Annotated in this window: 46 protein-coding genes (1 of these 46 running past the window's edge); 39 read left to right on the top strand and 7 right to left on the bottom strand. The window is 39.1% G+C overall.

Annotation, left to right across the window (positions count from 1 at the left end; translation table 11 throughout):
• The 10 genes from BLP54_RS06380 to BLP54_RS06335 all read left to right on the top strand — a co-directional run.
• A protein-coding gene (locus BLP54_RS06380) for a DUF2298 domain-containing protein (protein ID WP_090167900.1) crosses the window boundary here: on the top strand, positions 1-1,918 show its 3' portion. The gene continues 395 nt to the left of window position 1, outside the view; only the last 1,918 of its 2,313 coding nucleotides appear in the window; its start codon lies beyond the left edge, outside the window; the stop codon is at positions 1,916-1,918.
• 145 nt (positions 1,919-2,063) lie between these two features.
• The gene (locus BLP54_RS06375) at positions 2,064-2,525 is read left to right on the top strand and encodes a LytTR family DNA-binding domain-containing protein (protein WP_090167898.1); all 462 of its coding nucleotides are present in this window, start codon (positions 2,064-2,066) and stop codon (positions 2,523-2,525) included.
• On the top strand, positions 2,522-3,244 hold the full coding sequence (locus tag BLP54_RS06370) for a LiaF transmembrane domain-containing protein (protein ID WP_090167896.1): 723 nt from the start codon (positions 2,522-2,524) through the stop codon (positions 3,242-3,244). Before BLP54_RS06375 ends, BLP54_RS06370 begins: the two co-directional genes overlap by 4 nt.
• Positions 3,245-3,298: 54 nt before the next feature.
• The gene (locus tag BLP54_RS06365; RefSeq protein ID WP_090167894.1) at positions 3,299-4,162 is read left to right on the top strand and encodes a patatin-like phospholipase family protein; all 864 of its coding nucleotides are present in this window, start codon (positions 3,299-3,301) and stop codon (positions 4,160-4,162) included.
• 1 nt (position 4,163) lies between these two features.
• Positions 4,164-5,729 carry an ABC-F family ATP-binding cassette domain-containing protein gene (locus tag BLP54_RS06360; protein WP_090167892.1) on the top strand — a complete coding sequence of 522 codons (1,566 nt, stop codon included), beginning with the start codon at positions 4,164-4,166 and terminating at the stop codon, positions 5,727-5,729.
• A 122-nt stretch (positions 5,730-5,851) separates the two neighbouring features.
• Positions 5,852-6,793 carry an ABC transporter ATP-binding protein gene (locus BLP54_RS06355; protein WP_028247621.1) on the top strand — a complete coding sequence of 314 codons (942 nt, stop codon included), beginning with the start codon at positions 5,852-5,854 and terminating at the stop codon, positions 6,791-6,793.
• A complete protein-coding gene (locus BLP54_RS06350; RefSeq protein ID WP_090167890.1) occupies positions 6,793-7,938 on the top strand; it encodes an ABC transporter permease in 1,146 nt (381 codons plus the stop codon). Before BLP54_RS06355 ends, BLP54_RS06350 begins: the two co-directional genes overlap by 1 nt.
• The gene (locus tag BLP54_RS06345) at positions 7,925-9,088 is read left to right on the top strand and encodes an ABC transporter permease (protein ID WP_090167889.1); all 1,164 of its coding nucleotides are present in this window, start codon (positions 7,925-7,927) and stop codon (positions 9,086-9,088) included. Before BLP54_RS06350 ends, BLP54_RS06345 begins: the two co-directional genes overlap by 14 nt.
• Positions 9,078-10,097 carry a sensor histidine kinase gene (locus BLP54_RS06340; protein ID WP_090167887.1) on the top strand — a complete coding sequence of 340 codons (1,020 nt, stop codon included), beginning with the start codon at positions 9,078-9,080 and terminating at the stop codon, positions 10,095-10,097. Before BLP54_RS06345 ends, BLP54_RS06340 begins: the two co-directional genes overlap by 11 nt.
• Entirely contained in the window at positions 10,098-10,736 is a 639-nt protein-coding gene (locus tag BLP54_RS06335) for a response regulator (protein ID WP_090167884.1), read from the top strand. It abuts the gene before it with no gap.
• A gap of 14 nt (positions 10,737-10,750) precedes the next feature.
• Here the strand turns inward: BLP54_RS06335 and BLP54_RS06330 are convergent, their stop codons facing one another.
• Positions 10,751-11,527 (bottom strand): histidinol-phosphatase, encoded by a 777-nt coding sequence (locus BLP54_RS06330; RefSeq protein WP_090167882.1) that lies wholly within the window; start codon positions 11,525-11,527, stop codon positions 10,751-10,753.
• A 187-nt stretch (positions 11,528-11,714) separates the two neighbouring features.
• Between BLP54_RS06330 and BLP54_RS06325 the strand changes: the two genes are divergently transcribed.
• From BLP54_RS06325 to BLP54_RS06290, 8 genes are all read left to right on the top strand, one after another.
• A complete protein-coding gene (locus tag BLP54_RS06325) occupies positions 11,715-12,473 on the top strand; it encodes an SGNH/GDSL hydrolase family protein (RefSeq protein ID WP_090167880.1) in 759 nt (252 codons plus the stop codon).
• A gap of 180 nt (positions 12,474-12,653) precedes the next feature.
• A complete protein-coding gene (locus BLP54_RS06320) occupies positions 12,654-13,394 on the top strand; it encodes an ABC transporter ATP-binding protein (RefSeq protein ID WP_090167878.1) in 741 nt (246 codons plus the stop codon).
• Positions 13,394-14,317 (top strand): SufB/SufD family protein, encoded by a 924-nt coding sequence (locus BLP54_RS06315; RefSeq protein WP_090167876.1) that lies wholly within the window; start codon positions 13,394-13,396, stop codon positions 14,315-14,317. Before BLP54_RS06320 ends, BLP54_RS06315 begins: the two co-directional genes overlap by 1 nt.
• 130 nt (positions 14,318-14,447) lie before the next feature.
• Complete coding sequence (locus BLP54_RS06310) at positions 14,448-14,810, top strand: hypothetical protein (RefSeq protein WP_090167874.1); 363 nt, start codon at positions 14,448-14,450, stop codon at positions 14,808-14,810.
• A gap of 190 nt (positions 14,811-15,000) precedes the next feature.
• On the top strand, positions 15,001-15,780 hold the full coding sequence (locus BLP54_RS06305; protein WP_090167873.1) for an SAM domain-containing protein: 780 nt from the start codon (positions 15,001-15,003) through the stop codon (positions 15,778-15,780).
• 18 nt (positions 15,781-15,798) lie between these two features.
• The gene (locus tag BLP54_RS06300; RefSeq protein ID WP_090167871.1) at positions 15,799-17,052 is read left to right on the top strand and encodes a methyl-accepting chemotaxis protein; all 1,254 of its coding nucleotides are present in this window, start codon (positions 15,799-15,801) and stop codon (positions 17,050-17,052) included.
• A gap of 163 nt (positions 17,053-17,215) precedes the next feature.
• On the top strand, positions 17,216-18,676 hold the full coding sequence (locus tag BLP54_RS06295) for a carbon starvation CstA family protein (RefSeq protein ID WP_090167870.1): 1,461 nt from the start codon (positions 17,216-17,218) through the stop codon (positions 18,674-18,676).
• A gap of 182 nt (positions 18,677-18,858) precedes the next feature.
• Positions 18,859-20,184 carry an MFS transporter gene (locus BLP54_RS06290; protein ID WP_090167868.1) on the top strand — a complete coding sequence of 442 codons (1,326 nt, stop codon included), beginning with the start codon at positions 18,859-18,861 and terminating at the stop codon, positions 20,182-20,184.
• 41 nt (positions 20,185-20,225) lie between these two features.
• Here the strand turns inward: BLP54_RS06290 and BLP54_RS06285 are convergent, their stop codons facing one another.
• Complete coding sequence (locus BLP54_RS06285; protein ID WP_090167867.1) at positions 20,226-21,923, bottom strand: carboxylesterase family protein; 1,698 nt, start codon at positions 21,921-21,923, stop codon at positions 20,226-20,228.
• Positions 21,924-22,069: 146 nt separating this feature from the next.
• Between BLP54_RS06285 and BLP54_RS06280 the strand changes: the two genes are divergently transcribed.
• The 14 genes from BLP54_RS06280 (at position 22,070) to BLP54_RS06215 (ending at position 43,064) form a co-directional block, all read left to right on the top strand.
• Positions 22,070-22,900, top strand: coding sequence for a MerR family transcriptional regulator (locus tag BLP54_RS06280; protein ID WP_090167863.1), 831 nt, complete (start codon positions 22,070-22,072; stop codon positions 22,898-22,900).
• Positions 22,901-22,953: 53 nt separating this feature from the next.
• Positions 22,954-23,505: a DJ-1 family glyoxalase III gene (locus BLP54_RS06275; RefSeq protein ID WP_090167860.1), complete on the top strand. Its 552-nt coding sequence runs from the start codon at positions 22,954-22,956 to the stop codon at positions 23,503-23,505.
• 13 nt (positions 23,506-23,518) lie between these two features.
• The gene (locus tag BLP54_RS06270; protein ID WP_028247633.1) at positions 23,519-23,980 is read left to right on the top strand and encodes an S-ribosylhomocysteine lyase; all 462 of its coding nucleotides are present in this window, start codon (positions 23,519-23,521) and stop codon (positions 23,978-23,980) included.
• A gap of 46 nt (positions 23,981-24,026) precedes the next feature.
• The gene (locus tag BLP54_RS06265; protein ID WP_090167859.1) at positions 24,027-24,713 is read left to right on the top strand and encodes a 5'-methylthioadenosine/adenosylhomocysteine nucleosidase; all 687 of its coding nucleotides are present in this window, start codon (positions 24,027-24,029) and stop codon (positions 24,711-24,713) included.
• A gap of 264 nt (positions 24,714-24,977) precedes the next feature.
• A complete protein-coding gene (locus BLP54_RS06260) occupies positions 24,978-26,648 on the top strand; it encodes a sensor histidine kinase (protein WP_176754487.1) in 1,671 nt (556 codons plus the stop codon).
• A gap of 2 nt (positions 26,649-26,650) precedes the next feature.
• Complete coding sequence (locus BLP54_RS06255) at positions 26,651-28,135, top strand: response regulator transcription factor (protein WP_028247636.1); 1,485 nt, start codon at positions 26,651-26,653, stop codon at positions 28,133-28,135.
• A complete protein-coding gene (locus BLP54_RS06250) occupies positions 28,132-29,334 on the top strand; it encodes a sugar ABC transporter substrate-binding protein (protein WP_090167857.1) in 1,203 nt (400 codons plus the stop codon). Before BLP54_RS06255 ends, BLP54_RS06250 begins: the two co-directional genes overlap by 4 nt.
• A gap of 132 nt (positions 29,335-29,466) precedes the next feature.
• Positions 29,467-30,744, top strand: coding sequence for an extracellular solute-binding protein (locus BLP54_RS06245; protein ID WP_242870644.1), 1,278 nt, complete (start codon positions 29,467-29,469; stop codon positions 30,742-30,744).
• A gap of 66 nt (positions 30,745-30,810) precedes the next feature.
• Positions 30,811-31,725 (top strand): carbohydrate ABC transporter permease, encoded by a 915-nt coding sequence (locus BLP54_RS06240; protein ID WP_330386133.1) that lies wholly within the window; start codon positions 30,811-30,813, stop codon positions 31,723-31,725.
• A gap of 1 nt (position 31,726) precedes the next feature.
• Positions 31,727-32,560: a carbohydrate ABC transporter permease gene (locus BLP54_RS06235; RefSeq protein ID WP_028247639.1), complete on the top strand. Its 834-nt coding sequence runs from the start codon at positions 31,727-31,729 to the stop codon at positions 32,558-32,560.
• A 9-nt stretch (positions 32,561-32,569) separates the two neighbouring features.
• Positions 32,570-34,522, top strand: a complete 1,953-nt coding sequence (locus tag BLP54_RS06230) for a glycoside hydrolase family 127 protein (RefSeq protein ID WP_090167854.1) — start codon at positions 32,570-32,572, stop codon at positions 34,520-34,522.
• Positions 34,523-34,552: 30 nt separating this feature from the next.
• Complete coding sequence (locus BLP54_RS06225; protein WP_090167852.1) at positions 34,553-40,528, top strand: DUF5695 domain-containing protein; 5,976 nt, start codon at positions 34,553-34,555, stop codon at positions 40,526-40,528.
• A 198-nt stretch (positions 40,529-40,726) separates the two neighbouring features.
• On the top strand, positions 40,727-42,409 hold the full coding sequence (locus BLP54_RS06220; protein ID WP_028247641.1) for a phospho-sugar mutase: 1,683 nt from the start codon (positions 40,727-40,729) through the stop codon (positions 42,407-42,409).
• Between the two features lie 79 nt (positions 42,410-42,488).
• Positions 42,489-43,064 carry a TetR/AcrR family transcriptional regulator gene (locus tag BLP54_RS06215; RefSeq protein WP_242870377.1) on the top strand — a complete coding sequence of 192 codons (576 nt, stop codon included), beginning with the start codon at positions 42,489-42,491 and terminating at the stop codon, positions 43,062-43,064.
• Here BLP54_RS06215 and BLP54_RS06210 read toward each other — a convergent pair.
• From BLP54_RS06210 to BLP54_RS06200, 3 genes are all read right to left on the bottom strand, one after another.
• Positions 43,032-44,588: an AMP-dependent synthetase/ligase gene (locus BLP54_RS06210; RefSeq protein ID WP_090167850.1), complete on the bottom strand. Its 1,557-nt coding sequence runs from the start codon at positions 44,586-44,588 to the stop codon at positions 43,032-43,034. The genes BLP54_RS06215 and BLP54_RS06210 overlap by 33 nt on opposite strands.
• 79 nt (positions 44,589-44,667) lie before the next feature.
• The gene (locus tag BLP54_RS06205; protein WP_090160646.1) at positions 44,668-44,907 is read right to left on the bottom strand and encodes an acyl carrier protein; all 240 of its coding nucleotides are present in this window, start codon (positions 44,905-44,907) and stop codon (positions 44,668-44,670) included.
• A gap of 12 nt (positions 44,908-44,919) precedes the next feature.
• Entirely contained in the window at positions 44,920-46,302 is a 1,383-nt protein-coding gene (locus tag BLP54_RS06200; RefSeq protein WP_090167848.1) for a condensation domain-containing protein, read from the bottom strand.
• A gap of 183 nt (positions 46,303-46,485) precedes the next feature.
• Between BLP54_RS06200 and BLP54_RS06195 the strand changes: the two genes are divergently transcribed.
• The 6 genes from BLP54_RS06195 (at position 46,486) to BLP54_RS06170 (ending at position 53,475) form a co-directional block, all read left to right on the top strand.
• A complete protein-coding gene (locus tag BLP54_RS06195; protein WP_090167845.1) occupies positions 46,486-47,421 on the top strand; it encodes an AAA family ATPase in 936 nt (311 codons plus the stop codon).
• Between the two features lie 27 nt (positions 47,422-47,448).
• Positions 47,449-48,519 carry a DUF58 domain-containing protein gene (locus BLP54_RS06190; RefSeq protein ID WP_242870643.1) on the top strand — a complete coding sequence of 357 codons (1,071 nt, stop codon included), beginning with the start codon at positions 47,449-47,451 and terminating at the stop codon, positions 48,517-48,519.
• Positions 48,446-50,620, top strand: coding sequence for a transglutaminase-like domain-containing protein (locus BLP54_RS06185; RefSeq protein WP_090167842.1), 2,175 nt, complete (start codon positions 48,446-48,448; stop codon positions 50,618-50,620). The genes BLP54_RS06190 and BLP54_RS06185 overlap by 74 nt, the downstream gene beginning before the upstream one ends.
• 180 nt (positions 50,621-50,800) lie before the next feature.
• Positions 50,801-51,262: a hypothetical protein gene (locus tag BLP54_RS06180; RefSeq protein ID WP_090167841.1), complete on the top strand. Its 462-nt coding sequence runs from the start codon at positions 50,801-50,803 to the stop codon at positions 51,260-51,262.
• Positions 51,263-51,313: 51 nt separating this feature from the next.
• Positions 51,314-52,033 carry a LytR/AlgR family response regulator transcription factor gene (locus BLP54_RS06175; protein ID WP_090167839.1) on the top strand — a complete coding sequence of 240 codons (720 nt, stop codon included), beginning with the start codon at positions 51,314-51,316 and terminating at the stop codon, positions 52,031-52,033.
• Positions 52,034-52,200: 167 nt separating this feature from the next.
• A complete protein-coding gene (locus BLP54_RS06170; RefSeq protein WP_090167837.1) occupies positions 52,201-53,475 on the top strand; it encodes a sensor histidine kinase in 1,275 nt (424 codons plus the stop codon).
• A 38-nt stretch (positions 53,476-53,513) separates the two neighbouring features.
• Here BLP54_RS06170 and BLP54_RS06165 read toward each other — a convergent pair whose 3' ends face one another.
• Complete coding sequence (locus BLP54_RS06165) at positions 53,514-54,821, bottom strand: metallopeptidase TldD-related protein (protein ID WP_090167835.1); 1,308 nt, start codon at positions 54,819-54,821, stop codon at positions 53,514-53,516.
• Between the two features lies 1 nt (position 54,822).
• The gene (locus BLP54_RS06160) at positions 54,823-56,208 is read right to left on the bottom strand and encodes a TldD/PmbA family protein (RefSeq protein WP_090167833.1); all 1,386 of its coding nucleotides are present in this window, start codon (positions 56,206-56,208) and stop codon (positions 54,823-54,825) included.
• Between the two features lie 176 nt (positions 56,209-56,384).
• Here BLP54_RS06160 and BLP54_RS06155 point away from each other — a divergent pair, with 176 nt between their 5' ends.
• Complete coding sequence (locus BLP54_RS06155) at positions 56,385-57,272, top strand: hypothetical protein (protein ID WP_090167831.1); 888 nt, start codon at positions 56,385-56,387, stop codon at positions 57,270-57,272.
• Positions 57,273-57,671: the final 399 nt, after the last annotated feature.

Genomic DNA, 57,671 nt, shown 5'->3' with positions numbered 1-57,671 from the left:
GATAGCTGAGGAGCTAATGTTCCTATTGCTTCTTACATGCTTGCTTTACATGAAATCTTTTAAGCCAGATGCATATGGTACTGAGAAATTCATGGATTATGGTTTCATGAATACCATGACTAAGCTTACCTATTTTCCAGTAGAGGATATCTGGTTTGCAAACGAGAATCTCAACTACTACTACCTTGGACAGTATTTTGCAGCTTTCATCAATCAGCTTTCCTTTAATGATGTAAGATTCAGCTACAATATCATGTTCTACACAGTATGCTCTATGGCATTTGTAGAGGCATTCTCATGTACTTACAAGCTTATTCAGACAAAGTTTGGTGCAGGCTTTAAGAAGGTTCATGGAATTATTGGTGGCTTACTTGGTGGCGCTGGAGTGTGCTTTGAAGGAAGTGCTCACTTTATCGTCTTTGGAATTGTATTAAACGCTTATAATGCGATTATTGGAAATACAGAGTATTCGTACTGGTTCCCTGAGAGTACAAGATATGTTGGTTATGTGCCTGAGAGAATGGATAAAACCATCACAGAGACTCCATCATATTCATTTGTAATTGGCGATTTGCATGCACATGTTATTAATATCATGTTCGTGCTTACAATTATTGGAATTATCATTGCCTTTGCTACACAGTTGGCAGATAAGAAAGGCAAGAATCAGAAGCTTGAACTTGATTTCACACCAAAGGATTTCATCCTTAAGGCTCTTAATCCTACAGTACTTCTCTGTGGCTTCTTCACAGGCTTCTTCCAGGGAAATAACTACTGGGATTATGCTATTTACATGATGATTTCAGCTCTTGCTGTTTTATTCGTGGATTTTAAGGTCTATGGATTTACAAAGAAGAGCACATTATTCTCAGTAATTCAAATCGCATTTATTATGGCGATTGCTAATATTGTTATTCTTCCATTCAAGCTGAATTTTACAAAGATGGAAGGTGGTATTTTCCTTTGTGAGAATCACACCTTGTTTCATCAGCTACTTGTTCTCTGGCTCTTACCAGTTGCGACAGCAGTTATCTGTCTGGTATTTGCTATCAAGGATTACTTAAATGATGAGGATAAGTCTCAGGATAAGAAGGTAAATGTTCTTGGAAGAATTATCGTAAATGCGAATATTGCAGATCTTATTGTGATGCTTTTTACTTGCTGCTCAATAGGATTAATTCTTATTCCAGAGATTATTTATGTAAAAGATATTTATAACATTGATTACGCCAGAGCAAACACTACCTTCAAGCTGACATATCAGTCTTGTATTATGTTTGGAATAATCACAGGCTATGCCCTGATATCACTTTTTACCTTCAAGAAGACTAAGGTTAAAAAGATTTTGGCATGTGTGCTTCTGGTACCTACACTTGTCTGCATGTCATATTACTTTGTAAGCTGTCACGATTGGTTTGGAAATATCTTCGACGGCTCAAGACAAAGAACATTAAATGCTACTGCCTTTATGCAGAACAATCCACAGTTTGTAGAGGACTTACAGGTTGTAGATTACCTGAATAGCCTTGATTATGATAAGCCTCCTGTAGTTTTAGAAAACTATGGAGATGCTTATACTGACGCAGGTAGAATGTCTGTGGCTTCAGGTTGTCCTACAGTTTTAGGTTGGTATGCCCATGAGTGGCTTTGGAGATTCAGCCAGGAAGCTGTCGAGGCTCGTGCAGCTGATATCCGTGAAATTTATACAGGCTCCGATCTGGATACAACAAGGGAATTGATTAAGAAATATAATATTCAGTACATTTACATTGGTCAGTTTGAGTATCAGAGCTATGATTTTGCTGGCACACCAATCAACCTTTATAAGCTTTTACAGCTGGGTGATGTGGAATTACAGCTTGAGAATAGCTACTATGGCGGCTATCACAATTACCTGATTAAAGTAAATTCATATTAGTAAGTTAGGAACAGTCATATTTATGGCTGTTCCTTTTGCAAATAGAATTATTACCTTTGATATTAAAATAATTACCTCTTATCCCAAATTGTTGTGTGGGGAAAAAAGATGTGTAGAATATAAACCATAGGAGGCGCCAATAGTTATGAAGATAAATATTGACGTAGATGAGTCTTTACAGCAGGACATGATAACCATTCACTGCCGAGAGATAACAGAGGAGATATTACAGCTGCAGCGACTGTTGTCTGGGGGACAGATGGGGGCACAGAAAATATCAGCCTACATTGATGACACGGAATATTACGTGGAGGTCAAATCAATAATATTTGTTGAGGCTGATGGAAACTACATATCAATCCACACTGGTAAATCCATCTACAGGGTAAGACAAAAGCTATATGAGTTGGAAGAATTGTTACCGAGGGAATTCCTTCGGGTATCAAAATCAACTATCGTAAATACGGAGTTGATAGCTTCCATAAAAAAGAACATTACAGGTGCAAGCGAAATCTCCTTCAGGAATTCCACAAAGAAAGCTTATGCATCGCGAAAGTACATTAAGGCACTTATTGAAATAATGGATGAAAAGAGGATAAAGAGATGACAAAGAAAACAATTAGAAATGCAATTAGAGGTTTGGCACTTATCGCTTTTGCGGTATGTTTATTACTTAGCAAATCAAACATTTTCACAGACATGCCTATGGTAAAGATTGCAGTATGCATCATAATGGCGTTATTCTTCGGAGAGCAGCTTCTTGAGAGGAGCTTTGTAGGAATGGCAATTCCAGTTGGTGTGGTCGCATGTTTATTCAGAGAAGAGCTACTTTTAGGCGACGTACACTATGCTATCATTATGATTGCTGTTATATTGATTGGAATTGGACTTTCTACTATCTTTGGTCACAAGCCACATCACATAAACGTTATCCATAATGGTAAGGAACATACTGTAGATGCTTGTGGAAACACAGAGTACTGGGAAGATGAAGGAACTTTTGATTTAGATAATAATCTCGGCTCAAAAACACAGTACATCAAGATTACTGACATGAAAAAGGGCTCTATCGACAATGCACTTGGTCAGCTTACAGTATACTTTGCTGGAACAACAGTTGATCCAAATGGAGCAGAGCTTGATATTGACAATGGTTTGGGAAGCTTATCAGTATATTTTCCAAAGGAATTTAGAGTAGCATTTAATTGTGATAATGGCCTTGGTAGAGTAAATATGCATGGTGAATGCTCACAGGATATGTCACAGCCACTTATCAAAGCAAATGTTGATAATGGAATGGGACAGATTGATTTCTACTTCGAATAATAGGTAATGGCTGAGGGACCAGAGAAGGTCCCTCTTTTTGGAGGTTTAGGCATAATGAAAAAGGGACTTGTTATGGAGGGTGGAGCAATGCGCGGAATCTTCACCTGCGGTGTTATTGATGTATTACTTGAAAATGGAATTGAGTTTGACAGTGCAGTGGGAGTTTCTGCTGGTGCAACTTTTGGAATTAATTTCAAATCAAAGCAGATAGGCCGTCCACTGAGATACAATAAGGTTTACTGTAACGATAAGCGATATTGCAGTGTTAGGTCGCTCATAAAGACAGGTGACCTTTATAATGTTCCATTTTGCTATGGCACTCTGCCATATGAGCTTGATGTGTGGGATTTGGATACCTTCTACAACAATCCTATGGACTTTTACTGCGTTGCCACAGATATAAACACAGGTAAGGCGGCTTATCATAATTGTATCAACAGAGATGAAACCCGTGACGGAATCGATATCAAATGGATTCGTGCATCTGCTTCTATGCCAATGTTTGCCCGTCCTGTAGAAATCGACGGCGGCCTGTATCTTGATGGTGGAATGGCAGATTCTATACCTTTGAGGTTTATGGAAAGCGAAAAATGTGATAGAATCCTTGTGATTGAAACCCAGCCTGCAGATTATGTTAAGAAGCCTCAGAAGTACATGGGGCTTGTAAAGCTGATGCTTGGCAAATATCCAAACATGGTGAAGGTCATGAAGGACAGACATATCATGTACAATCATGAGAAAGCCTACGTCAGAGAAAAGGAGCAGGCAGGAGAGGTCTTTGTTATCAGGCCATCGGAGGCACCAAATATTAATCCTACCGAGAAGAAGCCTGAAGAGCTCCAGAGAGTATACGAAATGGGAAGAGCAGAAGCCATTCGTAACCTTGAGGGGTTAAAGCAGTATTTGAAAGGTAATTAGAATGAGTATTTTAAATGTTGAACATTTGTCCCACGGCTTCGGTGATCGTGCTATTTTTGAGGACGTATCATTTAGGCTTTTGAAGGGAGAGCATATCGGACTTGTCGGAGCTAACGGCGAAGGCAAGTCTACTTTTATGAATATCATCACTGGAAAGCTTCAGCCAGATGAGGGAAAGATTGAGTGGTCAAAGAAGGTTCGTGTTGGTTATCTTGATCAGCACACAGTACTTGAGAAGGGCATGACAATTGGCTCGGTTCTTCACTCAGCCTTCGATTTCCTTTATGACATGGAGCAGGAGATGAATGACATCTATGCCAGCTTGGGAGATGTCACCGATGATGATGAGATGAATAAGCGCATGGAGGAGGCAGGCACCATCGCAGACCTTCTGACTATGCACGATTTTTATATGATAGATGCCAAGGTAGAAGAGGTTGCCAGAGCTCTCGGTGTTCTTGATCTAGGTCTTGATAAGGATGTTACGGAGCTTTCCGGTGGACAGCGTACAAAGGTCCTTATGGCAAAGCTTCTTTTGGAGAAGCCAGACATCCTTCTTTTGGACGAGCCTACTAACTATCTTGATGTAGAGCATATTGAGTGGCTTAAGAGATATCTTAATGATTACGAGAATGCATTTATTCTTATTTCGCATGACGTGCCATTTTTGAATTCAGTTATCAATCTTATCTACCACATGGATAACAAGCAGCTTAACCGTTATGTGGGAGATTATGATAAGTTCCAGGAAGTATATGCCATGAAGCAGAGTCAACTTCAGGCTGCATATAACAGACAGCAGAAGGAAATCGCTGAGCTTAAGGACTTTGTTGCAAGAAATAAGGCGAATGTTGCTACAAGAAATATGGCTATGTCACGCCAGAAGAAGCTTGATAAGATGGATGTTATTGAGCTTGCAGCAGAGAAGCCAAAGCCAGAGTTTTACTTTAAGGAAGCTCGTACACCAAGTAGAGTAATCTTCTCCACAAAGGAGCTTGTTATTGGTTACGATAAGGATGAACCACTTTCAAAGCCTCTTAATCTTGAGATGCAGCGTAAGCAGAAGATTGTACTTACAGGTGCAAACGGTATCGGTAAGACTACTCTTTTAAAGAGTATCTTAGGTCTTATTCCACCACTTTCAGGTACAGTTTATCAGGGTGAGTTCCTTGAAATTGGATACTTCGAGCAGGAGATGGATCAGCACATTTCCACAACCTGTATCGAGGAAATCTGGAACGAGTTCCCTTCATATAATCAGAATGAGGTACGTGCGGCTCTTGCCAAGTGCGGTCTTACTACAAAGCACATTGAGAGTTTATGCCGAGTTCTTTCAGGTGGTGAGCAGGCAAAGGTTCGTCTTTGCAAGCTTTTAAACCGCGAGACAAACCTTCTTCTTTTGGACGAGCCTACCAACCATCTTGATGTAGATGCCAAGGATGAGCTTAAGCGTGCCCTTAAGGAATACAACGGAAGTATTCTTATGGTATGCCACGAGCCTGAGTTCTACGAGGGTCTGGCTACTGATGTATGGGATTGCAGTAAATGGACAACTAAGACAATATAGATTTTTCACACCACATAATGACAAATGTCACTTAACAAAATGACAGCCTTCACTACAGAGGGCTGTCATTTTTTCGTATATTATCATCAGAAACGAAAAACGAACCCACAAAGGAGAAGGATATGAGTCAGTGCGTAGTAGAAATCGAAAACTTAGTAAAAAGATATGGAGATAAGGTGGCAGTAGATCACTTTTCATTAAATGTAAACGAGGGAGAAATACTTGGACTTCTTGGACCTAACGGTTCAGGTAAGACAACAACAATCAACTGCCTGCTTTCACTTCTTAAGTACGATAAAGGAATAGTGACAATCTTTGATAAGGAGATGAAGCCAGAGGCGTACGATATCAAGTCACAGATTGGTGTGGTAATGCAGAATGTGGCAGTAGTTGAAACCCTTACAGTTTATGAAAACGTAGATTTCTTCTGTGGTCTTTACATCAAGGATAAAGCAACAAGAAAGAAATATGTTGAGGATGCTTTGGAGTTCACAGGACTTACAGAATATAAAAAGTATCTTCCAAAGAAGCTTTCTGGAGGTCTTCTTCGAAGATTAAACATCGCCTGCGGAATCGCTCACAAGCCAAAGCTTATCATTTTTGATGAGCCAACAGTAGCAGTTGACCCACAGAGCCGAAATGCAATCCTTGAGGGAATTAGAAAAATGAACAGAGATGGTGCAACAATCATTTACACATCTCACTACATGGAAGAGGTTGAGGAGCTTTGCACACGAGTGGTGATTATGGACCATGGAAAGAACGTTGCAAACGGAACATCTCAGGAGCTTAAATCATCCCTCATAAACAGAGAAACAATCCGTGTTGGTCTTCCTGATAAGTCCGACAAGATTATCGCAGGAATCAAGGAAATCAACCATGTTTATAAGGTTAAGGAGGACGGAGATGATCTGGTTATTAAATGTGATGGTGGAGATCATAACCTGGTACATATCCTCAGTTATTTAAATGATAACAATGTTCCATTTGGTCACGTATCAACAGAACTTCCTACATTAAATGATGTATTCCTTGAAATCACAGGAAAGGAGCTTAGAGATTAATGTTTGGTCGAATCTATGTATATAAATTAAAAGAAATGCTTCGCAACAAGTACGTTGTGGGCTGGAATATCTTCTTCCCACTTGTACTTGCTACAGTATTTTATTTTGGATTTGGAAATCTTATAAGTGATGATCCTGATAATTTCAAAACCATAGATGTTGGATACGTAAATACGAATCTGGAAGAGACAAATTTTGGAATCCTGTTAGAGGAAATGTCAAAGGTAAGTGATGATCACACCAAGATTGTAGAGGTTCATGAGTATTCCTCAAAGGACGAGGCTACTGATGCAATGAATTCCGAAATGATTTCTGGATTCTATGTTGAGGATGGGGATGATATTTCCACATATGTGCTAACAAATGGCTACAAGGCCACCACTTTAAATGAAATAGTAAGAGAATATAAAAATATGTATTCAGTCATTGAGAAAGTGGCACAGGAACATCCTGAAAATCTCCAGACAGCAATCGATATGGTTTCCAATCAAATGGAGATAATGAAGGAGCATGATTTTGGCACGAACACCTCACCATACCTACAGTATTTCTTCGCTTTGATTGCCATGTCATCACTTTTTAGCTCATGGATTAGTATAGCAATGCTTGAAGGCATGTGCGCAAATATGACTGAGACAGGAAAGAGATTTGAGGTGGCACCTACCAACAAGCTCCTTGCAATCGCAGGCTGTGTTATGGCAGGACTTACAATTCAGTCAGTATCAAATGCAGTACTTGTTGTATATGTTCAGTACATACTTAAAATCAACATGGGAGCGCCATTTATCAACCTTGTTTTGATTACTACACTGGGAAGTGCCCTGGGAATTTCAGCAGGTGTATTGATTGGTTCCTTTATCAAAAACGAGAGATTATTGATTGCAGTACCACTTGTATTTACAATGGGATGCTCATTCTGCAGTGGTCTCATGTGGCATCAGATTAGACAGATTATTGAAAGCAATTGTCCTATTTTAAACAGAATCAACCCAGCGGCACTTTTGGTTGATTGTCTTTATACAAGAGCTACATACGGCAAAACAGATATGTATTATCAGGACATTATGATTATGGGCTGCATGGTTGTTGGAGGTCTTTTTGTAAGCTCATTATTCTTGAGGAGGAGAAAATATGCCAGTATTTAATGCAATTATAAAATCACTTAGAGCGAATATAGTAAACATCATCGTTTATTTTGCAATCTTCGCTGTATTCGGTAATATGCAGGCGAAGGCAACTGTCTCTACTCAGGAAGATATGTTTGAAGATATGCAGGTGACGGTTGCGGTTACAGACAACGATAATTCGGTTCTCAGCCATGCACTTGTTGATTATCTTAAAGAGACACAGATTGTTGTGGATCCAAAGACAGATGACCCACAGGAAATGAATGATAACGTAAGATTTTTAATCTATGAATATGCACTTATTATTCCTGAAGATTTTGAGGAAAAGGTTTTATCAGGTGAGACAGAAAATGTACTTGAATATATTGCACCAGGAACTACTGCTTCTCAGTTTCTTCTCACACAGAAGCTTGGTGACTATTTACAGGATGTTGTGATATATTTAAATAGTGGTTTTAGTGAGGAAGAGGCAATCAGCCTGACCCACGACCAGATGGTAAAGCTTAGTGAAACAAAAGCTACGGTTATGGACTCAGCCGAGGAAAATCATCGTTCATTCTACACAGGAATGTTCACTTTCAATGGTTATACACATATGATTATCCTTTGCATCTGCTGTGCATGCACACTTACATTTATGAAGGACAAGGATGTTAAAAATCGTATATCCGTTAGTGGAATGCATTTCTTCACAAGAAGTGCAGCTACAATCGGTGGTGTGTTTGCAGTAGGAGTGGTTTTGACAACATTAATGATTGGTGTTATCCAGATTATGAGTCTCCAGTATGCAAACAATAAGCTTATCTACTACATGATTGACAGCTATAGTCTGATGTTGGTAGGACTTGGAATGGCATATTTCATCTGCTCGCTTACATCAAATGAGAATCTCATCAACATGATTGGAAACATGATGGTGCTTTCTATGAGCTTCCTTTGTGGAGTATTCGTAGATACAGAATTCCTGTCAGATAAGATTGTTCAGATAGCACATTTCATGCCATTGTACTGGTACACCACAGCTATTAAGTTTATAAATGATACTCCAATAAATGAGATTTGGAGTCGCAAGTTTGGTACATATATTTTTATTGAAATCCTCTTTGCATTAGTGTTCATATTTGCAGGAATGATTATTTCAAGGAAAAAGGAACTGTATGCTATTTGATGTGATTATCCGCTTTTTAGCGGCATTAGGATTAACAGTACTTATTAACGCAAGTGGCATTACAACCCTCTCGGTTGTAATGTCTATTTGCGTTTTTTTGATATTAGAAATAAGTCTTTTAGTTGATGATAAACGTATATACGGAGTACTGACCGCTGTGCCATTTGTAGCCACGCTGATATATATGATACGTGAGGATAATACTGCTTTTGGTTATGTGGCGGTGTTTGTAATTATTGCAGCATATACTGTGGTTTCTACAATATTATATGAGCAGGTAATGACCTACAAGAGACTTCTTCATCGTACTAGGGACGACAGTAAGGAGTTGGAGGAAATATTAGAGGAAAAAAATCGAAGGCTTTTGTCAGAGCAGGATCAGCAGGTGCATCTTGCAACCCTTGCAGAGCGAAACAGAATTGCCAGAGAGATTCATGATAACGTGGGGCACCTTTTATCAAGAGCCATCCTGTTGCTGGGAGCCATATCTACTGTGAATAAGGATGAGAATCTTGAGCCTCAGTTAAAGATGCTTGCCAATACTTTGGATGAGTCAATGGCAAAGATGAGAGCATCTGTACACGACCTGCATGATGACTCTATAGATTTGAAAAAGAACTTTGATGACATCATCGGAGAGCTGAAAAGCTTTACCGTAAATACGGATTTAGATTTGGATGAATCTATCCCGACAAATATCAAGCTGTCGCTGATAGGAATTTTAAAAGAGGCAGTTACAAATATCCTGAAGCACTCAAATGGCGACGAGGTATCAATTATCCTTCAAAGAAACTACAGCTTCTGTACCATTTCAATTACGGATAACGGAACAGTGTCACAGGAGATGAAGGAAAAGATTGCTTTAGATGATTATGAAGGCATAGGCCTTACAAATATAAGAAACAGAGCAAATGCTCTTGGGGGAGATGCATACATTTATACCAACGATGGGTTCACAGTTTTTGCTAGGCTTCCCCTTGTAGTAAAAGTGGCTGAAGAGGTGTCATAAATGGAAGACAAGAGGATTTTATTAATCGACGATGATGAGCTAATTACAATGTCCCTTGAAATGATTATCAATGCGGAAGAGGGATTTACAGTAATCGGAAAGGGAAACAGTGGAAGAGAAGGCGTAAAGCTTTATGACGAGCTACAGCCAGACTTACTTCTAATGGACATCCGTATGGCGGATATGAATGGCCTTGAAGCTGCAGAGGAAATCCTTTCAAAGCACAAAGATGCTATAATTCTTTTCCTTACTACTTTTTCAGATGATGAATATATCGTAAAGGCGTTGAAGCTTGGCGTTCGTGGATATCTTTTGAAGCAGGATTATAAATCTCTTCCAGCAGCGCTTCATGCAGCAATGGATGGTCAGAGCGTATTTGGTGGGGCTATAGTAGATAAGCTGCCAGCTCTTATGAACAGTGCTACTGAAGAGGAAGCTGGCTTTGACTATCAGTCAAAGGATATTTCTGAAAAGGAATATGAAGTTATTCAGCTTGTGGCTGAAGGATTTTCAAATAAGGAGATTGCCCAGAAGCTTTTCTTGTCTGAGGGTACAGTAAGAAACTATCTTTCCACAATTCTTGAAAAGCTGGAGCTTAGAGACAGAACACAGCTTGCAATTTTCTATTTAAAGAACTAAAAAAGAGCTAAGGCCTATTTTACAGGTCTTAGCTCTACTACATTATCACCATATTCAATATTATTTCTCTCAAGGAAGGCTACGAAGTCTTCCATCTGCCATGGCTGCATCACATCTTCAGGGTGATGAGCATCGCAACCGATTACAAATTTAGCTCCCATAGCAGAAGCCATGGAGAAGAATCGGTCACTAGGATAATTTCTATTTAAGAAGAATCCCTGCATATTTATTTCAAGTGGAATATTAAGGTCGATGGAAGCTTTAACAATTCTTTTCATGTGGTGCTGGTAAACCATATCAGGACCAACGTAGTTCATCAAATCTGGATGAGCAAGATAGCTGAACAATCCAGTCTGCATTCCTTCTATTGTTAAATCCACATAAGCTTTTACATCTGCTTCATCTGTAGTCTCAGCGCCCACGTAAAATCCATCTATTTCATTAGTAGGTGCAAAGTGCTGCCCCTGAATAATGTAGTCTATAGGATATTGGCGTACCTGCTTCATAAGAGGCTCAAAATATTTATCTGTATATTCAACTTCAAGTCCAATAAAGAGCTGAATATCATTTTTATATTCTTCGCGAAGCTTCACCAGCGTTTCTGTATAGTTTTCCAACTCAATCATGTCCATACGGATGCCAGATTTATATTCTGGTGGATAAGGCTGAGGAGTATGATCTGAAAAGCCTAAGATTTTGAAGCCGTTTTCAATGGCCTTTTCAATATACTCTCTTTCAGTACCAATCGCATGATGACATCTTGTTGTGTGTGTATGGTAATTAGCTAACATAATGTACCTCCAATAGCCTATATAATAACACAAATAAAAATATTAAAATGTGTTTTTTATAGCCAGACGCGTCAAAAGTTTGACAGATTGTGAGAATTATGTTAAAAACTATGGACATAATTTGGACACAACTAGGTACTATAATGCAGAAAGTTTTGGTCACAAAATATTAAGTAGAAAGAGAATTATGAGTAAAAAATATTTAAGATGCGTGGCGGTAGGCTTATTATTTACATTATGCGCGATTCCTTCTTTGAACAGTAATGCTGAGGAGATGACTCAGCCAGTGGAAGTTCCAGTGCAGGAGATTCCATTTCAGGATGATTCGGTTCAGGCTCTTACAGAGGAGCAGCAGGCAGAGCTTTTGGTACAGGAGCAGTTGGCTCAGGTAACAGCAGAGCAGGCTACTCGCCAGCTTGTTATCATTGGAGATTCCAGAACTGTTGGAATGAAAAGCGCTGTTGGAAAGAATGCTAATATCTGGTCTGCAAAGGTTGGAATGGGACTTGCGTGGATGAAGAATGTAGGTGTTCCTTCTGTGGAGGCAAGCATTAATGAGAATACTGATGTGGTAATTCTCATGGGTGTAAATGATGTTCGTAGCCTGTCATATACGGATAAATATGTTTCTTACATAAACGATAAGGCGGCGGCATGGACAGCACTTGGTGCAAATGTTTATTATGTATCTGTTAATCCAATGGCCTTTGAGACTAAGAGCTATCCTGGTATTACCAATTCATTAATTGAGAATTGGAATACGAGAATGCAGGCTGGACTTAGTGAGAATGTTCACTACATTGATACATATTCAACAATGCTTGGAAATGTTAGCTCAAAGGATGGTATTCACTACAACAAGAGCACTTACAAGACAATTTATACCCTCATTAACCAGGGAATTATAATGGACAAATTAGAACAGAAGATGGCGAATCTCTGTTAGGGATAAAGGTCTACTGATAACATTTATCAGTAGACCTTTTATTTTGAAAAAAGGCTTAGACAATTTGGACTTTCATGGTATTATAGTTTGGCATAAATTTATTGACCTAATATTTGTAGGGTGATTATCTCTGGCAGGATAATTACCAGTTGTAGTTTATATAGTTAGAGGAGTACTAAAATGTTAGAAATCAAAAACCTTACCTACAGGGTTGATGATGAGGGTGATACTACAAAGGAAATCATCGATGGTCTCAACCTTACTGTAGAGGATGGCAAATTCGTTGTTATCACGGGCCCAAACGGTGGTGGTAAGTCTACACTTGCTAAGCTTATCATGGGCGTTAATCAGCTTACATCAGGCCAGATTATTCTGGATGGTGTGGATATCTCAGAGAAAAATATTACTGAGCGTGCAAAAATGGGAATCAGCTTTGCTTTCCAGGCACCAGTTCATTTTAAAGGAATCAGAGTAATTGATTTACTTCGTCTTGCAGCAGGAGAGCACATCTCTGTTGCAGCAGCATGTGAATACCTTTCAAAGGTAGGCCTTTGCGCTAAGGATTATGTGGAGCGTGAGGTTAATGCATCACTTTCAGGTGGAGAGCTTAAGCGTATCGAAATCGCTACAGTTCTTGCACGTGGAACAAAGCTTTCAATCTTCGATGAGCCAGAGGCTGGTATCGATCTTTGGAGCTTCCAGAACCTTATTAAGGTTTTCGAGAACATGAGAAAGACTGTAAATGGTACTATCATTGTCATCTCACACCAGGAACGTATTCTTAACATCGCCGATGAAATCGTTGTTATCGAGAACGGTAAAGTTAAGAAGCAGGGACCAAAGGAAGAAATCCTCCCAGAGCTTCTTGGTACATCATCAGCTGTTGGAGCAGCTTGCGAGAAGTTAGGAGGTGACCAGTAATGACACTTGATGCAATTCAAAAGAACATTTTACATGAGGTTGCAGATTTAGATAGTATTCCACAGGGTGCATACAATATCCGCGCTAATGGAACAAGCGCTGGTCGCAATACTACAGCAAACATCGATATTGTTACAAAGGAAGATAAGCCAGGTATTGATATTATTGTAAAGGCTGGCACAAAAGGCGAAAGCGTTCATATCCCAGTTGTTCTTTCAGAGAGCGGACTTAAGGATATGGTATATAACGATTTCTACATTGGCGAGGACGCTGATGTTACTATCGTAGCCGGTTGTGGTATTCACAACTGCGGAGATCAGGATTCTCAGCACGATGGTATTCATACATTCCATGTAGGAAAGAATGCCAAGGTTAAATACGTAGAGAAGCACTACGGCGAGGGCGACGGTAAGGGCGCTCGTATCCTTAATCCTGTTACAGAGGTTTACCAGGAGGAAGGCAGCTATGTAGAGATGGAGATGGTACAGATTAAGGGTGTTGATTCTACAGTCCGTACTAATCTTGCAGAGCTTAAGGAGGGTGCTACTCTTCTTATTCACGAAGCACTTATGACTCATGGCTCACAGACAGCTACTTCAGATTACAAGGTAGTGCTTAACGGTGAAGGTTCTAGCGCAGACGTTGTTTCACGTTCAGTTGCCAAGGATGATTCAGAGCAGATTTTCGAGGTTTCAATCGAAGGTAACACAGCTTGTAATGGACATGCTGCTTGTGATGCTATCATCATGGGTAACGCACACGTTGTTGCTATTCCAAAGCTCGATGCTAAGAATGTTGATGCAGCTCTTATTCACGAGGCTGCCATTGGTAAGATTGCTGGTGATCAGCTTATTAAGCTTATGTCTCTTGGTCTTACAGAAGAAGAGGCTGAGGAGCAGATTGTAGCGGGATTCTTACGTTAAAAGCGACAACAAAATACAATTTGTTTCTTAGTGAAAAAACAAAGAATTTACTATCTATTCTTTGTGTATTTTCGTTTTCAACCCTCCAAAGATGATACTATTGTAGTAGTCACCTATGGAGGGTTTTTATATGGCTATTTCACCTATTCGTGGAGTAAATTCATATATGTCTACATCAAGTGTTCAGCCTATGAGCTATGCAGTGGAAAATGAGTCTGAGGTTTCAGATGTCTTTGCTGCGGAGGTTACACAGAACACTGCTGGTGTAAATGGAGCTATCCCTGTCCAGTATCCTAATGCGACTGTAAAGACTGAGCCAGTTGAGAAGGAGAGACTTATTGATCCGACAGCAATGTTGGAGCAGAGAAGAAAAACTGCCAGTGCTTTCAACGAGATAGCTTCACAGTTTAGAACCGCAAACACAGGTTATAGCAAAGCAGGAATCGGCAATTCCTATGGACTTGCAGGAAACAGATTTGATGCATTTGCTTAATAAAAAGATTTAGATTATATAGAGGGCTAATGTGAGATTCACATTGGCCCTTAATTATTTATGACAAGAAAAATTCATTTCTTAGTTTTTTTTAAAATAAAATACACATTTAATAAACAATTTATTTGGATTTGTTTGGTATATTAGGAGTGATGTAATGGGGTGATTTATATTGGGTTGGGAGGTTTTTATGCGTTTCAAGAAACTGTCAGTAAGAATAACTATATATATTATTATTGCTACATCTATAGGCATAATTATGCAGAATTTCATAGCATCTTACAGCATGTACAATATGATGCAGGATAATGCAGAAAAAACCTTGACAGGATTTGTTGAGCAAATTACAGCACGTCTTGATGCATATACCCAAAAGCAGTATGCATATCTAGATGGGTTTATGATCTCAAAGGAGATGTCATCACTGAAGGAATTTCCAGATGACCCGGCTATACAGGAAGCTGCTGAGATTTATACAAAAGATTTTATGAATGCAATTCCAAATAGTAAAAGCTTATTCTATGTGGAATACAATGGAAAGGTATTGACCCATACACGACCTGATATGATAGGCTATCAAAATGACCCTGAGCTGATTAAGATGATTCAGGGACTCTATTATAATACTGAAGGAAAAACAGTTTATAATAGCGTTACAGCAGTATCTCCAGCTACAGGTGATATTAGCCTTGTTTTTGCTCGTTCATCATATAAAAATAATGGTCAGCCAGCAGGCTATTGTTCTGTTGAAATAGATAAAACAGAGTTCTATGATTTGCTGGAACAAGGAATTCATCTTGCAGATAACCAGGATGTCATTTTGACAGGAATCAGAAATCCTGTAGTTTATTATTCCAACAACCCAGAAGAAATTACATTAGCACCAGAAAATCCTGCTGTATTGTCTGTGATGGAAAATGTGTCGGCTGGTACCGATGAAACAATAGAAGGAGTTGTTCGTTATAACTAGGTTGGTACTAATCGACCTATGTATGGATATTATGAGTACTTGCCAGCGAATGACTGGCTGCTGTTTGTAGGAACAGACACAAATGAGTTTTATGGTCCGGCATATGCCACAACAAACAAAATGATAATTAACGGATTAGTGATTATTATTTTGATTGGTTTGTTACTAGTATTATTAATTGGCCATATGATTAAGCCAATTACAAAGATACAGGAGGCATTGGCGAAAGTTGCAGCGTTAGATTTAAGTGATAACAATGAAATTGCTGGATTTGAAAAGAGAGCGGATGAAATAGGAAAGCTTGCAGCTGATACTAAACGAGTAATTTTCAGCTTGCGAGGCGCCGTGAGTGTGTTCAAGGAATACAGCAATGTAATGGATGATAGTGCAGGTAATTTGGATGATGCGTCAAAGGTATTAGCTAATATTACCGCTGAGAATAAAGATATAGCCGATAATTTGGCAGTAAAAATTAATGAGACAAATGAAGCTATTGAAACAGTTCATGCAGAAATAGAGAATATTGTTTCTTTGGTTGATGAGGTATCTACGAAGGTTGAAGTGGGACAGGAGGATTCCGAAGAGTTAATAAAATCAGCAGCCGAGATTAATGATAAGATTGATGAAGAGATTCAGAAAAATATGTCTATGCTTCAGGAGACTATGGCATCTATGCAGGAGGCACTTGAAAGCCTAAAGGCCGTTGAACAGATTAATGTACTTGCAGAGGATATTATGTCAATCACCTCCCAGACAAATCTGTTGTCACTTAATGCGTCTATCGAGGCGGCAAGAGCAGGTGAGGCAGGTAGAGGTTTTGCTGTAGTTGCTGGAGAAATCGGAGCTTTGGCAGAACAGTCCAAGGAAACCGCCATGAACATTACAGAGATAGTTGCAGCCAGCAATGAATCTGTAAGCAACGTAAGAAATCAGGTTTCAAATCTTATTGAATTTATAAAGAACGATGTTATTGCAAGTTTTGAGGTGTTCTCAGAACAAAGCAAGCATTACGACGAGGGTATATCAACCATCAAGCAGGCAGTGGCTGATATAGGTGATGTAATGGATAATCTGACTGCATCCATTGACGAGATTGCCAAGCAGATTGAATCAGTCAATGATGCTTCTGCAGAAAATACAGAAGGTGTTGCCAGCATCCTTGGAAAGAATACTCAGTCTGATGAGTTATCTCAGGGAATGCAGGATTTGGCAGAGGAAACAAAACGTAATGCCAGCGATTTGAAGATTGCTATTAATCAGTTTAATGTTTGATTAATAAGTGCTGTAGTTGAGGCAAGAGCAAAGGCTCTTGCCTCTTTTATGTATTTATTGTGAAATTTTAACCAGCTTTGTTGAACTGTGAATTTACGAGAACTATAATCAAGCTGAAAAGGGTCCAATTTGGACGTTAAAATGAATGGGGGTGAATTTTTTTATGATCAGCTTTCTAGTTTGTTTAGCAGTACTCATCGGTGGCTACTTTGTTTATGGCAGAATTGTCGAGGGTATTTATGGCCCTGACGACAGAGAAACTCCTGCGGTACGAATCAACGATGGTGTTGATTTTGTAGTAATGCCTAAATGGAAGCTGTTCCTTATCCAGCTTCTAAATATTGCTGGACTTGGACCTATCTATGGCGCATTAGCAGGTGCACAGTGGGGTACCTCAGTATTCCTTTGGATTACACTTGGTACTATTCTTGCAGGTGGTGTTCATGATTTCTCAGTAGGATTTATGAGTATGCGTCATGACGGCGCAAGTGTTTCTGAGCTTACAGGTATTTATCTCGGAAAAGTTATGAAGACTATCATGCGAATTTTAAGTGTAGTTCTTCTTGTTATGGTTGGTACAGTATTTGCTGTAGGACCAGCAGGACTTATTTCACTTTTGATTGGTAATCACGGAGGCAGCGGCCTTCTTACTAATACATATTTCTGGCTTGCTATTATTTTGGTTTATTATTTCATAGCAACCTTTATTCCAATCGACAAGATTATTGGAAAGCTTTATCCAGTATTTGGTATTTGTCTTTTAGTAATGGCTGTTGGTGTTGCAATTGGTATCTTTACTCACGGATACTCAATTCCTGAGATCGAGCTTGCAAATCTTCATCCATCAACTACACCTATTTGGCCAATGATGTTCGTATCAGTTGCCTGCGGTGCTATTTCAGGTTTCCATGCTACACAGTCTCCACTTATGGCTCGTTGCTGTAAGACAGAGAAGGAAAGCCACATGGTATTCTATGGCGCTATGGTATGCGAAGGTGTTATCGCTCTTATTTGGGCAGCAGCAGGTAGTGCAGTTTATGCTAGAACTGGCGGATTGACAGTAGGATTAACAGAGATGCTTGCAAATGGTCAGGCAACTTGTGTATATGATATCTGTACAAAGACAATGGGTGGCGTTGGTATCATCCTTGCAATGCTTGGTGTTATTGCATGCCCTATTACTTCAGGTGATACAGCTTTCCGTTCAGCAAGACTTGTTATTGCAGACTGGTTCAAGATTGAGCAGAAGCAGTATCGCAATCGTTTATACATATGCGTACCTCTTCTTGCAGCAGGCGCATTAATCAGCCAGTTAAATTACGGTGTAATCTGGAGATACTTCAGCTGGTCTAATCAGACACTTGCTATGATAGCTCTTTGGACCGCATCAATGTACTTATACAAGAATGCAAAGAATTACTGGATTACAGTTGTTCCAGCAACATTTATGTCAGCTGTATCAGTTACATATTTCTTCTGCGCACCAGAGTGCTTACATTTATCAACGGCAATTGCTTATCCAATCGGACTTGTAGCAGCACTTGTATTCTTAGGATTATTCTTCCATGCAACTGCTGAACATCATGAGTTCTTTAAGCATTTCCATCTGTTCCATCATACCTAAAAAGGACAGGTGAAGTAGATAAACAGAACTAAATAGTTTGTTAGAAAGAGGTCATAGCGATATGGCCTCTTTTTTGTGCTGAAAAACATTATTATGTTACGAATAACACTTTAAAGCACTAAACAATTATGGTACAATTCGGGTACTATGCGGACAATATCTGCTATATTCGGAGGAGAATAATGGATAACAAGAAGATTGGCTACAAGGACGTATTCACCCAAAAAGAATACGTTAAAATGATGTTTGCGGCGCTTATTAACAGATTTGGTGATTCTATTGATGCAATTGCCAGCACCTGGATCGTTTATCAGCTTACCAGTTCAGCAGCATGGTCTGCGTTGATATTCGGTATAAATAATCTTCCTACAGTGGTAGTGACTCCACTTGCTGGAGCCTGGGTAGAGGGAAGAAACAAAAAGAGAATAATGATAGTGACAGATTTGATTCGAGCTGTAGTTGTGGCTGCCGTTGCGTCACTATTTTTATTTGGTCTTTTGCAGCCATGGATGTTACTTATTTCTACAATTACTATCTCAACTGCAGAAGCTTTTAGAGGACCTGCAAATACTGCTATAACGCCTAACATTCTTGAAGAAGAAATGTATGAATTTGGAATGTCATTAAAGGATTCATTATCCCAAATTGTTCAGCTTATTGGTTTGGGTTGTGCTGCCGGAATTATAGCGCTTATTGGCATATCAGGTGCATTATATATTGATATGGCTACATTTATAATTTCAGCTGCAATAATATTATTCGTAAATACGAAGGAGACAATTACTGAAAAAGTAGCCTTTAATGTTAAGAATTATGTAACAGATCTTGCAGAAGGTGTTAAGTATGTTTCTAAGGAAGCAGTTATTGTGTTCTTCTTATGGTATGCAGTATTCCTTAATTCAGTGTTAGTCCCACTTAATGGTTTGCAGGCTCCTATGGTAGAAGAAATCCTCCACAGCGGGGTAGAGGCATTATCAGTTTTCTCAATTACATTTACAGTAGGTATGCTTTTGGGTGCAGTTGTATTTCCATATGTATCAAAGAAGATTGGTAATGTAGCTATATTCTGGGCAATGGGAATTATAATTAGTGGATATTATATACTTATGGTGGCATTACAACCATTGTATGTGAATCAGTGGGTGACATATGCAATATTATCAGTATTATCAATAGTTACTGGTATGATAATATCTATTGCTAACTCAATGATTAGTGTTATCTTTATGAAAAAAGTTGAGAAGAAATATATTGCCAGAGCAGCAGCTATTATGACAGCGTTTAGTGTTGCAGCTATGCCAGTAACATCATTCTTAGTTAGTGCCGTGGTTACTGTAATATCTGTTAAGACTATCTTTATTATCAGTGGTGTCTTAGCATTTCTTGTAACAGCGCTTATGTCTAGAAAAGCATATCTTCTTAGTGATGATGAACCAGCTTCAGCTATATCATGTGAAGAGTCAGTTGAAACTGATGTAGAAGTTAATTCAATTGAGGAAGCCATATAAACTATAAAGGGGCGGTACATTATGTGCCACCCCTTATTATATTATTTATTCTTATAATAATTGTCTAAGGTTGACGAGAACCATCTTCCATTAAGAACGTTTTTACCCATAAGGTCCTTTACATCATCTGAAACAATATTGTCTGAGTTCATCTGACCAATAATCTTTCCGTAGGATGAAGATACATTTTCAAGAGAAACAATAGCGTTATTAGCATCAGCATCAAGGACTAGTGATACAGGATTAGAGCTTGTCCAATTGCTCCACTTATCTAAGCCAGCGCCATTTGGATTGCCAGTAGCAATAAAGTTGCTGAGATACTGATCAAATACATGTGCCATATTCTGGTAGCCTGGGGTGCTAAAATCAGCAAAGCTTCCGTAAGAATGATTATCTGTAAGCATAGGTACAAATATTCCATGGAAGGAACCCATTAATGGTATTCTGGTTGCACTGTTATTGCTACCGTATCTTACCTGACAGAGGTACATGTTGTTTTTATATTTGCCATACATTTCTTCAGCAGAGCACTGTGCATTGAAGATTCTGTACATTTCTGAACCGTACTCAATAGAATATGATTTAGCAAGATCCTGAGTTTTTGCATCAAAAGCCTTCATATCAGCGCCTGAGAAATATCCATCATACGCAGAGAATAAACTGAATTCTGTCTCACCTGTAAGCATTAATACAGGAACATTGTTGAACTTAGTTGTCTTGAAGCCTTCTGAAGGAATGACAACATCATCAGCATATAAATGAGGGAACACGCTCATTCTGATGCCTGCGTTTGACATAAGCTGGCAGAGACGGTCAGCACCGATTCCTTTCATGTATGTAACTACAGCTGGGTCATTAGATAATAACCATGTTTTAGCTGTTTCTATATCAGCAAATAAGCCATCCTCTACTGCTAAAGGAGCAACAGCTTTAGCCATGATTTCTGCACTTTCATCCTTGTCAGCGACTGTCATACCACCTGAGTAAACTACAGCCTTATCAAATTTGCCTTCGAAAAGTGGGCTGATAAGCATAGCCATTACGTCTCGTCCACCTGCAGAGAATCCAGATACAGTGATGTTGTTAGGATTTCCGCCGAACTGTGCAATGTTATTTTTTACCCAGTCGAGAGCCATTGCGATATCTAACATAGCATAGTTGCCAGTAGAGCCTTCTGTTGTATGGAAAGCTGGAAGTGCATTAAATCCAAGAATTCCAAGACGATAGTTAAGAGAAACATAGATGCAATTTTCATCTACAGTAATTTGAGTACCGTCAATCTCTGTTGAGCTTCCAGTCTGATTGTTTCCACCGTGGATATAAACCATAACTGGAAGATTTTCTGCATTGGCTGGAGCATAGACATCAAGGTTTAGACAGTCTTCAGAACCAGAAACAACAGTCTTGCCTGTGGCATAATCAGTTCCACTCTGAATAGCTTTGTTTCCAAGTTTTGAGCAATCTAATGGTGTTGTCCAGCTTGCAGGAGCAGTAGGAGCTGCCCATCTTAAATCACCTGTAGGTGCAGCAGCGTATGGGATAGAATACCATACATTACATGTGTCAGTACTGGTTCCCTTAACAGCACCATATTGTGTCTGTTTTACAAGTGATGTAGCAGCTACGTCTTTTTCAACGCTAATGGTTGCTTCTGGAGCAGCCAATACTGTTAGACTCGAGCTGCTAACCATTGCAATGGCAAGTGATGATGCCATAATTCTTGATAACCTCTTTTTCATTTTCTTCTTCTCCTTTTTCATCCCAAAAAGTTTTTATGAGATGAGTATAGGGGGTGGTAGTAACTACCATGCAACTAAAAATACGCTAATTGAATTTTAGTAAAATTGCCGATATAATTGTGAATCATCATTTTAGAGGAAAAGAAATGAAAAAAAGATTCTTATCAATCGGAGATTATTCCAAAAAAGTGGGAGTCTCTCCTGAATTTCTCAAGTTTTATGAAAAGAAGGGATTAGTATCACCGGCTTGGAAGGACGACAGGTCCTACAGATACTATGCTGACTATCAGGTGACCCATTTTATGGAATACCAGCAGCTAAGCAGGATGGGGGTATCCTTAGAGGATGCTAAGGGAATCCAAGAGCATGCCAGTCTCGAAGAAAGACTTAATATCTATAAAAAAGCCTGCGAGGAAAAGAGACAGGAACTGGAGCAGATGGAATTATTCCTAGAGCAAATAGAGGATACATCATTTGCTATCGAAAACATCGCAAACAATAGAGGCTGGAGAATTGCAGAAGTGCCGGTATCCTATTTTGTATATCCAAAATCCTTCGAGCATAAAGAATCTGTTAAGAATCCTGTATGGAAAGACAATTTCAGTATGAATATTACACAGTATGTGAAATTGAAGGACCGTAATTGCGATAGGCTAGAGGAAGGAAATTTCGAGCGCCTTTGGGGCGCTGTGCAGCCTTTTTCAAACATCATTTACAAAGAAGCCAGCAATAACCCTAATAATGAAATAATGGTTGTGGGCGGAGTAAAGTGTTTTGTATATGAACATGCCATTCCAACAGACTATGATGAATCAGGGAAGCTGAGTGATAAGGTATGGGATTTATCTGAGCCACTCAAAATCCTGAAAGACAATGGAATGAAAAATAAGGGAGTTGTATGGCAGAAACGACTATGTGTTAGCCATGAGGTAGATGGCGAGTTTTTGCAGGTGCAGACTACAATACCAATAGAATAAATGGTATTATAAAGGTACTGTGGATATATTTTGAGAATAAATGGGAGGTACGCATGAGCAAAGTATTGTTATTTATGGCAGAGGGACATGAAGAAATTGAAGCCCTTACAGTAGTAGATTTACTTAGACGTGCAGGAATAGAGATAGACACCGTTTCTATAACAAGTAACAGAATGGTTCCAGGAAGTCATGGAATAGTAACTGTCTGCGATCAGCTTATTGAAGAGGTGGATTTCAGCACAGCAGACATGCTTGTGCTTCCAGGCGGTATGCCAGGTACACTTAACCTGGAGCTTTGCCAGCCTCTTATGGAGCAGGTTCATAAATTTAATAACGCAGGAAAGAACATTGCAGCTATATGTGCAGCTCCAACAGTATTTGGTAAGGCAGGACTTTTAAAGGGAAAGAAAGCTACCTGCTACCCAGGTATGGAAGGCGATTTGGATGGCGCTAATGTTTCAACTGACGAGGTTTGTCATGATGGAAACATCATCACCAGCCGTGGACTTGGAACAGCTATCCCATTTGCGCTTGAGATAGTTAGAACCTTCCAGGGTGATGCAGCAGCTGATAAAATAGCAAAAGCAATTGTTTATAAAGGATAGGAAGAGGAAAGAAATGGAAAGAATAAAGAGTTTCACAATCAATCACAACATTCTTACACCAGGATTTTACATCTCACGTGTAGATGATGGTGATATCATCACTTACGATTTACGTACACGTAAGCCAAATGCAGGCGACTACATGGACAATGCTACAATGCATTCAGTTGAGCATATGATTGCTACGTATATACGTAATTCAGAAATCGCAGACCACGTAATCTACTTTGGACCAATGGGATGCCAGACAGGATTTTACCTTGTAGTAAAGGGCGTAGATTCAAAGAAGACCTTCGAGGTTGTTAAGAAGGTATTTGAGCAGACTGTAAACCATGATGGAGATGTATTCGGAAAGTCTGCAATCGAATGTGGTCACTATGAGAACTTGGATATTTCGTTAGCCAAGACAGAGTGTGCACGTTATCTGGAAGTTCTCAATTCTTGGGATAATATGGAGTTTAGTTACCCAGAGTAAACTATAAATAGCTGGTGAATGTAACCAGCGAGAAAAGGAGTAGATTATGACATTAGGTATTATTGGCGCAATGCAGATGGAGATTGAGAACCTCAAACCATCTATTAAGAACCCTACATTAGAGACAATCAGCGGTGCCACATTCATCAAGGGCCAGATTAATGGTATCGATGTAGTTGCAGCAGTCAGCGGAATCGGAAAGGTATTTGCAGCTGTTTGTACAGAGATTATGATTCTTCATTTTGGTGTTGATCACATCATCAACATTGGTGTTGCAGGTACACTTGTAAGAGACCTTAAAGTTCTCGATGTAGCTGTTGCAGAATCAGCTGTGCAGCATGATATGAATACATCAGCTCTCGGAGATCCAGTTGGTCTTATCTCAGGAATCAACGTAGTAAACTTTGAAGCAGATAAAAGGCTTACTCAGATTGTTTGCGATGTTCTCAAGGATAAAGGAATTCCTTATCAGACAGGTGTAATCGCTTCAGGTGATATGTTTGTAGATACAGACAAGCAGAGAGACAGAATCCGCCAGAATTTCCAGGCTATCGCCTGCGAAATGGAGGGCGCTAGCATCGCTCATGTATGCTACATCAACAATGTTCCATTTACACTTATTCGTTCTATCTCTGATGGAGACGGCAGTGCAATGGATTACAACACATTTGCAGGCAAAGCTGCAGAGCAGTCAATAAATATTGTTTTAGATGTGATTGCAAGAATAAAATAATAACAATAAAAAATATGATAATAAACGCCGGTTAGATAAATTTTTAACATAATTCCATAAATGTATATAAGCTCATTGCCTGTTGTGCAATGAGCTTATTTTTTGTATGATGACTGTATTGGGTGGGTGAATGTTATGCATAGCATTATTAGAAGATACAATGATCTTAAAATAGGCAAAAAGCTTATTATTATATTTTTACTAATATCTATAATACCTATTATTCTATTACAGGTATTTCATTTTACTAGTGTCAGGAAAACTATGACCTCTCAGGTGGATGAAATCATCCAAAGTGATTTAATTCAGATTTCAGAGAGAACCAATCTCAGCTTAGAAAACTATACCAATTTAATGTATCAGATATATGTGGATGAGAATGTTATCGACCAGGTAATGATACTGATGAACGGTACCCCTACAAGACGGGCGGCGGCTAAAAGCGATATTAGAGAGTTGCTCCATAGATACACAAGTGTGGTAGAAGGAGTGCGTTCTATCAGCCTGGTGTGTAAGAATGGGGAGTCGGTAACATACGATTTTGCTACAGATTCATCTATGTATAATATATGGAATCGATTTAAAGATATGAGAATAGCGCCACCATATCTGGATGCGGAAAGCAAATCAGGGATGGTTATTACTCCTAGTATGAAGTTTGATGAAAATGGAGTAAAAAAATATTATTTTCATATATCAAAACGCTTGTACAACTTTGACCAGTTGGAGAAGGGCAGCATAGCAACTGTCATAATGACTGTTGACGAAGAGGTTCTAAATACAATATGTAATTCATCTAAGGAGAGCAAAACAGGAATTAACTTCATCTTAGATGACGCTGGCAAGGTAATCTCATATCCTAGTGAAGCTTATGTAGCAATGAGCACTGGGGAAAACTTAGAAGCTTTCGTACGAGAAAGTGGATATTTACAAAGTAGCCATAATATAGGAATCAATAAATACAAGGATGAATCCACAGGGTGGACATTCGTAAATGCTTATGACACAGATGAGATGCTAAAGGATGTTAGAAGGATTCAAATAATAACAGTGTTAATAAGCTCTGTTATTATTATGGTAGTGGGATTGATTATTTTTTACACCACAAGGACCTTCAACAAATCCGTAAATACGATAGTGAAGGGAATGCAGACTGTTCAGGCAGGTGATTTGGACAAACGCATATCAGTAAAAAGTAAGGATGAATTCGGAACAATCGCAGCTAACTTCAACATAATGACAGCCAGGGTAAAGGAGCTATTGCAACAAATATCATCTGCTAAGGATAGGCAGCGCCATGCGGAACTAAAGGCATTAGAAGCCCAGATAAATCCACATTTTTTGTATAACACACTGGATACAATTAATTGGATGGCAATTGAGCATGGGGAAAATGAAATCAGTAAAGCACTTAGTAACCTGGGGCTAATATTAAGGCATTCAGTGAGCAAGGTGGAGGAAAAGACGCCTATAATTGCAGAATGTGATTTCCTTCAAAGATATTTGGATTTGCAGCAGATTAGATATGAGGGGGCATTTAAATATGAGATTAACATGCAGCCGGAAATAAAGAATTTTCATATTCACAAGCTGCTTATCCAACCATTTGTAGAGAATGCTATATTACATGGATTTGAAGGAATAGAAGAAGGTGGAATGCTTTCTATAAATATGGACATATCAGAAGATAATAGGTTCCTTCAAATAAGTATTGCAGATAATGGGAATGGAATTGAGGAAGAGCTTGTTAACAAAATGAATAATCGAGATGCAGTTATCAATGATGACAACATAGATAAAGCGGGGTTAGGCCTGAAAAATGCATTTTCAAGGCTAGTAATGTATTACGGAGGTATGGCTCATTGGAATATTAATAGTGTGGAGAAAATCGGAACAGAGATAACATTGTATATTCCTAAAAGTGAGTGTGAGTAGGTATGAATATAGTTATAGTCGAAGATGAAATCAAAATAAGAAATGGGTTATCTAGATTATTATCTAGCTATGGGGAACATGAAGTAATTGCCAAGGCGAAAAACGGTAGAGAGGGATTGGAAACCATAGAAAGCCTTCATCCTGATTTGGTATTCACTGATATTAAAATGCCAGAGATGGATGGACTACAGATGTTAGAAGAAATAAAAAATCGCCAGATAAAATGCCATAGCGTAATACTTACAGGCTATGCCGAGTTTGATTATGCCAAGCGTGCTATCACCTGCGGAGCTGATGATTATTTGCTTAAGCCGATTACCGTGGATGCGGTAGACGGGGTGCTAAAATCCATCTCTGCCAAGATTAGTGCCGAAGCCACAAGAATAGATGCAGACCCAGCATCTTACATTAGAGCAATAGTTTCTGGAGCTCTTGAAAACAATGATGAAAACATAGGTAAGGCTGAGCGGATTTTTGAATTATCAAAAGGATATGAATTATGCTTTTTAAGAGGATATAGCACAAGCGGATGCTTAGACAAGACTACCGTTATGGAAAAGTTTAAGGAATATAAGGGCTTGTATGTATCTGAAGATAATAAGGATTTGTTCATGCTTTATGATAAGTCTACCGGAAAGTATTCATCTGACGAGGAAATAGTAGCCATGCTTGACCGCAGAATAGATGTTGTTGATTGCCTAAAGGATTCTGTGTGGTATGTGGCAAGCTTGTCCAGCTTGAAGGAGCTAAAGGATATTGCTCTTCAATCTGATAAGAAATTTTTGGATGGAGAAATGGCAGGAACTAGAATTGTAGAAGACGGTAATAATATCGTATATACGGATTATAAATATAGTAAAGATACTGAAAAAGAAATAGAAAAAATACTTGTGAATAATGATGAGGAAGGCTGGCAAAAATGGAGTGATGGCTTTGCCAAAGGATTCATAGGAAAAGCCTACGATCCATATTCTGTAAGAAGTGCATATCAAAGCCTTGCAGGGTTTATTTTGCAGCTTGCCATTAAAATATGGCCTGATAAAGGCAGACAGATTAGGGAGTTAGATACAGTAGAAAAGATATCAAGGGCAAAGCTGTTATCTGAAATAAAGGAATGCTTGGACGAGTCGGCAGCAGTAGTGTTTGCTGGTGAAGCTACCCGTGATGATATTCACAATTATACTATACTAAAGGCAATAGCCTACATCAGAGAAAACTATGCTAACAAGATTTCCCAGGAGGAAGTAGCAAATTATTTGTCTATAACCCCAGAATATCTAAGCACTCTTTTCCATAGAGAAATGAATAAGAATTTCTCTTCATTTGTTAATGAGTTTAGAGTAAGTCATGCTAAGCGCCTGCTTACAGGCAGCAATCTGAAGATATACGAGATTGCAGAACAGGTAGGTTTTACAGATACCAAATACTTTAATAGAGTATTTAAGGATATAGAGGGAGTATCACCTAAGGAGTTTAGAGAAAGATGAAAAAAGGTCTGAAACTAATAACACTGGCTATGTGCATGGCAATTACAAATACAGCCTGTGGAAGAAGTACTTCTGATGTGGAAAACACACCTGATGAAAAAGAACAATTGTTGATATGGTCTTACTATGAAACAGAAGCACAGGCTAATGGGCTGGATAAGTTAACAGCCAGCTTTAACAAAAGCCAGGACAAATATCAGGTGTCATGGGAGTATGTTCCAATGACAGAATTTGACAAGAAAATCTCCAGGGCATATACAGAACAAGAGCTTCCAGATGTGGTAATTATTGATAATCCTGATATGAAAAAATTCATTCAGCTGGATATGTTTGAAGATATATCTGAGTATGCCAGTACCCTTAATCTAGATACAGATTATTATGAGGCATCTGTAGATACTATCAAATACAATGATAAATACTACGGAGTTCCGTTTAACAGCAACAATGTTTGTTTGATATATCGAAGTGATTTGTTAAAGGCGGCAGGTGTTACATCACCTAAAACCTGGGATGAGCTTAGTGAAACAGCAAAGCTATTATCAAAAGATGGCTCCTACGGATTCTTGATGAGTGCCATGGATTCTGAGCAAGGCTCATTTCAGTTATTGTCATGGGTGATGGCTGCCTCTGATTCTGATACACAGCTTACCAGGGAAGCAATCAGTGAATCCTATGATTATTTAGCAGGACTTATAAAAGATGGCTGTATGCCGGCGGATTGTCTTAACTACAGCCAAACAGATATTGCAAGAAGATTTATAGAAGGGGATATAGCTATGATGGAAAACGGACCATGGGTTTTTCCTATGCTAGATGAAGCAGGAATTAGCTATGGCCTTTCACCTATGCCTATGAATAAAAGAAATGCAGTAATACTAGGTGGAGAAAACTTAGGAATAATCAAAGGTAAAAATGTAGAAGGCTCCATTGAGTTTATAAAATATTGCATGGAACAGGGCGGAACGGAAAGATTCTGCAGCGATGCAAATCTACTCCCATCCAGAATAAAATCAGCAAATAAAATAATAGTGGATAATCCTAAGCTGGAAATTATTAGTCAGCAAATGAATTATGCAATTCCTCGCACAGGAATAGATGGATATTCTAGAATATCGAAGCAATTACCTAAGAGCTTTGCAGATGTAGTGACAGGAGAATTAACACCAGATGAAGCAGCAGGCAAAACCTTGAACTAAAATTAGGATGAATTTTTTCCACCTTTTTTAATTTATTAGAATTTTTTAAAATCAAAACCTCTCTTAGAATACTTATATAAACAAAGGAGATACAAAGTATCTCGGGGGTAAGTACTCGAAGGGAGGTTTTTTATGAGATTTAAGAAAGCCGTATCAATGGCATTAGCAGGGGCAATGGCAGCGTCACTTATGGTAGGCTGCGGTAGCTCAGGAAGTGGAACAACACCAGATGCTTCTAATTCAGGGGAAGGAACACAGACAGCACAGGCAGGAGACAAGCAAGAGGTAGTTATTTGGGATTACTTTGAGACAGATGCTCAGAAGAAAATGATGGAATCCCTGATTAATGGATTTAACTCATCACAGGATGAATATGTAGCAAGTCATACTTATGTACCATTTGCTGATTATGAGAAGCAGTTAACGCTTGGTATTGCATCTGGTGAGCTTCCAGACGTAGTTATTCTTGATGGTTGCGATATGTCATCATTCATTGCTATGGATTTGTTCGGTGATATTTCAGATGCCAACATAGATTGGTCAGAATACCTTGAAGGTCCAATGAATTCTACAATGATGGATGGCAAGCATTATGGTCTTCCTTTTGCAACAAACTGTACAGCTCTTTTCTACAATAAGGATATTCTTGATGATGCAGGAGTTCCTTATCCAGATGAGAACACTACATGGGACGAATTCCATGAGATGGCTAAGAAGCTCACAGATTATGGCGTAACAGGCTTTGGTAATGCAGCAATCGGAACAGATGAAGGTACATTCCAGTGCCTACAGTGGTTATACACAGCAGGAGGTTCTTACACAGATATCGAAGCTGGTAAGGATGCATATCAGCTTATGCAGGATATGATTAACGACGGCTCTTGGTCTAAAGAGTGTGTAAACTGGGCTCAGACAGATGTATGTAATAACTGGAAAGCAGGAAACATTGCCATGATGCAAAATGGTCCATGGCAGATTCCTGGTATCGAAGCAGATGCTCCTGATATGAACTATGGTGTAACTGTTCTTCCTAAGAAGGATGCTTCAAGCGGCCAGGCTACATCTATTCTTGGTGGTGAAAACATGGGCGCTGTTAAGAAAGACAACATGGAAGGCGCCAAGGCATTCCTTGAGTACTACAATCAGACAGATGTTATGGTAGATGCAATGAAGCAGTATGGTTCATTCCCACCTAAGACAGAGGCAGCTAAGGATAGCTATTGGACAGATGATCCTATTCAGGCAGAGTTCATTACACAGCTTGAAACTTCTATCCCAAGAGGACCTTCACCAATTTGGCCTTCATACTCAAATGCAATTCAGACTGGTTTCCAGGAAGTACTTACACTTGCTAAGTCGCCAGATCAGGCTGCAAAGGATACACAGGCAGCAGTTGATGCCGTTAAGTAAGAATTATCATTTGGCGGGGAAGTAATTCCCCGCCATTTTTAGAAATAGTTATTTTGGAGGGATGTTATGATTTCTAGAAAAAAGAAGTTGAATGGACCAGGGAAAATGGGATTTTTGTTTTCTCTTCCAGCAGTAATCTATATGCTTATCTTTGTTGGATATCCCACAATTTCAAATATCATTCTTAGTTTAAAGAATGTTAATGTCTTTAATTTTTCAAGACCAGAGGCACAGGAATTAATTGGTCTTTCAAATTATGTAGAGTTATTTACAGACGCTAATTCTGTAATGAGCCGTGCTATTTTGAATACTTTAATATTTACTGTAGCTTCAATCTTTTTCCAGTTTATTATTGGATTTATACTTGCATTATTATTTAGTAAGAAGTTTCCAGCATCAGCATTTTTCAGAGGTGCAACAATGATATCCTGGTTGCTTCCAGTTACTGTAGCAGGTCTTTTATTTAAGTTTATTTTTGCAAGCTCAGGTGGTATAGCAAACCAGCTATTAATGCAATTGCATATTATTAAAACACCTGTTGATTGGCTATTGAATGGTCCAACTGCTATGGTGGCTATTGTAGTTGCGAATATTTGGATTGGAATTCCTTTTAATATGATGTTACTGCTAACAGGTCTAACAACTGTACCAGCAGATATTTATGAAAGTGCAAAAATCGATGGGGCCAATAAGCTTCAGACTTTGTTTAAGATAACAATTCCAGTGATTAAACCAGCAATCATGTCTGTTTTAACACTTGGCTTCGTATATACCTTTAAAGTATTTGACTTAGTTTGGGTTATGACTAAGGGTGGACCAATCAATGCAACAGAATTGGCTTCAACATACGCTTACAAGCTGTCATTTGAACAGTTTGAATTTAGTAAAGGCGCAGCTTCTGCAAACATTCTATTTTTAATTCTATTTGTAGTAGGAATGTTCTACATCAAGCTAATAAATGCAGAAGAGGAGGTGATGTAGGATGAAAAGAGAAAGAAAAGAAAACACCATAAGCTTTATCATTGGAGTGGTGATATTCGTTATTCTTATGTTTCCTCTATATTGGATGATTGTTACAGCACTTAAAACGCAGGTGGAAATCTTCCAGGTTCCTACTCCACTGTGGCCTAAAAACCTTACACTAGAAGCTTTCCAAAGCCAGTTTTCTGAATCATCAGCAACAATGAAGGGCTTTAAGAATAGCTTTCTTATAGCGTTTTCTTCAATGGTAATATCAACAGTATTATCTATTCCAGCAGCATACGGTCTTGCAAGATTCAGATTTAATGCCAAAAAGCTGCTGATACTGTTTTTTTTAATGATGCAAATGTTGCCATCTACACTTATTTTGACACCACTTTACATTATGTTTTCAAAAGTGGGATTATTAAATAATTACTTAGCGCCAATCCTTGCAGATGCGACTTTGGGAATTCCCTTCTCAATCATCATTCTTCGTACTTATTTCCTTTCTATACCAAAGGAGCTAGACGAGGCAGCGGCAATAGATGGCTGCAATCCGGTAACATCATTTTTTAAAATAATGTTGCCGATTGCAAAGCCAGGTGTGATTGTAGCAGCGGTGTTCTCATTTGTTTATGCATGGGGCGATTTGATTTATGGAATCACATTTATGACAGATCCAAATATGAGACCAATCACATCAAATATTTATAATTATGTTCAGCAATATCAGACACTTTGGAATGCGACTATGGCATTTGGACTTGTAGCAATCTTCCCAATTGTGTTGATATTCATATTTATGCAGAAATACATTGTTAGTGGACTTACAAACGGAGCAGTAAAGGCATAGGGGGAATAAATGAAATATAATGCAAATTCATCAATTCCAATCAGCGACATAAAAATCACTGATGAGTTTTGGAATAAGTACAGAGATTTAGTAGGAAAAGTAATCATTCCATATCAGTGGGATGTTTTAAATGACAGGTTAGAGGATGTTGAAACCAGTCATTGCATTGAAAATTTTAAGATAGCGGCAGGTTTATCAAATGGGAAATTTGAGGGAGCAGTTTTCCAAGATACGGACCTTGCAAAATGGTTAGAGGCTGTTGGATTTTATCTGGCAGCCTATGGCTGTGATGAAAAGCTGGAAGCTATGGCAGACGAAGCTATAGATTTAATCGAAAAGGCGCAGCAGCCTGATGGATATTTAGATACATTCTTTATCATCAATGCGCCAGATAAAAAATGGAAGAATCTATGTGAAGGCCATGAATTATATACTGCAGGACATTTTATGGAAGCCGCAGTTGCTTATTATGAAGCTACAGGCAAAAGAAAAATTATAGACGTAGTATGCCGCTTGGCGGACTTGCTATGTGATGTTTTTGGTAAGGAAGAAGGTAAATGCCACGGATACCCTGGACACCCAGAAGTAGAAGTAGGCCTTGTAAAACTTTACAGAGTGACGGGGGAGAAAAAATATCTGGATTTGGCAAAGCACTTTATTGATATAAGAGGTGTAGGAGATAACTATTTTCTTGAAGAAGAAAAGCAGGAAGATTATGAGAGAATCTTTCCAGAATTCATAAATTATGATCCTAGCTACAGTCAGTCCCATCTTCCAGTAAGACAGCAAAAAACTGCAGAGGGACATGCTGTTAGAGCAGCTTATTTGTATAGTGCTATGGCAGATGTAGCTGTAGAAACAGATGATAAGGAACTGTTAGATGCCTGCAAGGTGCTTTGGGATGATATAGTTCACAGAAGAATGTATGTCACAGGAAGCATAGGCTCATCAGGTTGGTTGGAAAGATTTACAACCGATTATGATCTGCCAAATGATTGTAATTATTCTGAGAGCTGCGCATCCATCGGACTGGCTATGTTTGGAAAAAGAATGGGTGAAATCACAGGGGAAGCTACATATTTTGATGAGGTAGAAAGAGCATTATATAACACAGTATTGTCGGGAATTGCTATGGATGGAAAAGGCTTTTTCTATGTAAATCCTTTGGAAGTTTGGCCAGCTGCATGTATGGACCACACTTCAAGACTTCATGTAAAGAGCAAGAGACAGAAATGGTTTGGCGTGGCCTGCTGCCCACCTAATATAGCTAGAACACTTGCATCTTTGGGACAGTATATAGCATATAAATCAAAGAATAAGCTTTATTTGAATATGTATGTTTCATCTAAGATAAAGGCAGAGGTTTCAGGCAAGGAAGTCAGACTTGATATTAAAAGCGAAATACCTTGGAATGGCAAAGTATCAGTTCATGTAGAATCAGATGAACAAATGAAAGGAACGCTTGCACTAAGGATTCCATATTATGCAAAGAATCCAAAAATCAGCGTTAGCGGAGCAGGGCTTGATATGAAACAGGATAAAGGCTACATCAACATAACCTTGTCTAGTACAAGTATGGATGTAAGCTTTGAGTTTGATATGCCTGCAAGATTTGTACATTCAAATCCAAAGGTTAGAGCAGATGTAGGCAAGCTTGCAATCATGAAAGGACCATTAGTGTATGCCTTAGAACAGGTAGATAATGGGGATAATCTAGCCAACATTTTTGTGTCCGGTAAAACAAAGCTGCAGGAAGAATTTGACAATAACATCTTAGGGGGAACAACTAGAATAACATTCAACGCGCAAAGGATAAAAGAAGAAGGATGGGATTCTGGTAAATTATATGGTGAAGTGGAAAGTGATTTTGAGGAGGTGAAATTAACAGCCATCCCTTATTGTTATTGGGGAAACAGACAGAAGAATGAAGAGATGTTAGTTTGGATGAAGGAGAAGTTTTAATGTAGTAGAAAGGAGAATTAAGGGGGACAAATGTCAAACACGAGAATGAAGAAAAAGGTTCTGTCACTTGCACTGGCTACGATTACAGCATTTACAACTTTGCCAGGGAGTATGGGTACAATCGATGTGCTGGCTAAGGAAGATAAGGCAACAAGTCAAACAAAGGCGACAGAGGAAGCAGATGGAAGCTACACATTATCCAATGATTATTTCTCTGTAAACATAGGTAAATACGGCCAGATTAGGAAGCTGTATATTGTGGGAGATAAATATCCTACAAACTATGTGATGAACGAAGAAAATGCTCCTGCTCAGGGGGCTAGCAGCACCCACCAATGGATGGGTGAGCTGATGCTTGCAACTAAAATTGGTGATGGTGAATATAAAGAAGGATACACAAGCCAGTCCGACTCTGATAGAACCATCACTCTTAAGGATAACAAGGTAATAGTTACATATAGCGGAAAGGCAACTGAAGCTAAAGGAATAAACGGTTATCAGGTAGAGGAAACCTATACTCTTGTTAATGACAGGATAAAGTGGGATATCGAAATAGAAAACAAGAGCGATGAAGTTCTTACAGTAGGAGATTTAGGACTTCCTATTACATTTAACGAATACTGGTCTGGTGGAGATGAAATCTACGAAACAAGAGTAGTAGACCACAGTTTTGTGGGAAAGAATTCTTCATACATATATGCTACACGCCCTAGTGGACAGGGACAGTACGTATTACTTACTCCAGATGACGCAACGGATGCCAGTTTTGAATATCAGGATCACTGGAGAGTAGAGGAAAGAGCAGCTAACGAAAAATCATGGTGTCAGGACCAGGATGGATGGGCCAGTGGCCTGAATGTTTTCTATATTCATTCAGATGTTATAAAGAAAACTAATCGTGGTTACCTTGATAACACATCATTAAAGTTAAAGAAAGGCGAGTCAAAGAAGTATTCTTTTGATTTTAGTCCAGTTGATAATGAAGAGGATATGAAGTCTACCCTTTATGAAGAGGGAATTATAGATGCAGTAGCTGTTCCAGGTATGACCTTTGCCAAGAATATGCCAGCCAAAATGTATCTTCATACAAAATATGCTGCTAAGGATTTGAAGGTAAATATCAAATGTCCTCATGAGTTGAATCTATTTGATGATAATAAGAATAGTGTCAGCAACAATCTTCCATGTGAAAAAAGCGAAGCTGGCACTTATGCAAAGTACGAATCTACAAAGCTAATCGATGGAGAACAGTATCATATATACGATATTGCCTTTGATGATTTAGGTCAGAATGATGTAGTGGTTTACTATGACAATGGAACAAAGGAAACTGAGCTGCAGTTCTATATCATGGATGATGTAAGCGAGGCTTTGAACACTCACTCTCAGTTTATGATAGACAAAACCCAGTGGGATGCCGAAGGAGAGCTTTATGATAAGGTATTTGACGATTGGATGATGGACACCAAATCAAAGCGCGGTGTTTTCAATGGCTATTGGGGTTGGGGCGATGATTGGGGATTGACCCACGGTGAATATATCGCAGAAAAGAATGTTTACATCCCAGTAGAAAAGGAAATAACTGCAATTGATGAATACCTGGATACTGCTATATGGCATGGACTTATGCAGGAGCATCAGGAGGATTACCTTATCCACGATTTCCAAATGAAGGAACCCAATGATACTCCTACATACCGTGGCTATGCATATCCTCACATCTACAACACCTACTATTCAATGTACAAGATTGCCAGCAAATATCCTGACATTGTAGAGTACATTGAAGATAAAGATACCTATCTACTTAGAGCATACAACATAATGAAGGCTCTTTATACAGACGGGGTGTATTACAACTGGTCAACAGGTGTAATGGGAGAGCTTACTACCCCTGACATTATTGTTTCATTAAAAGCAGAAGGATATACCGATGAGGCTGCTGAGATTGAAGATATTATGGCAAGAAAATATAAGAATTTCTCTAGCACAAAATATCCATACGGCTCAGAGTATTCATACGATAATACAGGTGAGGAAGCTGTTTATACGCTGGCAAAGCTTAATCTGGGAACAGATGAGGCAAATGCCCTTAGCATGATGCAGAAAATTGATTTGAAGACTAGAGCATGTAGAGGTCTTCAGCCTGTATGGTATCACTACGCTAATCCTACCACTATCTGTGGCGAAAGCTGGTGGAACTTCCAGTATACAGCAGCACTTGCAGGATATTGCATGGATGATTATTTGCGACTTGAAAATAATGGATTAAATTCTATTGAATCGGCTGAAGCAGAAAGAGCTAATTATGCTGCAAAGCTTGCAAATCTTACATGCATCAATTCAGGTCAGATAGATGCCGACCCAGAGAATATAGGAACAGTTGCCTGGACTTATCAAAGTGAAATGGGAAATCTAGGCGGACAGGGAACTGGCGGTGGAAAGATTCACAACGGCTGGAGACAGATGGCTGGCGAGGCAGATTTGGGTCTCTTTGGAGCACTTCAGATTTTATCTGCAGATGTTGCTACAGATCCAGTGTTTGGTTTATTTGGATACGGCTGTAATGTGGTTGATAATGGAGATAGTTATTCTATAAAGCCACTTGACGGATTGAACACCAGATTAAACCTAATCGATGATGGTTGTTATGTAGAGCTTGATAGGGATAGATACGTAAATGCGATAATTGCCAAAGATTGCAGTGATGTAAAGCTTACTGTAACAAATCTTGAAAAAACAGCGCATAATACAAGCATTGATTTAACAGGACTTGCAGATGGCAGCTACACAATCCTGGTTGATGGTAAAGCTCATGGAACATTTAAGGCAGCAAAGAACGAGACAGTGACAGTGTCAGTTCCTCTTGGAAAGAAAGATACATCAGAGGTTGAATTTAAGATTGGAGCAGCTGCAAAGAATACAGCTCCTATTGTAGATGCAGGCAATGATATTGAAACATATCTTCCAGAAGTAGATGGCATAGATGAGGCTACAATAGTCATTGACTTCAATCTTTCTGCAAATCAGGAGAATGGAACAAGACTTATCGAATTTGGCGATTTAGATGAAAACTACTTGTATGTGAGCTTCAAAGGAAATAATCAGTTAAGCATCGCTGCTACTGACATGAAGTCAAAGAAGCTAAAAACAGTGGATACCGTATATGCGATAGCACCAGAATATGATAAGAAATTAGTATTAACAAATGATAATGGAAATATTGCTGCTTACCTTGATGGAGATAAGATTGCTACATTAGATTCAGGTTTTGTATTTTCAGATTTAGGAGATGCTCAAAGAAACTATCTGGGACGCTCTCACGAGGAATCTATTAGCTTCCTAAATGGAAAAATCAAAGGCTTTAGTATGTATTCAAAAGCATTTGATGAAGAAGAGGTTTCAAAGCTTTTTGGAGATTTGAAGGATAGAGAAATTGTATCTATAAAGGATGCAGCAGTTGTAACTAAGATAAACGAAGCACCTAAACTTCCGAAAGAAGTTAGCGCCCTGTATTCAGATGGCGTATATAGAAATGTGGAAGTGAAATGGGATGAAGTATCTGCAGAATCTTATGGTGCTAAGGGCGTGTTTACTGTAGAAGGTTCAGTAGATAAATCTACAGTTAAGGCCAAAGCTAATGTTGTTGTAGTTGATGGAAAAGAGGTAAATCTTGCAGCGTATGCAACACCTAGTGCTATCGTAAACACTCCACAGGATTTAGGAGGTGTAGCTGGTTTAAATGATGGTTATGACCCATCGGCATCAAACGATACTTCACATGGTGTATGGCACAACTGGTTAGGAGGCGCTCAGGGCGCACCAGCATGGGTAACATACACATGGGATGATGAGGTTATCATCACAGGTCAGGACGCATATTACTTCAAGGATAATGGTGGTAATTTCTCACCAGCAGCTGTAAAGCTGGAGTATCTTGAGGGTGATGAGTGGAAGGAATGCGATATAGTAGAAGGTCTTGGAACAGAACTTGATAAATACAACACTACAACAATCAAACCTATTCAAACAACAGCACTTAGAATGACTCTTAATCCTAAGACATTAGGCTGTGGTGTAATTGAGTGGAAAGTATACGGATTTAAGGAAGGCGCTGTTGATAAGTCTGGATTAAATAGTGCTATTTCAAGAGCTGAAAAGATTGATCCATTCTTTGTTAAATCAGGATATGCTGATATGAAGTCTATTTTGGCAGAGGCTAAGGAATTGGTTGCAAAGATGGGTGTGTCTCAAAAAGAATTAGATGAGATGGCCGACAGACTTAATAGTGCAGTTAATTCCCTGGATATGGATACTAATCTGGCTTTAGATGCTTCAGTTTCAACAAGCTATGTTTCTAGCTGGGAAACATTAGGTGCAGTAAATGATGGCGTTTCATCATCTGCATCAATGGAAAAACCAGCTACTGGTGCTTATGGCTCATGGGGCAACACATCAGAATACGAGACCATTACATACACCTGGGATAAAAAGATAGGCATTAGCAAATCAGCTATTTACTTCTGGAAGGATAATGATTCTGAGGAAGTAGTGGGAATTCAATTCCCTAAGAATTATACCATTAGTTACAAGGACGGTGATGATTGGAAAGAAGTAAAGGATGCATCAGGCTATGGACTTGAAGCTGATAAATATAATGTTACATCCTTCAAACCTGTTATGACTGATGGATTGAGGATTCAGTTAAATAAGAAGGAAGCTAATAACTCTGGTGTAGGTGTAATTGAATGGGCTGTCCTAGGTGGTGAGCCAGTGGAAGAAGAGCTTGAAGAGCTAGAAAAGGAAGATGTGGAAGAATTGCTAGAAAAGGATGTGGAGTCAGAAGAAAAGAAAGAAGAGAAAGACTCTGATATCGAAGAAGCTAGTAAAGTACCTGCCGAAGAAGCTACTGAAAAAGATGCTGAAACAACAGAGGAAAACACAGATGAAGTTGAATCTGTCAAAGCAGAGGATTCTAAGCTGAAAGTTACAACAGATGAAGTAGTGCCAGAGGAAAAGCTGACAGAATTAGAAGTAGCTACAGGAACAAACTTACTTTTAGGAGCTGTTGCAACTACAAGACTAAGAGCATCTGCTATTGATGATGGATATCCTAATTCTTCATTAGAATACAAGTGGACAGTAAAGAGCAAGCCAAACAATGCAGCAGTAGCTATAGACAAGGATAATCAGGCAATCACTGATGTAAGCTTTAATCAAGCTGGTAACTATGTACTTACACTTACAGTCTCAGATGGAGAGCTTTCAGCATCTGATGATATTAAGATTAAAGTATCAAACTCTGATAAGCTTCCTGAAAAGCTATGTGAGTACGATTTTGCAGAAAAGTCATTAGACAAGAAAGCTAGATTAGTAAAGGATATCAATGATACTGGATATGATTCAAGCTATAGCTACAATCCAAATCCTGTATTCGCAATAGAGGATGGAGTAAGCTTTATTGACATGGCAGGAGGCTTCTGCGGATATGTTAAGCTTACAGACGGATTAACAAAGGGCAAGGTAAAAGAAGACAAAACAAAGGAGCCTATCATTAATCCTGTCAATCCTTTCAAGCCATCGCAAGGTGGAAGCACAGGTACCACAGCAGTTAGTCATGTAGTAAACAAAGTTGCAAGCCCAGCAAAGGATATCACAGTGATTGATACTCCTAAGGTGCCTGCTGCTGGAAACGATAAAGTTGCTAAAACAACTGATAAGGTAAAGGCAGCTAATAGCTCTAAGCAAAAGCCCGAAGCTGAAAGCAGTGCAGATGAGAAATTAGAAAATAGTAAAGATTCTACATTGGAAGATTCGGCTGAGAGCACATTAGAAGAGAATAATGAGCAATCAGAAGAAATCATATCTGATGAAGAAACACCTACTACAGGCGAGAAAAAAGATAGTAATGCAATTCTGATATTAATACTCGTTGCACTGGCACTAATTCTTGTAAGTGGCGGATATGTAGTTTTTACAAAAGCATTGAAAAAGGGCAATAAGTAATATAGAAAGACCTATTTGGTGATAAATGCCAAATAGGTCTTTTTCAGATTGCAGGTTCACTATATCTAATATCTCAAATAAGTAATGAATCAAAAGCCTAAAGAAAAATAATTAACATTACTTAGGTTGACATGCCTAACTGGAAAACTTAAAATTAAAGGAGTTTTTTAAGTAGAAGAAAACGAGGAGATGAAGATTATGTATATGAAAGATTATGAGCGTTGGCTTGCCGCAGACCTTGAGGACTGTGATCTTAAGCCTGAGCTTGCAAAAATCAAAGGAAATGAAGAAGAAATCAAAGACAGATTCGCTGTAGCACTTGCTTTTGGTACAGCAGGTCTTCGTGGCGTCCTTGGGGCAGGTACAAACAGAATGAACATTTATGTTGTTCGTCAGGCTACACAGGGACTTGCTAACTGGGTTAAGACTCAGGGTGGCAATCAGACAGTAGCAATCAGCTATGACAGCCGTCTTAAGAGCGATGTTTTCGCTAAGACAGCAGCAGGTGTTCTTGCAGCTAATGGTATTAATGTTCGTATTTACGATGCACTTATGCCAGTTCCAGCTCTTTCATTTGCTACAAGATATTATAAATGTAATGCAGGTATCATGGTGACAGCTTCACACAACCCTGCAAAATACAATGGTTATAAGGCATACGGTCCAGATGGCTGCCAGATGACAGATGATGCAGCTGCTATCGTTTATGCTGAGATTCAGAAGACAGATGTCCTTACAGGCGCAAAGGTTATGTCATTTGCAGAGGGCGTTGAGAAGGGACTTATCAAGTTCGTTGGTGATGATTGCAAGGATGCATTCTATGCAGCAATCGAGGAGAGACAGGTTCGTCCAGGTCTTTGCAAGACAGCTGGTCTTAAGCTTGTTTACAGCCCACTTAACGGTTCAGGTTTAGTTCCTGTTACACGTGTTCTTAACGATATCGGTATCACAGATATCACTATCGTTCCAGAGCAGGAGTATCCAAACGGCTACTTCACAACATGTAGCTATCCAAACCCTGAAATCTTTGACGCTCTTAAGCTTGGTCTTGAGCTTGCAAAGGCAGAGGGTGCAGATCTTATGCTTGCTACAGATCCTGACGCAGACCGTGTTGGTATCGCTATGAAGTGTCCAGATGGAAGCTATGAGCTTGTTTCTGGTAACGAGGTTGGTGTTCTTCTTCTTGATTACATCGCAGCAGGTCGTATCGAGAAGGGCACAATGCCAAAGAACCCAGTTGCAGTTAAGTCAATCGTTTCTACACCACTTGCTGATGCAGTTGCAGAGCACTATGGCGTAGAGCTTCGTTCAGTTCTTACAGGTTTCAAGTGGATTGGTGATCAGATTGCCGGTCTTGAGGCTGATGGAGAAGTTGATAGATTTATCTTCGGATTCGAAGAGTCATACGGATACCTTGCAGGTCCTTACGTTCGTGATAAGGATGCTGTTATTGGTTCTATGCTTATCTGCGAGATGGCAGCTTACTACCGCAGCATCGGAAGCTCACTTAAGCAGCGTCTTGAGGAGATTTATGCTGAGTACGGCCGTTACCTCAACAAGGTAGACTCATTCGAGTTCCCAGGCCTTTCAGGTATGGATACAATGGCTGGTATCATGAGCTCACTTCGTGAGAACCCACCAGCTGATTTTGCAGGTATCGCAGTTTCTAAGGTTACAGATTACAAGAACACAGCTGAGACAGGACTTCCTTCAGCAAACGTTCTTATCTATGGCCTTGAGAATGGAAGTACAGTAGTTGTTCGCCCTTCTGGTACAGAGCCAAAGATCAAAGCTTACTTCACTACAAAGGGTAAGGATCTTGCTGAGGCAGAGGCTATGAAGGACAAGCTTGCTGACGCTTTAAAGCCTATATTCAAATAAAAAAATGACCACCCAGTTACGGCAACAAGCCTACTGGGTGGTTTTTTTGTATCAGCAATTGCACGTAAGGGAGAAAGTTATGAACGAATTAGATGAGCGCTACACCACCTCTGAAGAGGCAATAATAGATTCTTTCTTTATACTTAGCAGTGAAAAGGAATTTGAAAAAATCACTGTTTCTGATGTGGTGAAAAAATCAGGTGTTGTTCGAAGCACATTTTATAATCATTATGAGAATGTTCCGGCACTTTTATCGGCGGCTGAGGACAAGACAATTGAAGATATTTTTCAGCTGATGGAGAGCTTTCACCCAAAGGATGACCACCAGCTTTGCCATTCTTATTTTCTTGCAATCTGTAACTACACAAAGGAAAACAAATTCCTGGCTAGTGTTCTTCACAGCCCAAGAGGTGACCGCTTTTTGGAAAAAGCCATGATGATGTTTCACAAGTATGTAGCTAATGTAAGTCAGAGTGAAACAGTGCGCACTGGCAACCAACAGCACTTTTCTTATATGATAGCTGCCACAATCGGCTCAACTTTGGGTGTGCTACACAAATGGACAGCGGAAGCCTGTGAGACTCCCGCTGAAGAAATAGCTGATATTCTGACCACAGTTTTCCTAAACGGCGTTTTGCCCTTCATGGAGAATTGATGGATCATTTCTTTTAATTTTACCAGTAGTGTTTCTAATGAATGGCTCAGTCCTGACTACCAGATTAGTGATATGTCGGTAGCTTGGCTGGCCATTATTATATTTATCAATATAATCCTGAAGCTCTTTGTTGATATCTATTTGATTCAGACACTGTCGTTGTGCATAATCCTCATCTGGATAGATGTTTGCTGTAAGACCAGTGTTGTTTCCAGTTACAATAACTTCTGCGATAAGCGGACTCAGAGCCAGCTTATTTTCAATTTCCTCAGGAGATATGTTTTCTCCATTGGACATGATGATTAGATTCTTTACACGACCGTTGATAAAAAGATAGCCATCCTTATCAAGGTAGCCTTTATCGCCAGTGTGAAGCCAGCCATCTTCAAGAGTAGCAGCAGTTTCTTCAGGCATTTTGTAATAGCCCTTCATGACACTTGTGCCTTTTACAAGAATTTCCCCATCCACAAATTTTATTTCAACATTAGGAAGGGGCTTTCCAATTGAGCCGGGCTTATGATTATCGACAGTGTTAGTAGTGATTACAGGGGAACACTCGGACATACCGTAGCCTTCGTAAATGTCTATACCATATCTCTTAAACTCATCAATGTAAAACGGATCCAGATGAGCTCCGCCAGTAAAAATTATTTTGAGATTTCCACCAAATACTGTTTCATAAATCATTTCTGGAGAAAGGTCTTCAATGGCTGAAAGTCTTTTGTAGATAGATTCAATCATAAGGGGAACCATGAGGATTACCTTTGGTTTGAAAATACTTATATTTCTAACCATGTGCATGAAGGAGTCATTGATACAAACGATAGCCCCCAACGAAAAGCCCTTTAGCCAGTCCATAACAAGGCAGTAGGCGTGATGGATTGGAAGAACACTCATCATTACACAGCCAGGAGCCTCTTCATAATCCACGTTTTTTACATTGTCGAAAAGATTTCGCTGGGTGAGCATAACCCCTTTGCTTTTTCCTGTAGTACCTGATGTGAAGATGATGGTGGCTATAGAATCAGGTTTTGCTCCATTTACATCAGGCTTCCCTTTGCCAAGGTCAATAAGCTCAGAGAGAACACCGATTTTAGCATTTGGAATATTCTGCTCATAGGAATCCTGAAGGAGCCAAATCTGACTAATCTTAGGGCATGACTGCAGGATAGGTTCAGCAAGGGAGATAAGCTTGGGGCTAAGGAAAAGAACCTGACAGTCAGCCCGATTAATCAGATCAATCAAGTCTTCCTGTGGGAGTAAGGCGTCTAAAGGAACAGCTATATTAGTACCAGTGACAATACCAAGATAGCTGGCAATCCACTGGAGGCTGCTTTCGCCAATAATAGCGATGTGGGCTTCTGAAAATCCTGTTGCGGCAAGGCCTGCGCGGATATTTCTAATTCGCTCATCGAGCTTACCATAAGTAGTGCCACAGACAGCTTTTTTATCAAGCCATCTTACAGCAGTCAGCTCCTGAAATTTGGAAGCAGTATTGTCCCAGAGAGTTCTAAGATTTTCCATTATGAAACCTCCATTAAGTTAGAGAATGCTTTTCCGGTCTTATCAAAAAATCTATACCAAATCCATTTAAGTAGCTTCATTAGCCCACCTCCTGTAACTCCTGAATCATGGAAAGTGCTTCATCAATTGTACGAATCTGTATGATTTTATCCTGCTCCAACTCTACATCGAACTCATCTTCCAGTTCCCCTAAAAAGGACATGAAATCAAGGGAAGAGAAATCCAGGTCTTCTCGGAATCTTTTCTCACCCGTCAGCTCAGAAGGGGAGAGTTTGCTATACTGTGCTACCAAATTTAAAAATTTTGATTTAATATTCATATTTTTCCTCCTTTACACTGCTGCCATAATTTCACCTACTGTGAGATTTGGTTGCTCAACACCTCTGAATATGATTCTCATAAGATAGTAGTTGAATAATTCCACGTGTTTCTCATTTAAGTCCGCTGTCTGATAGTGATATGAGAAATTCATTCCACCATCCTCGGTATGTGAAACGGTAAGATACATCTTCTTTGTGGCAGCCCCATTGGCGAACCACTTTGAATGCATTGGAATGTCTTTCAGATATGGATTATCCATTTTTGCAGTCAGTGGCTGATATGTAAGGTAACAGCTTTCATAGGTAGTGTTATCTGGGGTGTGATAGCGCTTCTTTATCTCGTCGTATATCAGCTGTGGGTCATAGTTGGAATGAAGATATATCTGGTTTTGCATATCCTGTATTTCCTGAGCTGCCGAAAGAAAATCTGTGTTAGGACTGATTTTTGTTCGGCAAGGAAACATGATGGTTCGGCTTCCACCAGAGGTCCATTCATCTTGTGTGGAACGTCTGGAAATAAAGTTTTGGATGGATATATCGGTCTGTCCGTTATTTACTTTTGATAGATAAGTACGCATTCCCAAAAGCAAAAGATTTGTCATGGAAATCTGATGATTCTGGCAGAACTCGTAAAGGGTTCTGGCTGAAGCGGGCTCCAGCTTATAGTCTTCAACAGCTACAAATAAATCCTTTAGCTCTATGTCGGCAGAGCGAAGATTAGGGTTATTATGCTTTCTGCGAGACTTGTCTAAGGTTAGAGGTCCCTGAATATCGGAATAAATTGGTTCGCCAAGCTTATCTAAAATATCATCCCAAAAGCTTTTATCTCTTTGGAAGCGCTTTTCGTTTTTGGTTTTTGATAAATCCTTTATAAGAACATCTTCAAAATTTGCTAATTCTTCTGGCATCTCTGAACCGAATTTGAAATGAGTGTAGAGTGCCATGATATCGTTGGTCATAACCACTACTCCACAGGAATCGATAAGTCTGTGATCCATATGCAGGAAGAATCCACGATAGCCCTCTGGTAGCTTTACCATAAAGATCTCAAACATAGGAATGTCGGCTCCGTCGATGGTGTTGTAAGCCCAGGCTTGCATGACATCATCTGCTTCTTCCATAGTCATATTTGAAAGATCCCTAAGTGGAATCTCATAGTCATCTGAGGAAGCAATATATTGTTTGATATTTCCGTTGGAATCAGGTCTTGTGAATTGGACTCGCATACAGCTATATCGCTTGATTTCCATACGAATGCATTTTTCTAAGAGATTAAAATCAAGGTCGGCCTGCAGCGAAGCAACAATACTTAGCCCTGAGACCTGCTGTGTACCGTATTTACGAATCCACTGATAGTGCATGTTTTGTGCAGCAGTTAATGGATATTTTTTCATAAGCTCCCCTCCATTAAATTCTTTTCACTGTAAAATAGCACAGCAGCCTCTATTGTTCTATATGTGAAGGACTTTAATGGACATTTATCGAAAAAGTGACCAAAAGATATTGAACAGAATCTGAGAAAGTGTATGATTAAAATATAATGTTATGGGAAATTAGTATTGAGGGAGGATATATAGATGAATGAGAAGGTGCAAAAGCTAAAGGATAGCATGGAGCAGCGTATTGTTGGAAAAGGAGAAGTAATCGACAAGCTGATTGCCGCTTTTCTGGCGGAAGGTCATGTGCTATTAGAGGATGTTCCAGGTGTGGGAAAAACCTCACTTGCCAAAGCGCTAGCAGATTCGGTGTCACTTTCTTTTGCACGAATTCAATGTACTCCAGATACCATGCCATCGGATATTACCGGTGTTTCTATTTTCAATTCTAAGGACCAAAGTTTTCAGGTTATGCCAGGTCCTGTTGTCAGTAATATAGTTCTTGTTGATGAGCTCAATCGAACATCCCCAAAAACACAATCTGCCTTACTTCAGGTAATGGAGGAGCAGCAGGTCACAATAGATGGAAAGGATATTCCTGTGCCAGCACCATTTATGGTAATCGGTACCCAGAATCCTGTGGAGATGGCAGGAACTTATCCACTTCCAGAAGCACAGCTTGATCGTTTTATGATAAAGCTATCTGTGGGTTATCCAAATCAGGATGCCTCAGAGGATATGGTAAAGAGATTCTTGGAGGGACAGCTCCATCAGGATACAACTCCGGTTTTGACAGGTGAGGACATTAATGAAATGCGTCGCCAGGTTAATGCTGTCACCATAAAAGAGAATCTTAGAACCTATGCTGTGGAGATTGTAGAGGCCACAAGAAATAATCCAGAAATTGCCTGTGGTGCTTCGCCAAGAGCTCTTCTTTCAATGCTTCGCTGTGCACAGGCTTTGGCATTCATGGCTGACAGAGACTACTGCATTCCAGAGGATATTGCAGAGGCTGCCACACTTACACTTACTCACAGAATAATACTTACAAGCGAGGCAAGGCTTAGCCGAACAACTAAAGAGTATCTGGTAAGGAAGATTCTTGAGCAGGTGAGATGCAACGACGCAACTAATTAACAAGGTAGTAAATATTTTTGTGGATAAATGAAGGTTAAGATTCATAAAAGGGGGATAATTTCATATCTTATTGGGCTGGTACTGAGCATCATTTTTGCCAGCTATTATGGAGGGCCGGTTTCTTTTGCATGGCTCTATGGAATGCTGCTTATTATTCCAGTTTCGATTCTTTACACCATATTAAATTACAAATTCTTAAATATTTTTCAGGAGATAGAGGTATATAAGGTCACCAAGGGTGAGGAGCATAGATATCGTGTGCTTTTCGAAAATGCAGGAATTTTCCCAGTTCATCGAATGGGGATGTTTACCTTGGATGACAGATGTAGCCTTTATGAGATAAAAAATGGTCAGGAGATTTCCCTGGATAATCATGAGAAGAAGGAACTGTTGTCTGGTATAACCTGTAAATATGCTGGGGCTTACAATATCGGTATAGACAGAATTTCTCTGACAGATCCATTTTATATGTATACGGTGGAGCTTGATGTTCAGTATAACTTCAGGGCGATTGTAAGACCACAGATAACAGATGTGGCAGCAAAGGTACTTGATATCGAAAACTTAATCAATAATACTGGACTGAAAAGTAACAGGCTTTATGAGGATACTCCTGGAAGTGATATGAGACCTTATTATAAAGGCGATAGTCTAAATGCTATCAACTGGAAGGTGTCAGCTAAACAGGGAGAATTGATGGTTAGAACTCCAGATAAAATGGAGAAGAGGACTGTTACGATTCTTATGGAAGCTTCCAATCCACCTGAGAGCAGGGAAGATTTGGAGTATCTAAAGAAGAGGGATATATTCCTGGAATTCGTCGTATCGGCGGCATGGCATTTCGGTGAGCAGGGAGTTCCGGTCCGATTGATTTATCCATCAGGTGATGTTAAGGAATCTACAGTAGATTCCCGTGAAAGCTTTATGGATTTTTACAGTATAGTAGCAGATGGTATTTTCTATGGCTCTTCAAAATCCTTTAAAGAGATTCAAAGGTTAGTAGAAGAGCGGAGGTCAAAAGTCAATGAAGGCGATACTTGGATTATCATCAGAGAAGATCCTGATGAAGGAGAGAGTAGCTGCATTATTTGCGGTTGAGAAAAAACTTCATCTGTTTGTATTTGCATTAATCACCATTTGTTTGGAGATTTTTTTGCTGGTAAAAGGGGATAGCTACGACTTTAACAGGGGTAGTTTTGTTTTGACGTTCATTTTGTTCTTTTTCTTATATGCAGTATTGGAGTTTATTCTCCATGGTATTGTGGAAAACAAGGCGATTCCATTATTTTCGCTGATTCCAGCGGTTCTTATGTTTTTCCTTTTAAAGGTCAATGAAAAATGGAGTGATATAGCCATTGCTGTGCTTTTAGCAGTGGTGGTAAGAATAATTTTTGATTACCTGCCTTTCAGAGATAAAGTGATTTTATTTGGCACCTTTGTGCTTGATGGCGCAGCCTTATATTTACGTATGTACTGGACAGCCTTTTGGGGCGACAAGCTTTTGGATAAGCTATTGTTTGTGGCGCTTGTGGTACTTACCTTATCGTCTATACAGCATATTATATGGGGAAGAAAGGAAGGGGAATTTCCATTTCACTTCTTTCTGTTGCTGGGGTGTTTTTTGATATTTATTCCAATGAATAGAGATCCTATCGACTGGTCAAGACTGGAAAGTGTATTTGGAAATGCGGCAGATGCTACGGCTTATTATTTGTGCTCGGTGATTGGAGACAGTGAATATACAGTAGGCTACGGGTCTTTCAATGCCACTGGTAGTAGAATTTCTAATTCAGATAAATTGCAGCTAGTTCTGGAATCTGTGGAACGTCCATATTTCGTATATACGGATGCTGAGACCGGCAAAAAGATGAAGATGAGACGAGTTCTTTATCTTGCTGGTGGAAAAGGCGTTGATGGAAAGGCGTTGGTAGAATGGCTTCAGTTCCTTAAGGATAATGACATAGATAAAGAAGAGGCTGAAATGTTCTCCCAGATTTCTAAGCTGGATGTGGAATATGTATACCTTGATACAGCTGATGAAATTGCGCCAGCAGGAGCACTGGTGTTAACAAATCAGGATGGCTTTATTGAGAAGGGTAGAAGTGACGATAGGCACAGAAAAGGCTATAAGATTAAGGCAAAGTATCTGGATATTGATTACGGAAGTCCACTTTTAGTGGAGCTATTTCAGAATCCAAAAGGTTCTCTCATTGACAGAGAGCCTATGACATATCAGGAGGCCAGCGAATATTATCTTTCACTTTATAATCAGGATTTGAAAGACGTGATGAATGCTAGTGAATATGAGGAGTATGTAAAACAGACAGACATGTACCAGATTTACGGTGATACAGAGGGTGTCAGTGACAGAATGGAAAAGCTTGCTTCAGACATTACTGCTAAAGCGGATAATGATTATCTCAGAGCAAAGCTTATTGAGATATATCTTCGCCAGTATACCTATAACACCAAGGCTGTTGGAGGACATAATCCAGATTCTGATATGAGTACCTCAAAAGGAATGGCAGATATTGCTGACAGGTTCCTCTTTGAGACAGAGTCGGGATATTGTGTGCACTACACCTCATCGATGGTAATGATGCTTAGGTCGATTGGTATACCTGCAAGGGCTGTAATCGGGTACAGATACAGTTTCCCATTTGAAATTCAGGAAAACTATGTGGTAGAAGCAAACTGTGCTCATGTGTGGCCTGAAGCATATATTGAGAATGTAGGCTGGATTCCTTTTGAACCAACCAGCGCCTACTCAACAGCAGGAATGTACAGTTGGCACAGAAATGAAACCATAGATCCAGAAACTGAGAATGAAATCCAGCTGGAAGTGCAGGATTTGCCAGATGTTCCTGAGGGAGCAGAGCAGCAGGAAACATACAAGAATGAAGGGCTTCAGTTAATCAAGATTATTGGAATAGTAATTCTAAGCATTGTGCTTTTGATACTGGTTATCTGGGCTGGAGCAATACTGGCAAGACGAATCATTTACAAGCTGGCTTCGCCGGAAAAGAAAATCAGGATTGATGTGGAAATGACGAAGGCAAGACTTATTAAGGAGTCCGATAAAGAGTTTAAGGATAGAGGGCTTCTGTCAGATTATCTGAAGCTTGCGCCAGAGGAAGAGCAGGAAGAGATAAAACAACTTTTTGACTCGTATTATAAAGTGGTATATGGAAACGATTAATGAAAGGAGGCAAAACAGCCTCCTTTTTTGTCGTTTGTAACAAGAAACTGTTGTATGCCACATCAGTGTTGAATGCTATATACATGCATGGTAAAAATATATCGTGGATTCTGAATTATTTATATTTTTCCTCCAGCTTCATGTCTGGGCTGGGGGAAACAACCCGAAAGTGAGGATACGATGAGTACATTTAATAGATATTTACTACATTTTGGAATGATAGGAACAGCAGGCTTTGTCGTTTTTGTCACATTGATTCTTGTTGATGGCGGAAGTCTTTTCAATCCTTTTATGTTAATAACTACATCCTTAAGTATAGCTTGCTTCGTATTGTTCATGACTTTATTCTTCTATGTGTGGGCAAAGCCAGTTTCTGTCACTGTTAAGGTTGAGGAAAAGCAGGAATTTGTAAAAGCAGTAAAGAGAATAGCAAGAATCAAATGGGGCAGAAAAACAGTTATCGAGTCAGATGATAGTGTAAGCTTTAGATATGGAAACAAGTATAAGGACTGGCTTGTTACACCAGCAGAGCTAAATTTCAATGAGGATAAATGTGTTGTAAATATTCCATCCTACTACGAAGAGGATATTCTAAAATTAAAGTTTAAGCACAAACGTATTGATAAGATTACAAATAAATAATAAGATGGTAATACAGTTCGTAAATACGATATTAATCGGAGGTTTTTACTAATGTTCACAATTGCCATTTGTGATGACAGCAAAGAAATCCAACAGGAGCTTTCTGGAATCATAGAAAAAGCTTTTCTAAAAGAGACGGAAGAGTACGATAAGCTTTTATTTTCAAATGGTGAGGAGCTGTTAAACTGGCTGGATGCTAATGAGAGAACAATTGATTTACTCTTTTTAGACATAGAAATGCCAGGAAAGAATGGTGTTGAAATAAAGTCAATTTTAGAGAAAAATGATAGAGTTGCTAGAGTTATTTTTGCTACAAGTCATTACGAGAATATGCAGGATGCATTCGGCGCCAAGGTTATTGGCTTTATGCTTAAGCCTTTGCAGCCAGACGAGGTTTTACGACGACTTGAAAATGCCTATAGAGATTATAAAGATGATGTTGTAGTTGAAATTAGCAAAGAGGTTTTTGTAAAAAAATCTGGAATCAGTTATATTAAGTCAGAAGGTAATTATTGTGATTTTTATGGTACCAATGGCAAGACCATAAAGGCAATAAGAAATCCTTTGTCGTATTACAAGGAACTTTTTGGTGATTCCTTCATACAGATTCATAAATCATATATCGTAAATGCGTATGATATAAAAAAGTGTGAGAGAAACCGTGTGGCACTTTCTGGTGGGGTTGCACTTAATATTGGGAGAAGCTATGTGGATTCTTTTAGAAAAGAATATCGTGAACTAGCAATGAAAAATGCTCATGATAAATTATAAAGGGAGGAGGTAAGGCGATATGTATTATGGATTACAGGGACTTGATTTTAGTTTCATTAAGTGGATATTTGGATAATTGAATAGTGCAGAGAAGCCACAGTTTGTGGCTTCTTTTTTTCACATTATTTGCTAATATACAAAATAGAATGTTGATTTGAGGTTTAATTATGATGGCTGCCGAGATAATATATAGATTCATATATACATTTGAAGATTATGTATCTGTTTTTTTGGTTTATCTTGTAATAATGGGAGCAAAGCCAAGAATCGACAGATCGAGAACCTTGTTTGGAATATTGGCGATTATTACTGCTGAGAATCTGTTGGCAATTCCTTTTGATAAAAGTCTTCAGAGTTTGATTTTTCTAGTGGTTTCTGTCTCAAATGTATTCTTTTTAAAGGGTGGAGCAAAAAAGTGGATTCCGTTATTTCTACCAACATACACAATTACCTCGGTTATTCAGACGGTTTTCCTAGTAATATATAGTCATTTTCTAGGATGGCAGGAAAATTATATGGCCTATACAGCAGCTGTTTTTCCAGTGGCAGTTGTATTAGTAATTTGCTATCAGTCTAATATGTCTAGAGGAAAGCAGGACGAAGTCAGCTACAATATATGGCAGCTATTTTTCATGAATTTCAGCTGTATATTTTTGTGGTTTATACTCAATGTAGTTCAGGAGTATTTTAAATATGGCTCGAGTCAGGTGATAGAGCGCGCCAGTGCGCTAGGAAACGTGCTATTGGTTACCTGTATTCTTTTCTGTTTGTTTGTCTTATATCTTGGCCTATTAGAGAGAAAAGCGAAAGAAACTCAGCGTGCTGCTTCAGAGAGAAAGTTTTTACTGGAGGTGCAGCAGGAGCAGATTGATACCATAATTAAAAGTGAAGAGAGACTTCATGCTTTTAAGCATGATTTGGTAGCGCACCTAAATGCATTATCTGCTCTTGCAGCAGAGGGGAATATAGAGAAGGTTTCCGAATACTGTGACAATCTTCTTAAGGATACACAGTCCTTTAGAAGGGTATCTTATACAGGTAATCCAGCTATTGACGGTGTCTTGGGACAGATGAAAGCCTTAGCGGATGAAAGGGGAACAGACCTTGAAATTCAGATGGTGGTGCCAAAGGAGAAGAATATTGGGGATTATGATTTATGTATTTTGATTTCCAATATCTTAAAGAATGCTATCGAAGCTAATGCCAACGGAGGAAAGATATCCATTCAAAGCTGGCCTTTTAATGACAATCTTTGCATCATTTCCAGCAACACCTCAGATCACCCGTTGGAATATGAAAATGGAAAACTGATATCCAGCAAACGAGCTAATAAGGTTCATGGATATGGTATGAGAAATATACAGGCTGTTGTTGATAAATATGATGGAGATTTCCAGATCAGAAGTGAAGATGATTTAATAATTGTAGAGGCAATGGTATAAAAATGGAGGCGAGTCAATCTGATTCGCCTCCTTGTCTTTTATTTACCTGAAATTGTAACTCCATCCACGCAGATATAAGGTAGTACCCAATCTCCGTTTGCAAGAACTTCCTTTGAAATTGAAACAATGTTTTCAAGAATCTTTATGGCGTTGAAGCTGACCATTGTCTCGGAAACAGCATTCTTAATCTCACCATTTTCGACATAGAAGGCGTTCTTTGCCACGCCTGCTAATTCTCCGTTAGTTCTAGGCTCACCGCAGGAAATAGATCCCACTATAAGCCCCTTCGTAACATTTTTAATCATATCATCAAGGCTTGTGTCACCAGGCTCTACAACGTAACAGAGGTCAGTGTTTCCTGCTCGGTCTACCTTTGCCTTGTTAGCCCCGAAAAGAGTTGTGGCAAAGGAATTAAGTATACCATTTTCTATGATGGTATAATCCTCACTTCTGAAGCCATCATTAGTGTGATACTCGTGGTTTATGATTCGCTCATCCCAAGGCTTAATTGAAGCAGTGAAGGAGTCAACAGCCACCTTCTGACCAATTTTATTGCGCCAGAGACTAGAATTATCAATAATTACATCATCTGATAAAGCAATTTCCATGTAGGTATACATAAGAGCTCTAAAGCACTCTGGTGTGAAAATAAGCTGACCTTCAAATTTGCCTTCTATTGGAACTGGGTTGACTGACTGTTCAGCTTCAGCAAGATCCTTACGAATTCTTCCAAGTTCAATAAATGGAGTATCAAGATTCTCTATTGTCATGGCTGAGAAACTGATTCCACTGGTGTTTGTTCCGTCATTTCCAGCAAACTCTAAGAACATAGAATAATGACCCTCGTGAACTATATCTTCAGTTCCATTAGTGTTTCTGTAAAGTGAATCTTTACGCACGTGCTCGATGATAATCATGCTGACAAGCACGTTAGGATACTCTTTTGCAATTGTTTCCTGAAGCTCAACGGCACGAGTCATAAGCTTATCAACATCAGGCTCAAGTGGGCCTCTTGTAAATTCTTTGCCCTCAATTTTTGGAGCAATGTCAAAGCATTCATCGGCACCAGCTGAAGCTGTAGATGCTATAACACCTTCTAATGTCTCTTTTAATACAGGTTCCTCGAAAGAATTAATCTTTGTTAATCCAGGCTTGTGGTCGGCAATAACATGAATGCCAACTTCTTTATCGAAGAGAGTACGAAGCAGTGTAAAATCTCCATTTTCAGAAGTTACTTCAGTAGTTACTATTTCGGACACCTCGAACTGTGCTTTGATATCTTTTTTCTCTTCAAGCAGGCCGGTAAGATAATCAGCAGCCTGTTGTATTTTAGTCATGTCACTCATCCTATCGTCCTCCTATATTGATTTTACATTTAACAGCTGGTCCACCCATGGAAACGGCCATTGGCTGCTTCTTACCACATGTTCCTGAAGAATGCCAGGTTACTTCATCAGAAAGCATATCTACTGTTTTAAGAAGATCAAAAGCAATTCCGGAAACAGTAGTATCAAGGATAGCACGACCGAGCTTTCCGTGCTTGATTTCATAGCCGCAGGTAATACCAAACATGAACTCGCCAGTAAGATCTGCCTGACCATTACCAGTGTTCAGTAAGTAATAGCCATCGTCGATGGAAGCAATCATATCCTCCAGCTTATCCTTACCTGGAAGGACAGTGGTGTTTCTCATTCTAACCAAAGGCTCATCAGAGAAGCAGTAGCCTCGTGCATTACCCTGAGGCATCACTCCAAAGTGAAGAGCTGATTCTCTATTGTGCATAAATCCAGTAAGAACACCGTTCTTTACAAGTACAGCATCCTCCGCAGGAATACCCTCATCATCAACATAGACTGGAAGAGGAGCCTGTCCATCCTGATACGTATATGCGTAGTCAACAATGCTTACTATATCAGATGCGATCTTCTTACCAAGATTTGGACCAGCAACAGAACCACCTAAAACCAAATCAGCCTCAACAGTATGACCAATAGCCTCATGAGCAATCATACCAGCAACGCTTGGGTCAAGAATTACAGTTTTTTCTCCTGCCTCTGCGTAGACACCTTCTGCCTTATCGCAGAGTCTTTTATACATCTCATCAATTGTTTTATAGGTTTTATCGAGGGACTTAAAATTGTCATCGATGTTACCAAAACCATTTACAGAATCAAAAATCTCTACCGTACTTCCATCTTTAGCCTCCATTTTTAATACAACCATGATGCGTACACGTGGATAGGCAACATGACCGTCACAGGCATCGGAAGTGTAGATGAATTTCTCCATGGTATCTTCCCTGTAATTAACTGCTCTTGCAGAGGTTTTTGGACAGTTTTTAACGATGTAAGCATCTACTTCCTTACATAATTCGATAATTTTTTCCTGTTCAAAATCTACGATGAAACGCTTTGAATTGATTACCTGAGGTTTAACAGAAGGAAGTACACCTTTATCATTTTTGGCATACTTTCTAAGATAATTTGCGTTTTCTGTGGCAGTCTTAATAACCTGCTCGGCTGCAGCTTCACTGTATTCTGCCATGGATGCAAAGCCTTTTACACCGTTTTTATAAACTAAGGCACATACACCGCTGTCTTCAGAACGCTTATTGGTGGTAAGAATACCCTGATTAATGATAACCGATCTAAGTCGATTTTCCTGACCTCTGAGAACAGATGAAGCACCTGTCTCAAATAAAGATTTCTTTCCGCATAAGATATCTTCTAACATTATACCCCTCCCTTATTTTCGTATTTAAAACTAGTATTTAGTTGATTATAGCTAATGTAGGAGTGGCGCTCAATAGAAAATAGACAGGTATTAGATATTGTGCATGTTGACTGTAAGGATGCAGATGGCTAAACTGTTTAAGGATAAATAATTTGAAGTAAAGAAGGTTTTATGACATGAGTTATAGTGAATATGTGGCACACTATTTTCAGTTGCCACAATGTATAATTTTTGCACTGCTAACAGGCGTGTTACTTTGCATAGTCTATTTGATTTTTTATTTATATGCCAAAGGCACAAAGAAGAACGATGATTATTTCGAGCAGGAGTTTTTCTCCCTATCCGAAAGATACTATGAGCTGATTTTTTCGGGTGGAAGTATCATAGGCTTCATGGCAGTATACTTTTTGATAAATCTTTTCTTGAAATCTGGTCCCTTTAAAGAGATTTGGGATTCCTATAAGGACTATCTGTTATTGATATTTATGATTATATCCATCCTGCTAAATTCATTCTTGGATCATGTCCTTGTTAGATTAAAGCATTTGGACAGGGAGGCCATGGCATCTATCAGACTGACAGGAATGGCATATATGATTTTGATTTTATGCTATCTTAAGTTCATCTATGAGAGTGCTAACTACGATACACTTATCGCATATTTCCTCACTCTTATGATAGGACGTTTCGTATACTTTGATGCCAGCTTCAAGGATTTCCTGAATTGCATTAAGAACGCAGCTGCCAACATACCTATTATGATTATGGCTCTTGTTAATCTTGCGATTCTCTGTGCATATGGATATTCTACAGGATACCTGCTGAAGCATAACGGAGTAATTACAAATATATTCTTTGTACATTTGTATGTCATCGTGATGATTTTTATTCTTCACTTCATACCAGTCAGACTTGTGGCCAAGAAGAAGGTGAAGAAGCTGGAAGGTGCTAAGAAAACCTCCAGACCACCAAGAGAGAGAAGAGAGCCAAGGCCTCGCAGACGTCAGCAGCCAGAGATTGAAGATGTGGAAGAGGAAATAGATATAGAGATAATTGATTTGTAAAGTAGATGGATTCTAGTCGGTTGGCTAGAATCCTTTTTTTAAAAATTTGCTCAAATGAAAAACTAACTTCTGGCAAAGAACATCAAAAACGCCTCAGTTGAGTTTTTTACAATTATTTACAATCAAAACTACATTTGACGACTCTGTAAAACGTGATAAAATCGTTTTACAGAGTCTGTTTGTTTGCATGGCAAACAGACGACTGGAAATAATTGAGCAAAAGTAAATTCCACCCGTCATTAAGTAAAAATGATGATTGAGTGGTTACCTGTCTGCTCTAAAATATTATTTTTCTAAGAGTTCCGGTTTTAATAGGATGTCGTCTGGCGAGACTTCATATTGTCCTGTTAGAATCGGAATTCTTTTGTCGATAAGTAGCTTTGAAAGTGCAAATGGAGT

This window comes from Pseudobutyrivibrio sp. 49 (assembly GCF_900100545.1).
Classification (GTDB): Bacteria; Bacillota; Clostridia; order Lachnospirales; family Lachnospiraceae; genus Pseudobutyrivibrio.
Note: the sequence above shows the minus strand (reverse complement) of the source record. Positions and strands in the feature narration are given on the sequence as shown.

Excerpts from the sequence above, each read along its gene's own strand:
- BLP54_RS06375 (WP_090167898.1), top strand. The coding sequence starts at position 2,064 with ATGAAGATAAATATTGACGTAGATGAGTCTTTACAGCAGGACATGATA.
- BLP54_RS06370 (WP_090167896.1), top strand. The coding sequence starts at position 2,522 with ATGACAAAGAAAACAATTAGAAATGCAATTAGAGGTTTGGCACTTATC.
- BLP54_RS06365 (WP_090167894.1), top strand. The coding sequence starts at position 3,299 with ATGAAAAAGGGACTTGTTATGGAGGGTGGAGCAATGCGCGGAATCTTC.
- BLP54_RS06360 (WP_090167892.1), top strand. The coding sequence starts at position 4,164 with ATGAGTATTTTAAATGTTGAACATTTGTCCCACGGCTTCGGTGATCGT.
- BLP54_RS06355 (WP_028247621.1), top strand. The coding sequence starts at position 5,852 with ATGAGTCAGTGCGTAGTAGAAATCGAAAACTTAGTAAAAAGATATGGA.
- BLP54_RS06350 (WP_090167890.1), top strand. The coding sequence starts at position 6,793 with ATGTTTGGTCGAATCTATGTATATAAATTAAAAGAAATGCTTCGCAAC.
- BLP54_RS06345 (WP_090167889.1), top strand. The coding sequence starts at position 7,925 with ATGCCAGTATTTAATGCAATTATAAAATCACTTAGAGCGAATATAGTA.
- BLP54_RS06340 (WP_090167887.1), top strand. The coding sequence starts at position 9,078 with ATGCTATTTGATGTGATTATCCGCTTTTTAGCGGCATTAGGATTAACA.
- BLP54_RS06335 (WP_090167884.1), top strand. The coding sequence starts at position 10,098 with ATGGAAGACAAGAGGATTTTATTAATCGACGATGATGAGCTAATTACA.
- BLP54_RS06330 (WP_090167882.1), bottom strand. The coding sequence starts at position 11,527 with ATGTTAGCTAATTACCATACACACACAACAAGATGTCATCATGCGATT.
- BLP54_RS06325 (WP_090167880.1), top strand. The coding sequence starts at position 11,715 with ATGAGTAAAAAATATTTAAGATGCGTGGCGGTAGGCTTATTATTTACA.
- BLP54_RS06320 (WP_090167878.1), top strand. The coding sequence starts at position 12,654 with ATGTTAGAAATCAAAAACCTTACCTACAGGGTTGATGATGAGGGTGAT.
- BLP54_RS06315 (WP_090167876.1), top strand. The coding sequence starts at position 13,394 with ATGACACTTGATGCAATTCAAAAGAACATTTTACATGAGGTTGCAGAT.
- BLP54_RS06310 (WP_090167874.1), top strand. The coding sequence starts at position 14,448 with ATGGCTATTTCACCTATTCGTGGAGTAAATTCATATATGTCTACATCA.
- BLP54_RS06305 (WP_090167873.1), top strand. The coding sequence starts at position 15,001 with ATGCGTTTCAAGAAACTGTCAGTAAGAATAACTATATATATTATTATT.
- BLP54_RS06300 (WP_090167871.1), top strand. The coding sequence starts at position 15,799 with ATGTATGGATATTATGAGTACTTGCCAGCGAATGACTGGCTGCTGTTT.
- BLP54_RS06295 (WP_090167870.1), top strand. The coding sequence starts at position 17,216 with ATGATCAGCTTTCTAGTTTGTTTAGCAGTACTCATCGGTGGCTACTTT.
- BLP54_RS06290 (WP_090167868.1), top strand. The coding sequence starts at position 18,859 with ATGGATAACAAGAAGATTGGCTACAAGGACGTATTCACCCAAAAAGAA.
- BLP54_RS06285 (WP_090167867.1), bottom strand. The coding sequence starts at position 21,923 with ATGAAAAAGAGGTTATCAAGAATTATGGCATCATCACTTGCCATTGCA.
- BLP54_RS06280 (WP_090167863.1), top strand. The coding sequence starts at position 22,070 with ATGAAAAAAAGATTCTTATCAATCGGAGATTATTCCAAAAAAGTGGGA.
- BLP54_RS06275 (WP_090167860.1), top strand. The coding sequence starts at position 22,954 with ATGAGCAAAGTATTGTTATTTATGGCAGAGGGACATGAAGAAATTGAA.
- BLP54_RS06270 (WP_028247633.1), top strand. The coding sequence starts at position 23,519 with ATGGAAAGAATAAAGAGTTTCACAATCAATCACAACATTCTTACACCA.
- BLP54_RS06265 (WP_090167859.1), top strand. The coding sequence starts at position 24,027 with ATGACATTAGGTATTATTGGCGCAATGCAGATGGAGATTGAGAACCTC.
- BLP54_RS06260 (WP_176754487.1), top strand. The coding sequence starts at position 24,978 with ATGACCTCTCAGGTGGATGAAATCATCCAAAGTGATTTAATTCAGATT.
- BLP54_RS06255 (WP_028247636.1), top strand. The coding sequence starts at position 26,651 with ATGAATATAGTTATAGTCGAAGATGAAATCAAAATAAGAAATGGGTTA.
- BLP54_RS06250 (WP_090167857.1), top strand. The coding sequence starts at position 28,132 with ATGAAAAAAGGTCTGAAACTAATAACACTGGCTATGTGCATGGCAATT.
- BLP54_RS06245 (WP_242870644.1), top strand. The coding sequence starts at position 29,467 with ATGAGATTTAAGAAAGCCGTATCAATGGCATTAGCAGGGGCAATGGCA.
- BLP54_RS06240 (WP_330386133.1), top strand. The coding sequence starts at position 30,811 with ATGATTTCTAGAAAAAAGAAGTTGAATGGACCAGGGAAAATGGGATTT.
- BLP54_RS06235 (WP_028247639.1), top strand. The coding sequence starts at position 31,727 with ATGAAAAGAGAAAGAAAAGAAAACACCATAAGCTTTATCATTGGAGTG.
- BLP54_RS06230 (WP_090167854.1), top strand. The coding sequence starts at position 32,570 with ATGAAATATAATGCAAATTCATCAATTCCAATCAGCGACATAAAAATC.
- BLP54_RS06225 (WP_090167852.1), top strand. The coding sequence starts at position 34,553 with ATGTCAAACACGAGAATGAAGAAAAAGGTTCTGTCACTTGCACTGGCT.
- BLP54_RS06220 (WP_028247641.1), top strand. The coding sequence starts at position 40,727 with ATGTATATGAAAGATTATGAGCGTTGGCTTGCCGCAGACCTTGAGGAC.
- BLP54_RS06215 (WP_242870377.1), top strand. The coding sequence starts at position 42,489 with ATGAACGAATTAGATGAGCGCTACACCACCTCTGAAGAGGCAATAATA.
- BLP54_RS06210 (WP_090167850.1), bottom strand. The coding sequence starts at position 44,588 with ATGGAAAATCTTAGAACTCTCTGGGACAATACTGCTTCCAAATTTCAG.
- BLP54_RS06205 (WP_090160646.1), bottom strand. The coding sequence starts at position 44,907 with ATGAATATTAAATCAAAATTTTTAAATTTGGTAGCACAGTATAGCAAA.
- BLP54_RS06200 (WP_090167848.1), bottom strand. The coding sequence starts at position 46,302 with ATGAAAAAATATCCATTAACTGCTGCACAAAACATGCACTATCAGTGG.
- BLP54_RS06195 (WP_090167845.1), top strand. The coding sequence starts at position 46,486 with ATGAATGAGAAGGTGCAAAAGCTAAAGGATAGCATGGAGCAGCGTATT.
- BLP54_RS06190 (WP_242870643.1), top strand. The coding sequence starts at position 47,449 with ATGAAGGTTAAGATTCATAAAAGGGGGATAATTTCATATCTTATTGGG.
- BLP54_RS06185 (WP_090167842.1), top strand. The coding sequence starts at position 48,446 with ATGAAGGCGATACTTGGATTATCATCAGAGAAGATCCTGATGAAGGAG.
- BLP54_RS06180 (WP_090167841.1), top strand. The coding sequence starts at position 50,801 with ATGAGTACATTTAATAGATATTTACTACATTTTGGAATGATAGGAACA.
- BLP54_RS06175 (WP_090167839.1), top strand. The coding sequence starts at position 51,314 with ATGTTCACAATTGCCATTTGTGATGACAGCAAAGAAATCCAACAGGAG.
- BLP54_RS06170 (WP_090167837.1), top strand. The coding sequence starts at position 52,201 with ATGATGGCTGCCGAGATAATATATAGATTCATATATACATTTGAAGAT.
- BLP54_RS06165 (WP_090167835.1), bottom strand. The coding sequence starts at position 54,821 with ATGAGTGACATGACTAAAATACAACAGGCTGCTGATTATCTTACCGGC.
- BLP54_RS06160 (WP_090167833.1), bottom strand. The coding sequence starts at position 56,208 with ATGTTAGAAGATATCTTATGCGGAAAGAAATCTTTATTTGAGACAGGT.
- BLP54_RS06155 (WP_090167831.1), top strand. The coding sequence starts at position 56,385 with ATGAGTTATAGTGAATATGTGGCACACTATTTTCAGTTGCCACAATGT.